We start from the raw sequence: 57671 nt of genomic DNA, 5'->3' as shown, positions 1-57671 counted from the left end.
GCGCTCGCGGGCGCGCAGCCAGGTGATCTTGCCCAGCATGTACGAGCAGGCCTGGCCCGGCCACACGACGTAGCGTTCGATCTCGGTGATCGTGCCGCTTTCCTCGTCGCCCATGGTCTCGGCCATGTACTTGACGGCCTGTTCGCGGGTCCACTTCTTGTAGTGCATACCGCTGTCGACCACGAGGCGCACGGCCCGGAACAGGGCGTCGTGCAGCATGCCGATGTGGCCGCGCGGGTCGCCCTTGTAGATGCCCATCTCGACGGCCAGCTCTTCGGAGTAGAGCGCCCAGCCCTCGGCGTAGCCCGAGAAGCCGATGACCTTGCGGATCAGCGGCAGGCCCTGGGCTTCGTTCGACAGCGACAGCTGCAGGTGGTGGCCCGGGACGCCTTCGTGCACCGTAAGCGTGGTCAGGGTGTATTTGGCCTGCTCGGCGGTGTCGCGCAGGTTGATCCAGTAGATCCCCGGGCGCTTGCCGTCGAGCGAGGGCGAATTGTAGTAGCCGCCCGGCGCGCCGGCCTCGATGGCCTTGGGCACGCGGCGGATTTCCAGCGGGGCCTTGGGCAGCTGGCCGAAATAGGCCGGCAGCTGCTTTTCGATCCACTTGGCCTTGGTGTTGAGGTCAGCGATCAGCTGTTCCTTGGCCGGGTCGGTGTTCTCGTAGATGTCCTTGCCCAGCTGCGCCATGCGCTCGCCGACCGTGCCCTTGCTCATGCCGATCGACTTGAACAGCTTGTCGGCCTCGGCCGAGATCGACTTCACCAGATCCAGGCCCAGCTGGTGGATCTCTTCGGGACCCATGGTCGAGGTCGTGTAGTTCTTCAGCGACACGGCGTAGTAGTCGCCGCCGTCCTTCAGGCGCCACACGCCGGCGTCGTGGTTGGCCTTCGGGCGCACGCTCTCCAGCAGCGCGATCTGGCGCTTGAGGGCCGGCAGCACCGAGTTCTCGTAGACCTTGCTGGCTTCGGCGGCCCAGTCGCCGGCGATGTTCTTTTCCTTGGTCCGGCGGGCGATCGACTTGACCAGGGTGGTGTCGGCCGTCGGGGTGTCGGCAAAGGCCTTCATCTGGATGAGGGCCTTGTCGATGACGAAGTCGGGCGGGATCACGCCGTCGGCATAGTCGCGCTTGGCGATCAGGGTCTCCTGATCCATCAGGCGGGCGAAGCCCTCCATGCGCTGCAGGTAGGCGTCGGCGTCGGCCTTGGTCTCGATGCTGTGCTGCGTGTCGAGGAAGTCGGGCATCTGCTGGTAGCTGCCCGTCAGCTGGCTCAGCACGTAGGGCGCGCCCGAGCCGCCGCCGGCGTAGGTGAACTTGCGGTTGCCTTCGTCCTGCACCGCCAGGGTGAACTCGACGGTGTCGTAGTTGACGGCGTCCATGCCGGTCAGCTGCTTGCGGTCGATGCCGCGCAGCTCGGCCAGCTGGGCGGTCGTCTGGGCTGCGCCCGCGGCGATCGCCTCGAACGAGCGGTCGCTCAGCAGGCCCTTGGTCCAGGCCAGGTCGTCCTTGTCGAGGCCAAGGCTGGTGGTCAGCTCCGGCGCCTGGCGCATCAGCTTGGCCATGGCCGCGTCGAAGAACGCGTTCATCTTGGCGGCTTCGCCAGAGGCGGAGGCGGCCGCCGGCTGGGCGAAGCCCAGCGACGGGGCGGCGGCGGCGGCCAGGCCTGCGGCCACGGTCGACAGCAGGAGTTCGCGGCGGTTTTGCAAGAGAAAGTCCCCTTCCCTCGAGCCCTCCCCCTCCGGTCGGGCCCTGACATGAATTCCGGCGCGTTAGTCCGCGCCGGAAAGGCTGGAGCGAAGGCGTAAATGTCCCCGGCGGGCGGGGCAACCGGAGACGGATTAATTCCGTGTCATTCGACCGTGGAAAAATCCGCCCCGCACCGCTTCTGGCCTGGAGAGCGCGCCTGGCGCCCCCCTTTAGCGCGCCCCCTTGTAGAACCGCCAGGCGGCCGCGCCGATCTGGCAGGCGAAGGTGATCGCTGCGACCAGCATCGTCACGTGAAAGCCCAGGCCGATCACATGCTCCAGACGGGCGGTGTCGGCGCCCGAGGCGGTCAGCGGCTCCAGGGTGAACAGCGGCAGCGACTTCCACAGGATCGTGGTCATGGCCATGCCGCCCGCGCCCACGGCCAGCTCGAACACCGCCCGCAGCCGAACCCGGCCCGGCTGGACCAGGGTGACCAGCGCCGAGACCAGCTGCACCGCCGACCAGGCCAGGATCGGCCAGTAAAGGGTCTGCCAGATCGCCGACGGCTTCAGCACGACGGCGCCCTTCACGGTCAGGTCCCCCACGTCCACCTTCCACAGGCCCGTCCACCACAGGATGAACAGCGCCACCACCACCGCCTCGAACAGCGCGTTGAAGCGGGTCTCGAACAGGCCCTTCTTCCTGTTCGGCACGGGCAGGTCGCTGACCTTCCATTCGGTCAGGCCCGTCAGCGGCGTCCAGCCGCGCTCGATGCCGGCGGCCACCAGGGTGACCAGGCCGCCCAGCATCAGGGCCGAGCTCGGGAAGTGGTCGAACAGGGCGTTGGCCACCAGCCGGGCGGGGTTGTCGTGGCCCAGCAGGCCGGCCGCCAGCGCCGGGATGATCGAGATCGCGGCGGCGACCGCCAGGGCGATCTTCAGGGCGAAGATGTAGAACGGATAGAGCGTCGGACCGATCAGGCTGCGCTGCGGACCGTAGCGGCCGGCCACGGCCAGCGGATGGCCGAAGTCCTTGAGCACGGCCTCGCGCTCCTTGTCGGTCAGGGGGCGGCCCAGGGCCTCCTCCTTCTCCTCGATGCGGTTGAGCAGCAGGTCGCGCAGTTCAGCGACGATGTCCTCGCGCTGGGCCTTGGGCAAAAGGGCGGCGACGGCGCCGAGATAGCGGTCGAGCAGGTCCATGATCCAGTCCCCTCAGATCAGATTTTGCAGGGTGTCGTTGATGGCGCGCCACTCGGCGGCCAGGCGTTCGAGGACGGTCTCGCCCTCGGTGGAGAGGCGGTAGAAGCGCTTCTTGCGCTTCTCCTCCTCGCGCCATTCGGACGTCAGCAGGCCTTGGCCCTCGAGCCGGCGCAGCATCGGGTAGAGCGCGCCTTCGTCGATCTCCAGCCCCACCTCCGCCAGGGCCTGGCGCAGGCTGTAGCCGTAGCGCTCGACCTTCAGCTGGGCGAGCACGGCCAGGATCAGCGTCCCGCGACGCAGCTCCTGGCGGAGGGATTCGAAGATGTCCGTGTCTGTCGGCATTGGCGTGCCCGTTTTGGTGTGCGTCACATGGTGTGCAGCACATAGTGTGCGATACACACTGTATGTCACACAGTATGTTTTTGGGTCAACCGCCGTTCTCTGAATTGTTCGTAATAAAAAAGGGGCGCAGCCGTCGGCCGCGCCCCCTTCCCTTTTCATTCTGAGTCCAGCGTGACGCGCGGCGGCTCAGACGATCCCGCCGTTGGCCCGCAGCACCTGGCCGTTGACCCAGGTCCCGTCGGGACCGGCCAGGAACGCGATGACGCCGGCGATGTCTTCCGGCGTGCCCAGGCGCTCCAGCGGCGGGGCCTTGGCCAGGCGCTCGATCAGTTCGGGCGACTTGCCCTCGAAGAACAGCGGCGTCGCCGTCGGGCCGGGCGAGACGACGTTGGCGGTGATCTCGCGGCCGCGCAGCTCCTTGGCCAGGATCTGGGTCAGGGTCTCCACCGCTGCCTTCGAGGCCGCATAGGCGCCGTACGACGGCAGCAGCATGCCGACCACGCTGGTCGAGAGGCTGACGATCCGGCCGCCGGTCCGCACCCGCCGCGCCGCCTCACGCAGCACGTTGAACGCGCCTTTCAGGTTGACGGCGATGGTGCGGTCGAAGGCCTCGTCCGACATTTCCGCGACCGGGGCCAGATCCAGGACCCCGGCGTTGGCGACCACCACGTCGATCCCGCCGAACGCCGCCTCGCCGGCCGCGAACATCGCCGCCGCCGCGGCGGGATCGGCCACGTCGGCCTGGGCGGCGATCGCCTTGCCGCCGGCGGCCTCGATCTCGGCGACCAGCGTCTCCGCCGGCAGGGCCCGGCCGCCGTAGTGGACGACCACCGCGAAGCCATCGGCCGCCAGGCGCCGCGCCACGGCCGCGCCGATGCCGCCCGAGGCCCCGGTCACCAGGGCGGTCTTGAGGGTCGTGGTCATGGGGGCCTCCTTGGGGCTTGGGAACGATATGAGGCGACTATGGCCCAGCGCCGCGATTGAATAATCACCCAATCATCGGCATCACTATTCGCATAACCGAATAATCGGAGCACGCGCCGTGGATCGCTTCGAGGCCATGCGCCTCTTTACCCGCATCGTCGAACGCCGCAGCTTCACCAAGGCCGCCGCCGACCTCTCCCTGCCCCGCTCCACCGCCACCGAGGCCGTGCAGCAGCTGGAGGCGCGGCTGGGCGTGCGGCTGCTGCAGCGTACAACCCGCGCGGTGGCGCCCACCCTCGACGGCGAGGCCTATTACCGCCGCTGCCTGAAGCTGCTGGACGAGCTCGACGAGACCGAGAACGCCTTCCACCGCGCCAGCCCGCGCGGCGAGCTGCGCGTCGACGTCCAGGGCGCCCTGGCCCGCCGCTTCCTGCTGCCCGGCCTGCCCGACTTCCTGGCCGCCTATCCCGAGCTGCGCCTGCGCATGACCGAGGGCGACCGGCTGGTCGACCTGGTCGCCGAGGGCGTCGATTGCGTGCTGCGCCTGGGGACGCCGGCCGACGGCCAGATGGCCGCCCGCCGCGTGGCCCTGCTGCCCGAGGTCACCTGCGCGGCCCCGGCCTATGTCGAGCGCCATGGCGCGCCGACCTCTCCCGCCGACCTGCCCCGCCACCGCATGGTCGGCTTCGCCCATCCCGACGGCGGCTGGCATCCGCTGGAGGTCACCGAGAACGGCGCCGTCCGCCAGGTCCAGGTCCCCGCCGAGGTCGTGGTCGCAAGCGCCGAAAGCTCCCTGGCCATGGGCCTGCTGGGCCTTGGCCTGATCCAGGTCCCCCGCTACCGCGCGCAGGAGCACCTGGCCTCGGGCGCCCTGGTCGAGGTGCTGGCCGCCCATCCCCCGACGCCTACGCCCGTCCACCTCCTCTGGCCCCGCGACCGCCAGCTCTCGCCCCGCACGCGGGTGTTCATCGACTGGGCGGCCCAGCAACTGGCGAAGGCGGCCGACTGAATTCAGGACTTAGGCGTTCACCCTGCGCACACCCCGACAGGGCGCCATGCCCCACGACCTGACCCGCTTCCTCGACGCCCAGGCCGGTGCCTACGACGCCGCCCTCGCCGAACTGCGGCAAGGGCGCAAGCGGACGCACTGGATGTGGTTCGTCTTCCCGCAGGTCGAGGGGCTTGGCCGCAGCCCGACGGCGCAGTTCTATGCGATCGCCGGGCTGGACGAGGCCCGGGCCTATCTGGACCACCCGGTGCTGGGGCCGCGCCTGATCGCCTGCGTCGAGGCCATACTCGCCCTGCCCGGCGACGACGCCCACGCCGTGTTCGGCTCGCCCGACGACATGAAGCTGCGCTCCAGCCTCACCCTGTTCGCCGCCGCCTCGCCGGACGAGCCGCGCTTTCGCGCCGCCCTGGCCCGGTATTTCGGCGGACAGGACGACCCGCTGACCCTGGCTCGCCTCGGCGACTAGCGGCCCCGGTCGACCTTGAAGCGACCCAGCACCGCCTCGTCGGTCTGGCCGGCCTGCAGCTCGATCTCGAAACGCTCCTCGGCCTGGTTGCGCCGTCCCCAGTTCCTGTAGAGCCGCACCCGCACCACCGTGGGGCCGTTGGGGTCGAGGCGGTCGGGCGCGAAGACGTCGCCGGTGACCACATAGTCGCCCGACGGCGCGCGCCGCAGCAGGTACTCCTCCGGGCCGTAGCCCGAGGTCATGTCGTTCGACAGCCGACCGCCTATGTCGGTGGCGGCGTTGCTGTACATCGCCCGTTCGCCAGTGGGTTCGTCGACCCACAGGTCCATGTCGCTCTTGTCGGTGTTCCACTCCATGACCACGCGGAGGTCGACGTCGAGCCGCGCCGTCAGCCGCCGGTCGAGCACGTTCTGCTCCATGCCCAGCGCCGCCATGCGCGCGACCAGGCCGTTGGCCTCCATCAGCGCGACCAACTCCACGCCGTCGTAGGCGTCGCTCCAGGGGGTGACGATCACCGCGTTCAGCAGGTCGAGCGCCCGGCGCCAGTCGGCCTCGCGCGCCCTGCCCTTGCGCGCCTCGCCCCGCGCGATCAGCGCCAGCGCCAGGTCGCGGCGCGGCTGCGGACGGTCGATATCCAGGAACAGGATCCGCTCGTACAGCCACACCGCATGATCGAACTCGCCATAGCGCGTCATCCGGTCGGCCAGCACCGACAACGTCTTCACCCCCGCCGACGGCAGTTCCAGGGCGTTCAGCGCCACGGCCACCGCCTGGTCGCGCCGCCCGGCGCGGAACGACTGCTCGGCGACGTCGAAATAGAAGGCCGGAGCCTGGCCGTCGCTGGCCTCCAGGGCCGCGAACCGCTCGGCCCAGGCCGCCGGACTCGGAGCCGCGGCCAGCGCCTTCAGATAGGGACGGTCGGGGTTCCACTCGGCGGTCTGGATGGCGATGGTCGGCTCATGGCGCACGCCGGTCACGACGATCTCATCGAGGCCTTCGCCCCCGAAGCCGCCGCCTCCGCCGTAGCCCCCGCGGGCCTCCCCGTCGAAGTCCTCGCCCGGCTTGCTGCGCCACCAGCGCTTCTGCTCGTTCCAGGCCTCGATCATCGTCTCCAGCCGGTCGGCCGCGAAGCTGGCCTTTTCGGCCGTCTGCTCGGCCAGGGCCTCGCGATAGTCGGCGGCGATCTCCTCGCCCGCCGAGGGCGGCGGCGCGACGCCGGCCTGCACATAGTCGTAGGCGTCTTCCATCACCACGAAGCTGGCCTCGCCGCTCGCCACGTTGTAGCGCCGCGCCAGCGCCAGGGCCTGGTCGCGGTCGGGACGGTCGGTGGCCAGCAGTTCGGCGATCGTCTCGCGCCCCCAGATGGCGCCCGCGCCGGGGAAGTTCCGTACCGGCAAGTCAGCCAGGGCGAAGGCGCGCCGGACGCCGTCGGGACCAGTGAACACCAGTCGCCCCGTCCTGGGCGCCTTGCCCAGGATGTGCCAACGACCGGCCGGCCCGGCGATCAGGCGATAGTCCGCCGGCCGTCCTCCGGCGGTCAGCTTGAAAGGCGGGGCGCCCGCGCTGGTCAGCCGCGCCAGGCCCGCGCCCGCATCGATCGCCGCCAGGTCGACATGCTGGCCGCCGCCCCGGGCCGCCAGGGTCGACAGGAAGTTGCGATCGGCGTCCCCGGCGCTCGACAGCGCAAAGACCCGGCAGGCCGGCGGCCTGGCCGCCCAGGATCCCAGGGTCATGCGGCCGTCGGAAACGAAGACGCAGGTGTCGGCCGCCGTCTTGCCCGCCGCCAGCGCCGGGCCCAGCGTGCTGGCTCCGCCATAGCGCACCGCCGCCAGGGCCGCAGCCAGGGCCTCGCCGGTAGGCGCCGCCAGGGCCTGAACGGTCGGGGCGTCGCTGGCGAAGGTCACCAGCTCGACGCTGGCCGGCCGGACGGCGTCGACATAGCGCGACAGCAGGGCGATCTCGCCGGCCAGATCGTCGTCACGGCGCGAACGCGACCGGTCCCAGTAGATCCGCAGCGCCCGCACGCTGGCGGCCCTGGCGTCGTAGGGCAGGATCAGCTCGAAGAACCGCTCGCCGTCGGCCCGCCGGCTCAGCTCCAGCGGCGAGGCCGGACGCCAGGCCCCCACCGACAGCGCGCCGTCCAGCCGCACATCCCTGGCCGAGCCCGTGGCGACGTCGCCGTCCGCCCCTTGCGTCCAGGCCAGGACCAGCCCCCCCGGCGCGCTCACCACGGGGCGAGCCTGCGCGCCCAGCACCGTCACCTTGACCTGGACCTCGCCCACGGGCTCGCCGGCGACCAGCGGCAGGGCGAAACCGCCGTCCGCCGCCAGCGGCGCCGCGTAGGACAGCCGGATGGTCCGCTCGCCGTTCCTCGGCACCGGATAGACCTGCGTGTGGAAGCCGCCGTCTTCGGTCACCTCGGCCAGGCCAGGGTCGATGCCCGCCCGCACCCGGTCTTCATAGACCTCGCGGGCCTGGCGCTTGCCGGTCAGCACCCCGTCGACCATCACCTCGTCGATATCCAGCGCATAGCCGTCGACCACCGCCCCGGCCGGCAGGGCCAGGGTGAAGTCGGCCTCGACCTCCTGGTCGGTGGGATTGGCGAACCGCGCCTCGACCTGGGTGCGCGCCAGGCCGCCGACGATCACCACCTCGATCTTCAGCGCGGCCAGCCGCATGACGTCGGGCCGTGCGTCCGGATCGCCGCCGTCATGGATAATGGACTTGAGGGACGGATTGGCGGCGGGCGCGGCGACGCTCGCGCCGCCGGCGGCCAGGGCCGCGACCAGGACGATCCAGGCAAAACGCATCACATCCCCCCAACGCGACTACTCAAGCTTGTAAGCCGTCGCCAGGACTCCCGTAAAGTCGTTCTCCGAGGCCGGCCGTTGCGGAGCGGGCGACCGCGTGGTCTTAGTCGCCTGTGACCGGGGACTCTGCATGACCGTGAAACTGGAACTCGCCGCCGTGGCCGCGGCGCTGTCCCTGGCGGCCATGCCGGCGCTGGCCGCCCCGACCGCCAGCGCCCCCGACCTGGCGCGCGACGCCGACGCGGTGATCGCCCGGATGATGGACCTGCCCACGGTCGAGGCCTCCTACGGCGCCGAGCAGTGCCCGGCCGATCTCGGCGACCAGGTCGACGCCCTGGTGGCCCGGCGCGGCTTCGACGCGCTGGACGCCTTCCGCCGCGACGCGGTGCTCTACGCCGTCGTCGTCTGCCGCACCTTCGACGACCCGCGCGCGGTGTCGGCCGCCCGCCGCCTCGACCGCGACGACACGCCCCCGCCGATCCTGGCCTCGGCCAACATGGTGCTGCTGGCCGACGCGGCCTCGCGCAACGACGGCAAGGGCGAGCTTGCGGCGCTGGAGCGCGCCGTGGCCGCCGACGCCAGCCAGGTCACCGCCCTGCCGCCCGACATGTACGGCCAGACGGTCGAGGACCTGAAGGACGATCCGGCCGCCCGCACCCGGGCGCTCGACCTGCTGCGCGGCCTGGACTGGCCCACCGAGGACGGCCACGACCAGGTCGACAACGACTGGGCCCTGGTCCGCGCCCAGCTGGCCGCCGACGATGGCGACATGACCCGCGCCGGCGCCGTGCTGGACCGCGCCAGCAGCCCGCATGTGCTGCTCGCCGTGGCCCAGGACCGCCGCTTCGCGCCGCTGTGGCCGCAGTTGGAGGCCGCCGGCCGCTTCGACTGGACCAAGGTGCTGCAGACCGCCCTGGCCAAGGCCGAGGAGCAGGCCCGGCGCGAGCCCGACAACCTCAAGCGCGCAGCCTATCGCGTCGACCACCTGCGCTCGCTGGGCCGCCGGGACGAGGCGATCGCGGTCGGCGCCGCGATCCTGGACCGCCTGCAGGCCGGCGAGGCCTTCGACGACGTCGAGCTGTCGGGTCCGATGCTGGTCGCCATCCAGGCCGCCGTGCTCGGCGAGGTCGGCCGCTTCGACGAGGCGGACGCCCTGCTGGCCAGGCCTGTCGCCAAGGACCAGCTGACCCAGAACACCGCCCGCGCCGCCCTGCTGCTCGGCCTGGACCGCCCGGCCGAGACCCTCAAGGCCGTAGACGCCGCCGACGCCTCGATCGCCTCGCCGTTCGGCCTGATGTGGATGGACGAGCTGCGCGCCTGCGCCCATCACCAGCTCGGCGACGAAGCCGCCGCCCGCAAGGCGCTCGACAAGCTGCGCAAGGGCTGGCGCGACAATCCCTACGCCCTGTCCGGCGCCCTGCTCTGCACCGGACGCGACGACGAGGCCGCCGAGCTGATGATCCGCCGCCTGCGCGACCCGGCCCTGCGCGGCGACGCGCTGAAGGCCTTCCGCGACGGCCCGCGCCCGCCCGTCGTTCCGCCGCGCGACGCCGAGCTGGACGCCCGCCGCCGCGCCCTCGTCGCCCGGCCCGAGGTGGTCTCGGTGATGCAGGAATACGGCCGCGCGATCACCGTCCCGCTCGGCGGCGACTACGCGGGCGGGTACTGAGGGCGGCGCTCGCAAGGCACGCAGGCCCACCCGGCGGCGGCGGCGATCGTCACCGTGGAGTTGCCGTCAAGAACCAGGAAATCGCCGGCTCCACCTCCTCCCACCGCCAACCGCCACCTGCTGACACCCGCTGTCAGCAGGCCCTCTGGCCTTCGCGCGCCCGGATGCCTAGATTTGGCCCATGCCCAGCAGCCAGAACCCCGGCGTTTCCGACGCCTCGACGCCCTTCGTCCTCGACGCGCAACTGGATAGCGCGCTGGAAGGCCAAGGGGGTGTAATGCCGATGCTGTGGACGCCCCACCGCCCGGCGCGTCCCGAGAAGTCGGAAGGCGGCAAGACCTTCAAGCTGGTGTCGTCCTACGAACCGGCCGGCGACCAGCCGACCGCGATCAAGGAGCTGGTCGAGGGCATCGAGAACAACGAGCAGGACCAGGTGCTGCTGGGCGTCACCGGCTCGGGCAAGACGTTCACCATGGCCAAGGTCATCGAGGCCACCCAGCGCCCGGCGCTGATCCTGGCCCCCAACAAGACCCTGGCCGCCCAGCTCTACAGCGAAATGAAGGCCTTCTTCCCCGAGAACGCGGTCGAGTACTTCGTCAGCTACTACGACTACTACCAGCCCGAAGCCTACGTCCCGCGCACCGATACCTTCATCGAAAAGGACAGCTTCATCAACGAGCAGATCGACCGCATGCGCCACTCGGCCACGCGGGCGATCCTGGAGCGCGACGACGTCATCGTGGTGGCCTCGGTGTCGTGCATCTACGGCATCGGCTCGGTCGAGACCTACACCGCCATGACCTTCACCCTGACGGTGGGCGACCGGGTCGACGAGAAGCAGCTGATGGCCGACCTGGTGGCCCAGCAGTACAAGCGCAACGACGCCGCCTTCGACCGCGGCACCTTCCGCCGCCGCGGCGACACCATCGAGATCTTCCCCGCCCACTACGAGGACCGCGCCTGGCGCGTCTCGATGTTCGGCGACGAGGTCGAGGCGATCAGCGAGTTCGACCCGCTGACCGGCAAGAAGACCGCCGACCTGGAGACCATCAAGGTCTACGCCAACAGCCACCACGTCACCCCGCGCCCCACCCTGCGCCAGGCGATCATCGAGATCCGCAAGGAGCTGAAGGAGCGGCTGGAGTGGCTGAACGCCAACGGCAAGCTGCTGGAGGCCCAGCGCCTGGAGCAGCGCACCACCTTCGACCTGGAGATGATCGAGACCACCGGCTCCTGCGCCGGCATCGAGAACTACAGCCGCTACCTCTCGGGCCGCCGCACCGGCGAGCCGCCGCCGACCTTCTTCGAATACATCCCCGACAACGCCCTGCTGTTCACCGACGAGAGCCACCAGACGGTTCCGCAGATCGGCGCCATGTACAAGGGCGACCGCAACCGCAAATGGACCCTGGCCGAATACGGCTTCCGCCTGCCCTCGGCCCTGGACAACCGCCCCCTCAAGTTCGAGGAGTGGGACGCCATGCGCCCGCAGTCGGTGCACGTCTCGGCCACCCCCGCCAACTGGGAGCTGGAGCGCGCCGGCGGCGTCTTCGCCGAGCAGGTCATCCGCCCCACCGGCCTGATCGATCCCCCCGTAGAGGTGCGCCCCGTGGCCAAGGACGGCGCCTCCCAGGTCGACGACGTCGTCGACGAGATCCGCCAGACCATCCAGAAGGGCTACCGCACCCTGGTCACCGTCCTGACCAAGAAGATGGCCGAGGACCTCACCGAATACCTCAACGAACAGGGCATCCGCGTCCGCTACATGCACTCGGACGTCGACACCCTGGAGCGCATCGAGATCATCCGCGACCTGCGCCTGGGCCATTTCGACGTGCTGGTCGGCATCAACCTGCTGCGCGAGGGCCTCGACATTCCCGAATGCGGCCTGGTGGCCATCCTCGACGCCGACAAGGAAGGCTTCCTGCGCTCGGAGACCTCGCTGGTCCAGACCATCGGCCGCGCCGCCCGCAACGTCGACGGCAAGGTCATCCTCTATGCCGACCGGATCACCGGCAGCATGGAGCGGGCCATGGCCGAGACCCAGCGCCGCCGCGACAAGCAGAACGCCTACAACCTCGAACACGGCATCACGCCCGAGAGCGTCAAGCGCGACATCAAGGACATCCTGGCCAGCCCCTACGAGCGCGGCGACCGCGTCCTGGTGCCGATGGGCGTCAGCGACGGCTCGGGCGTCGACAAGCCGTTCAGCGGCGACAACTTCAAGGCCGCCCTGCGCGACCTCGAAGCCAAGATGCGCGAAGCCGCCGCCAACCTCGAATTCGAAACCGCCGCCCGCCTCCGCGACGAGATCAAGCGCATGAAGCTGCTCGACCTGGAGTTCGCCAACGAGGCCCTGACGGGGGCTGGGGAAGCGGTGGACACCTCGGCGCCGAAGCGCGTGCGGGCCGAGGTGCGGGCGGAGAAGGCGGAGGCGTTTCGGAAGGGGCGGAGGTAGGGCTTATCTGCCAAGATCGGGCTCTCGACTAAGCGAAAGAACACGATCTCCACCAACGCTTCGGCTAGAAGCTCACTTGGTGCCGCTGGCGCAAACCCTCTACGTCCGTTCCTGTCATGCCGCGACGGTAGTTTGCGGATCGCCCCCAGGTCGTGCAACAACCTCCTCACTACCGGGGAGGGATGATCCGCAAATGCTATTTGAAAACCTAAAGGTGAACCGCGTCGTGGTGCACGAAGTGTTCCAGCGCAATGAAGACAAGTCGATCAGGTCGCCGGTGTTGGCCGACGGCTTGGAGAACCTCAGCCCCGAGGCCTTGGGGGCCTTCCGGCTCCGCATGACTGACGCATTATCGGGACAAAGCCAAAGCCTTGAAATGCGCATCGCGCGGCACGGCCCAGGCAGTTTCCTCGAATTGGCAGAAAGCTTGGCCGGATCTCCCGCGACGGACTTTCTTGCCGGGTCACAGGCAATCGCTAACAAGTTGGCGGACGCTCAAATGGCCCGCCGTATTCCGGGCGGAATGCTGATCGTTTTTGACGGCACCGTGGGCGCAAAAGCCCAGCCGTTTTTAGGAGTTATCAAGGCTGAGACACAAGCCGGCTTTCGCCGCTCCAAAGACGGCTCGAAGGCGGTTGTCGAGTTCTTGCAAAACATTTTCCTGACCCCAGCCACCCGGCTCTACAAGATCGGCCTTATGTTGTTTGAGGATACCACCAAGGCAAAACCTGACGGTCGCCGGGCGTTCGTCTTCGACAGCAACATTTCGGTAAGTAACCGAGAGGCTGCGGCCGCCTATTTTTACGAAGGTTTTCTGGGATGCGCCCTGCCCAGTGACGGACCATATGAGACGGCCCGTTTCTTTGACCTCACAAGGGAATTCGTACGCAAATCTGACCTGGAGCCGGAGAAAAAGCGGGACGTGATGGATAGCCTGTACGTCTTCGTGCGCGACGAACAGGACCCGACTTTCACCGCCGAACAGTTCGGCAACCGCTACTTGCCGCAGGACATGCAGGACCCTTTCGCGGACTTCCTCAACGCAAAAAGGTTCACCCCGAACGCCGTGGTCCGCGACACCTCCCAAATGGGTAACCGCCTACGGCGTCGACGCCTCAAGTTCGGGGGCGACATCGAACTATCCGCGTCACCTGAAGCCCTCAAGAACAAGGTTCAGATTGAGGCTATAGCTGCCGATGACGGCGGCGTGGCAGACGCTTGGACACGCATAACCATTCGAGAGCGCCTCACCGGCGAGCAATGAAGGATCGCGAAACAGAACTGCTAGAGCGCTGGCGCGCGGAGCGCCCCATGTATGCGGCATGGGGCGATTTCGTGTCAGAAATGCTCACAGAGGCGGTGGCACGGGAAATCCACCCAGCAAATGTGGAGTTGTTCTTTCGCATCCCCCTGAAGCCCCGGACCAAAGAGGAGCCGTCCTTGCTGGCCAAGGCGTTCCACCGTGGCAAGCAATACAAGGACCCGTACGACGACATTGAGGACAAGGTTGGCGTTCGCATCGTCGTGCTGTTCTCGGAGGATATTAGGGTGGTGGAGCGCACCATCACCACGTGCGACCGCTGGACCGCCGCCAAAGCACGGGACTTTGAAGAGGAGCGCGCTGCGAAGCCATTCGAATTCGATTACCAATCGCTCCACTACATTGTCCGGGCAAAGGCCAGCGTCATTCATGGTGGCGTTGATGTCGCTGTAAACACGCCCTGTGAAGTTCAGGTACGCACTATACTCCAGCACGCTTACAGCGAACTGACACACGACACGATTTATAAGCCCAGCATACAGGCTGAACCGCACGTAAAACGTGCGGCCGCCAAGAGCATGGCCCTCATCGAGGCCACGGACGACTACTTTACCCAGGTGCGCCAAAAGCTTGAGTTGGCACAGGCACCTAGCCGGCAGATCGCCGCAGCCGTCCAAGCCGCGTACAAGCCCTTCACCGGCCTGGAGCCCCAACCGTCGCCGCTTAACACCCTCTTGGTGGACCACTTCTGCGGGTGGGCGAAGGAAGGCTTTGAGGCCGAGCTAGATGCTTTCCTTAAGGAAAAACCGTTCCTTGCCGAGCGTATCCAGGAGCGCGCCACCAAGGAACTGCTGTACCGCCAGCCAGCAGTTCTACTTGTGTATTGGGCAATCAAACAAGCACCCCGCAGCGCCCCTTTGAACAGCCCACTGTCGGATGATGAACTTGCACCGCTCTATGGCGACCTTGGCCTCAAATCGCCAGGAGCGAGCGCCTAGACGGATTCTCCAAGCGTGATCATTGGGACAGCCTTCATAGTTTCCGGGACCACACCGCTCGTATCGCGTCTGCTCCCAGGAAGGCAGACCTTCCGTCCTGGAAGGAGCGAAGACTGCCAATCCCCGTCCGCCGCCACACAAACCCCAACCTAATCAACGCTCTAAAAAATTATCAGCGTTTTTCATCCGACAGCTCCAAACCCGCCGCATACTTCCTCTCGTCCCGTCGCGGGGAGAGGGCGCAAGGATCCGGCCCGAAGCGTGCGGCGGTGATGCGATCGAGCGGGGCCTCCTGGAGCGGCGTGAGCCGGGCCGGCGGGGCTTGAACGGAGGGCGGGGGACGTAAACCCGCCTATCGGGGGCTTGCCTGTCATGGGTCCCCGCCCGCCCGAGGGTCCGCGCCATACGCGCCTCCCGGCCGTCAAGAAACGGGGAGCCTGCGCGGTGGAAGGGGCACAGGGCGGAAGATGCCCGCGCGCCCCGGCCTGAGGTCAAACGATCGCGCGGGGCGTCATGGCTTCGTCGAAACGGTAACCAACACACAGCATCCGGACGCGGTCCGGACGCCCCGCGCCCTCTCCGATCAACTCAGCGGTCTTCCGCGTGAGCGCGAAGACGCGCGTCCGGCGATCAAGGAACCTCCCCCTGTGGGGGAGGCGGCCGAAGGCCGGCGGGGGGCCGTTTTCAGCTTCCGCCGAGGGCGGCCGACTTCAAGCCAAACTCCCCCCACCGATCGCTGCGCGATCGCCTCCCCCACAGGGGGAGGTTCTCAAAAGAGCCCCCCATGACGCACACCCGCCGACGCCCCCTTCCCAAGCGCCCGCACCGCAAGCGCGGCCTCGCCACCGCGCCCTCCCCTTTCCCCGACCCGTCCCCCGCCCTGGCCGAGGCCAGGCGCAGGCTCGACGAGCGGCTCGAGGCGACCCGCGCGGCGTTGCGGATCGAGCGCCTGCGGTCGTCGGCGACGGACGCGCCCGGACAAGCGCTGCTGGAGGTGGCCGAGCTGTGGAAGACGGCCTACGCCGACCGCTAATTTCAACAAGACTGCGCATGTCCGCCGTGGGAGGTTCCAGCCACGCAACAAGCCTGCCGGAGCCTCCCCATGATCGACCTCGTCATCGACGCCCGCCGCCGCGACATCGGCGGTTTCGAGGTCGGGCGGGTGCTGCCCTTCGCCAAGCGGCGCATGGTCGGGCCGTTCGTGTTCCTCGACCACATGGGCCCGGCCAGCTTCGATCCGAACTTCCCGCAAAGCGTCGACGTGCGGCCCCACCCGCACATCGGCCTGTCGACCCTGAGCTACCTGTTCGAGGGCGCCATGACCCACCGCGACAGCGTCGGCTCGGAGATCGAGATCGTGCCCGGCGAGGTCAACTGGATGACGGCCGGCTCGGGCATCACCCACTCCGAACGCTTCGAGACCCTGCGCAGCCAGGGCGGGGTGATGAACGGCATGCAGGCCTGGATCGCCCTGCCCAAGGAATACGAGGAGATGGATCCCGGCTTCAGCCACCACGCCGGCTCGACCGACCTGCCCTATTACGAGGGCGCGGGGATCAAGGCCCGGCTGATCGCCGGCGAGGCCTTCGGCGCCAAGGCCAGCGTGCCGGTGCATTCGCCGCTGTTCTACGTCCACTGGGAGCTGGCGGCCGGGGCCAAGGCGGCCCTGCCGGCCGAATATTCCGAGCGCGCGGCCTATGTCTCCAGCGGCCGGATGGAAGTGGCCGGCCGGGTGATCGAGACCGCACAGATGGCCGTGTTCGCCCCGGGCGAGACCGTGGTCTTCGAGGCGCTTGAGCCCTCGGTGGTCATGCTGCTGGGCGGCGAGCCGATCGGCCCGCGCTTCATCGAATGGAACTTCGTCTCCAGCTCCAAGGACCGCATCGAGCAGGCCAAGGCCGACTGGCGCGCCGGGCGGATGAAGCTGCCGGATCTGGACGACGGCGAGTTCATCCCCCTGCCGGAGGATTACACCCCGCCGGCCTCGCCGCTCTAAAGAACCTCCTCCCATGGGGGAGGCGGCCGAAGGCCGGTGGGGGGACGTTTTCAGCTTCCGCCGAACCGGCCGGTTTCCAAGCCACTCCCCCCACCGATCGCTTCGCGATCACCTCCCCCACAGGGGGAGGTTCGCATCTCCAGATCCTCCCCCTGAAGGGGGAGGTGGCCCGAAGGGCCGGAGGGGGAAGATCCTGCTGAAGTCGATGAAGCCGCGGAGGGAGCAGTCACTCCCCCCTCAGTCGCTCCGCGACAGCTCCCCCTTCAGGGGGAGCATCCTGGCTCAAGCCGCCTCCTCGAACGCCGCGTAGACCAGCGTCCGCAGCTCCCGCCGGATGGGATAGACGCTGGACGGCATCAGCTGGGTCATGAACACCACCGCCAGGTCCTCCACCGGATCCACCCAGAAGGCGGTCGAGGCCATGCCGCCCCAGAAGGCCTCGCCCAGGCTGCCGATGGTGCGGGTGCGGGCCAGATCCGTCGTGACTGCGAAGCCGAGGCCGAAGCCCACGCCGTCATAGACGCTCTCGCTGAACAGCGACTTCGACATTTCGGTCAGCTCTTTGCCGCCCGGCAGGTGATTGAGCATCATCGCCCTCAGCGTCTTTGGGCTGACGATGCGGGCGCCGTCCAGCTGGCCGCCGTTCAGGATCATGCGGCAGAAGCGCATATAGTCGGCCGCGGTGGAGACCAGGCCCCCGCCGCCCGACTTGAACAGCGGGTCCTTGAGGAACGGGCTCTGGGCCGGATCATCCTGCAGCACCACCTTGCCCTTGGGGTCGAGGCTGTAGCAGGCGGCCAGGCGGCCCTGGTCGGCTTCGGGCACGAAGAAGCCGGTGTCGGCCATCTTCAGCGGTTCGAAGATCCGGTCTTTCAGGAACTGGTCGAACGGCTGGCCCGAGATGACCTGGACGAGATAGCCCAGCACGTCGGTGCAGACCGAATAGTTCCAGGCCTCGCCCGGGCTGAACTCGAGAGGGAGTTTCGCCAGCTCGGCGATGAATCCGTCCAGGTCGCGCGGCCCCGGCAGGTCGTCCAGGTGCAGCTTGCGATAGGCCGCGTCGATATTGCCGCGCTGCTGGAAGCCGTAGGTCAGGCCGGCCGTGTGGCGCAGCAGGTCGATCATCCGCATCGGCTCGGAGAGCGGCCTGGTCTGGAACATGCCCAGCGAACCGGCGGCGAAGACGCCCAGGTCCCTGAAGGCCGGAATGAAGCGGTGGACCGGGTCTTCCAGGGCCACCCTGCCCTCCTCGACCAGCATCATGAAGGCGATCGAGGTGATCGGCTTGGTCATCGAGTAGATGCGGTACAGCGCATCGGCCTTCAGCGGCGCGCCGCGCTCGCGGTCGGCCAGGCCCAGCACGGTCTCGTGGGCCAGCTGGCCGCGCCGCCAGACCTGCAGCTGGGCACCGGGCAGCAGGCCGGGCCCGACGTACTTGGCTTGCAGAAAGGCGTCGATGCGCTTCAGTCGGTCCGACGACAGGCCGACGGCTTCGGGCGTGCTCAAACGGGAATCCCCCTTTACTGGCGCGACCTTCAGTCACGGTCGCCTTATTGTCGCGGATCGAATAGGCGGTACGGGAAACGCAACCTTTACCCGATCCTGCGTTCATCGATTGAAGACGAGGGGAGCGCGATGGGCAAGCGTCCCGAGGGCGAGACGGCCTCGAACATCGATCGTGCGGCGGCCGACTGGTTTTTCCAGAACAGCCTCGACATGTTCATCGTGCTGCAGGACCGGGCCATCGTCCGGGTCAATCCGGCCTGGAGCGAGATCGCCGGCTGGAGCGCCGACGAGACCCTGGGCCGCTCGATCCGCGACTTCCTCCACCTGCACGACACCCAGGTGCTGGAACAGGCCGGCCGGGTGCTGCGCGCCGAGGGCCAGGTGCAGTCCGAGCATCGGCTGGCGCGCAAGGGCGGCGGCTGGCTGTGGGTGCGCTCGCGCTCCAAGATCCTGCCCGACGGGGCGCTGCTGATCGTCTTCCAGGACTTCTCCGAGGAACGCATCCGCCGGCTCCAGCGCCAGCAGGCCGAGCGCGCCAACGAACTGCTGCGCAACGCGGCCGGCGTCTATGTCTGGCGCTACGAGACCCGCAAGGGGATCTACTTCTTCGAGCAGGACATCACGACCCTGGCCGCGCCGCTGGGCGACGCGCGGCAGATGACGGCGGTGGAGATGATGTCCGCCATCCACCCTGACGACCGCCAGACCATGACCGCCGCCTTCCTGCGCACCCAGGAGACCGGCGAGCACGCCCAGCTGGTCTATCGCCACGCCGACGCGGCCAGCCGGGAATGGATCTGGATGCGCACCGACTGGCGCGGCGTGCGCGGCGCCGCCGGCGAGCTGTTCGACGTCATCGGCATCAGCCAGGACGTCACCGAACTGCTGGTCGCCCGCGACGCGGCCCTGGCGGCGGCCGCGGCCAAGTCGCAGTTCCTGGCCAATATGAGCCACGAGATCCGCACCCCGATGAACGGCGTGCTGGGCGTGCTGCACCTGCTCAAGCACGAGCCGCTGTCGGCCGACGGCCGCCGTCTGCTGGCCGAGGCCCTGGGCTGCGGCGCCATGCTGTCGGAACTGCTCAACGACATTATCGACTTCTCCAAGGTCGAGGCCGGCAAGCTGGAGCTCTCTCCCGAGGCGCTCGACCCGTCGGCCCTGCTGCGCAGCGTCGCCGACCTGCTGGAGCCCCAGGCCGAGGAAAAGGGCCTGTCCATCCGCGTCGAGGCTCCGCCGGCCGGCGCGGCCTTCGTCGCCGCCGATCCCGTGCGGCTGCGCCAGGCCCTCTTCAACCTGATCGGCAACGCGGTGAAGTTCACCCTGGCCGGCCGCGTGACCGCCCGGCTCTGCGTCTCGTCCACCGAAGAGGGCGTGCGCCTGCGCTTCGAGATCGAGGACACCGGCGTCGGCATCCCGCTGGCCGCCCAGGGCACCCTGTTCGAGCGCTTCAGCCAGGCCGACGGTTCGACCACCCGGCGGTTCGGCGGCGCGGGTCTGGGCCTGTCGATCACCCGCCGGCTGGCCCAGCTGATGGGCGGCGATATCGGCTTCGAAAGCCGCCCGGGCGAAGGCTCGACCTTCTGGCTCGACGTCCTGGCGCCCGCCGCCCAGGCCCCGGCCGCGAGCGCCGGAGAAGGCGACACCCCCATGCTCGACGGGCTGGAGGTGCTGCTGGTCGAGGACAACGCCGTCAACCGCCTGATCGCCACCCGCATGCTCGAGGCGCTGGGCGCCCGCGTCGCCACGGCCGAGGACGGCCGGGCCGGCATCGTCGCGGCCCAGCGCGGCTATGACCTGATCTTCATGGACATTCAGATGCCGGTCATGGACGGGGTCGAGGCCACGCGCGCCATCCGCGCCCTGCCCGGCCCCGCCGGCGCGGCGCCGATCGTGGCCATGACCGCCAACGCCCTGGCCCACCAGACCGCCGCCTATGTCGAGGCCGGCATGAACGGCGCGATCGCCAAGCCGCTGTCGCCCGCCGCCCTGGTCCGGGCCGTGGTCGCCGCCCTGCCCGACCGGCTCCACTGAGCGACAAAGACGAGGCCGGGCCTTTCTGCGGCCCCTTTCCAGGCCTAGATTGGACGCTTGAGTCCAGCGCCGGAAAGTCCGGCGCTGCAGGGGGCTGAGACTATGGACGACGGCCGGACCGTCACCGCGGCGACCGCGCGCTACGCGCAGAAGAAGGAAGCCATCCTGGCGGCCGCCACCGCCGTGCTCAATCGCCAGGGCGTCAAGGGCATGACCCTGGCCGACGTCGCCGCCAAGGTGGGCCTGATCACCACCAGCGTCACCTACTACTACCGCAAGAAGGACGACCTGGCCGCCGCCTGCTTCATCCGGGGCCTCGAGCGGCTGGACGCCATGATCGACGAGGCCGCCGCCGAGCCCGACGCCGCCGGCCGCATCCGCAAGTTCCTGACCCTCTATCTCGACCTGTCGCGCCGGGTGCGCGCAGGGCAAGACGCGCCCCTGGCAAGCTTCACCGAGATCCGCGCGCTGAAGGAGCCGATGCGCGCTTCGGTGCAGGCCGCCTTCGCCGACATCTTCCGCCGGGTGCGCGCCTTCTTCGACGGCGAGGCCTTCGCCCATCTCGACAAGGCCGAGCGCAACGCCCGCGCCCACCTCCTGCTGGAACAGGTCTTCTGGACCGGCGCCTGGCTGCGCCGCTTCGATCTGGACGACTACGAGCGGGTGCGCGAGCGGATGTACGACATCCTCGTGGGCGGCATCGCCGGCTCCGGCCGCGACTGGACGCCGCCGGCCCTGCCCGACCCGACGCCCGTCTCGGACGAGGGCCAGGAATGGCGCGAGACCTTCCTCGTGGCCGCCACGCGCCTCATCAACCAGCGCGGCTATCGCGGGGCCTCGGTCGAGGACATCTCGGCGGCGCTGAACGTCACCAAGGGCTCGTTCTACCATCACCACGAGGACAAGGACGCCCTGGTGGTCGAGTGCTTCCAGCGCACTTTCGCGGTCACCCGTCGCGCCCAGCTGTCGGCCCGCGATCTTCCAGGGGACGGCTGGACGGCGGTCTCGGCGGCGACGGCGGCCCTGGTCGAGTACCAGCTGTCGGACCACGGCCCGCTGCTGCGCGCCTCCTCGATGGGCGCCCTGCCGATCGAGATCCGCCACGAGATGAGCGACGGCTACGCCCGCGGCTCCAACCGCTTCGCCGGCATGATCGCCGACGGGATCGCCGACGGCTCGGTGCGCGCCATCGACCCGCTGGTGGCCGCGCACATGATCAACTCGATGCTGAACGCCGCCGCCTCGCTGCAGGCCTGGGCGCCGGGCGTCACCCGCGAAGACGCCGCCCGGCTGTTCGCCCGCCCGCTGCTGATGGGGCTGATGGCGCGGTAGGGCTTGGTGGACCCTCTCTCTCAGAGAGAGGGGTTTTCGGCCACGTACGCATCCACCTGCGCCAGACGCCGCGTCTTCTCGGCCTCGTCCAGGAACGAGCCGGTGAAGCTGTTGCGCGCCAGAACCACCAGGTCCTCGCGCGTCAGGTCCACGGCCCTGGCGGTCTCCAGGTAATTGTCCAGCAGGTAGCCGCCGAAATAGGCCGGGTCGTCGGAGTTCACCGTCGCCTTGAGGCCCAGGTCCAGCATCCTGCGCATCGGGTGCGCGGCCAGGTCCGGCACCACGCACAGCTTCAGGTTCGACAGCGGGCAAACCGTCAGGGTCACGCCATCGGCCACGAGCCGCTGGGTCAGCGCCTCGTCTTCCAGCGCGCGGTTGCCGTGGTCGATGCGGTCGACGCCCACCAGGTCGATGGCTTCCCAGACGTACTCGGGCGGGCCTTCCTCGCCGGCATGGGCGACGATCTTGAGGCCGAGGTCGCGGGCGGCCTTGAACACCCGGGCGAACTTGGCCGGCGGGTGGCCGACCTCCGAGGAGTCCAGGCCCACGCCCGCGATCTTGTCCAGGTGCGGCCTGGCCTGCTCCAGGGTCTCGAAGGCGCTTTCTTCCGACAGGTGACGCAGGAAGCAGAGGATCAGCTTCGACGTCACGCCCCAGCGCGCCTCGGCTTCGGCCATGCCGTCCAGCAGGCCGTCGATCACCGTTTCGAAGGCGATCCCGCGCTCGGTGTGGGTCTGCGGATCGAAGAAGATCTCGGCGTGCACTCCGCCATCGGCCGCCAGGCGTTCGAAATAGGCCAGGGCCAGGTCCTTGAAGTCGGCCCGCGTGATCAGCACGCCCGCGCCCTGATAATAGATGTCCAGGAAGTCCTGCAGGTTCGAGAAGGCGTAGGCCGCGCGGATCTCCTCCACCGACTTGTACGGCAGGGCGATCCCGTTGCGTTCGGCCAGGGCGAACATCAGTTCCGGTTCGAGGCTGCCCTCGATGTGCATGTGCAGTTCGGCCTTGGGCAGGCCGCGGGCGAAGGCTTCGAGCGTGGTGTCGGTCATGGGGTTTCCATCGGTCGGGCGGGCGGCGGGGTCAACCCCGCACAAGGCGGCGCGGGAGCCTGGCCCCCGCGCCGAGGTGCGCTTCACCTCAAAGTTTCGACGCGTCGTATGCACCGCGTCGCGCCCGCGCCTGAACTCGGTCTTGGAATATCCCGCACGCCTGCAAGCGGCGGCGGACGGCCGGTCCTGGTGCGAACTCCCTCCCCAGTCTGGTCGATTGTGGTCTGGAACCGCAGGCTTACGCGCCGACGCGACGTCACGTCGGCCCGCGCCGACAGGCGCCATCTCGACCGAAACTGAACTCTTCGAATGTCCAGTACGACGCCTGCGCCGTCAACCTGCGGCGCCCGGAAAAGCGGCGCCGTCCGCGCGCCTCTGGACTCTCGCGCGCCGTCGTGCTGGCTTTAGTCAAACAAGCGTTCAAACGAACAAAAAAGGGTGGACCCGCATGGCCGCGATCAACGCCGTCACCGATCTGACCGTCGAAGGCGACATCGGCGTCGTCACGCTGAACTCTCCGCCGGTCAACGCGCTGTCGGCCCAGGTCCGCGAGGGGCTGAAGGGCGCCTTCGAGGCGGCGATCGCCGATCCGGCCGTCCAGGCCATCGTGCTGATCTGCGAAGGCAAGACCTTCATCGCCGGCGCCGACATCAGCGAGTTCGGCAAGGCCATGACCGGCCCCTCCCTGCAGGACGTGCAGAACACCATCGAGAACTCGCCCAAGCCGGTGGTCGCCGCGATCCACGGCACCGCCCTGGGCGGCGGGCTGGAAGTCGCGCTTGTCGCGCACTATCGCGTCGCCGTGCCCTCGGCCAAGGCCGGCCTGCCGGAAGTGAACATCGGCCTGCTGCCGGGCGCCGGCGGCACCCAGCGCCTGCCGCGCATCGTCGGCGTCGAGAAGGCGCTGGAGATGGTCACCAGCGGCCAGCACGTCCCGGCCAAGGCCGCGCTCGCCATGGGCCTGTTCGACAGCCTGGTCGAGGAAGGCGCCCTGCGCGACGGCGCGATCGCCTTCGCCCGCGTGGTGCTGGCCGAGGGCCGTCCCCTGGCCAAGGTCCGCCACCTGTCCGACAAGGTCGAGGCCGCCCGCGGCAAGCCCGAGATCTTCACCGAGTTCCGGAAAGCCAACGCCCGCAAGTTCCGCGGCTTCCTGGCGCCCGAGAACAACATCAAGTGCATCGAGGCGGCCGTGAACCTGCCCTTCGACGAGGGCCTGAAGGAAGAACGCCGCCTCTTCATGGAGCTGATGACCGGCAGCCAGTCGGCCGCCCAGCGCTACGTGTTCTTCGCCGAGCGCCAGGCCGCCAAGATTCCCGACGTGCCCGATGACACCCCGACGCTCCCGATCAAGAAGGTCGGCGTCATCGGGGCCGGCACCATGGGCGGCGGCATCTCGATGAACTTCCTCAACGCCGGCATCCCGGTGACGATCATCGAGGCCAAGCAGGAGAACCTGGACCGCGGCGTCGGGATCATCCGCAAGAACTACGAGAACACCGCCAAGAAGGGCCGCCTCACCCAGGACGACGTCGAAAGGCGCATGGGGCTGCTCACGCCGTCCATGCATCTGGAGGATCTGGCCGACTGCGACCTGATCATCGAGGCCGTGTTCGAGCTGATGGAGATCAAGAAGGAGGTCTTCACCAAGCTCGACGCCATCGCCAAGCCGGGCGCGATCCTGGCCTCCAACACCTCCTACCTCGACATCGACGCCATCGCCGCCGTCACCAGGCGCCCCGAAAGCGTCATCGGCCTGCACTTCTTCTCGCCGGCCAACGTCATGCGCCTGCTGGAGATCGTGCGCGGCGAGAAGACCGACAAGTCGGTGATCGCCACCTCGATGCAGATCGGCAAGAAGATCGGCAAGGTCGCGGTCCTGGTCGGCAACTGCTTCGGCTTCGTCGGCAACCGCATGCTGGCCCAGCGCCAGCGCGAGGCCCAGAAGCTGATCCTCGAAGGCGCCATGCCCTGGGACGTCGACCGCGTGCTCTACGAATTCGGCCTGCCGATGGGTCCGTTCGCCATGAGCGATCTGGCCGGCCTCGACATCGGCTGGGACCCGGCCAAGACCTCCTCGTCCACCGTGCGCGAGGTGCTGTGCGAGATGGACCGCCGCGGCCAGAAGAACGGCAGGGGCTTCTACGACTACGACGAGAACCGCGTCGCCAAGCCCAGCCCCGAGGTCGAGAAGGTGATCCTCGACTTCGCCGAGAAGCGCCAGATCCAGCGCCGAGAGATCAGCGACCAGGAGATCCTGGAGCGCTGCCTCTATCCGATGGTCAACGAGGGCGCGAAGATCCTCGAGGAGGGCAAGGCCATCCGGGCGTCGGACATCGATATCGTCTGGATCAACGGCTATGGCTGGCCGGTCTATCGCGGCGGCCCGATGTTCTGGGGCGAACTCGTGGGCCTCGACAAGGTGCTGGCCGGCATGAAGGCCTTCCAGGAAAAGCACGGCGACGACTTCAAGCCGTCGGCCCTGCTGGAGCGGCTGGTGGCCGAGGGCAAGGGCTTCAAGGACGCGTAAAATCAACGAACGCCCTTCTCCCTTGATGGGGAAGGCGGCCCGCGAAGCGGGTCGGATGGAGGTGAACGCGCAGCGTTCCTAGCGCCGCCAGCTCAGCAGTCACCCTCATCCCCGGCCCTTCCCCCATCGAGGGGAAGGGAGAAGAGGAGCAAAGCATGCCGACCATCCCCTCCATGATCGCCGCCGACTACGGCGTGATGGGCGACATCCTGCGCGAGCGCGCCGCGGAAGCTCCCGACCATCCCGCCGTGATCATGGAGACCGGCGAGACCATCACCTACGCGGCCTTCGACGCCCTGGCCGACCGCGTCGCCGCCGCCCTGCAGCGCGACGGCGTCCTGCCCGGCGCGGCGGTCGCCGTCTGCGCCCTGTCCTCGATACCCTATGCGGCGGTTTTCCTGGGCGGCCTGCGGGCCGGCGTCGCCGTCGCGCCGCTGGCGCCCTCGTCCACGCCCGAGGCCATCGCCGGCATGGTCGACGACAGCGGCGCCAGGCTGTTCTTCGTCGATGCGGGCGTAGCCGAAGCGCAAAAGCCCGCGCCCGTCGCCGCCCGCGTCATCGCCCTGGACGGATCGCCCTACGGCGAGGCCTTCGCGGCCTGGCTCGCCCCCGAGGGCGCCAGCCCAGCGCCGGTCGAGATCGCGCCCGAGCATCCGTTCAACATCATCTATTCCAGCGGTACCACCGGCGCGCCCAAGGGCATCGTCCAGTCGCACGGCATGCGCTGGAAGCACGTCTTCCGCGGCGACGCCGTCGGCTACGGTCCCGACGCGGTCACCCTGCTGTCGACGCCGCTCTATTCCAACACCACGCTGGTCTGCTTCTTCCCCACCCTGGCGGGCGGCGGGACCGTCGTGCTGATGAAGAAGTTCGACGCGGGCCGCTTCCTGGAGCTGGCGCAGCAGCATCGCATGACCCACGCCATGCTGGTGCCGGTGCAGTACCGCCGGCTGATGGCCCACCCGGACTTCGATCGCTTCGACCTGTCGTCCACGCGGCTGAAGTTCTGCACCAGCGCCCCCTTCGCCGCCGAACTGAAGGCGCAGGTGCTGAAGCGCTGGCCCGGCGGCCTCGTCGAATATTTCGGCATGACCGAGGGCGGCGGGACCTGCATCCTCATGGCCCACGAGCACCCCGACAAGCTGCACACCGTGGGCCAGCCCGCTCCGGGCCACGACATCCGCCTGATCGACGAGGACGGCGTACAGGTCGGTCCCGGCGTCGTCGGCGAGATCGTCGGCCGCTCGGCCGGCATGATGAACGGCTATCACGGCCAGCCCGGCAAGACGGCGGAAGCGACCTGGACCTCGCCGGAGGGCCTCTCCTTCATCCGCACCGGCGACGTCGGCCGCTTCGACGACGAGGGGTTCCTCACCCTGATGGACCGCAAGAAGGACATGGTCATCAGCGGCGGCTTCAACATCTATCCCAGCGACCTGGAGGCGGTGATCGTGCAGCATCCGGACGTGCTGGAAGCCGCCGTGGTCGGCGTTCCCTCCGACGCCTGGGGCGAGACTCCCGTGGCCTTCGTGGCCCTGCGCCACGGCGCGACCGCCGACGCGCAGACCATTCGCGCCTTCGCCAACGAACGCCTGGGCAAGACCCAGCGCCTGGCCGACCTCGTCCTGGTCGACGCCCTGCCGCGCAGCCACATCGGCAAGGTGCTCAAGCGCGAACTGCGGGACGGGTGGACGAGAAAGACGCCCCTCTCTCTTTGAGAGAGGACTGATGGTGAAAACCCGGAAAAACCGCAAACTCCGCCGCGACGGCGCGCCGCATCTGGACAGGCCGAGTCAGTCGATACGTTCGATTAACCATAAGGGCGTCGTCGGGGTTGTCGGCGCCGGTTCGTTGCGGAAGCGTCTCGCATGCCCACCCTTTCAGCCGCCGTCCTGGCGTCGCAGCCGAAGTCCGTCGCGCCCGCATCGAGCGCGCCGCTCGACTTCGACGCGCTGGAAAAAGCCTTCGGCGCCCCTGTCTGCGACGACCTGAACGGGCGGCTGGCCCAGCGCTTCTCCCGAACCACCGCCGTCCGCGCCTGCGCCGACCGCGCCGCCGCCACCGCCGACCTGCTGGCCGCCCAGGGCGCGCGTCCCGGCGGGGTGTGCATCGTCTCGGCCCTGGCCGGACGCGAGACCCTGGAGGGCGTCGCCGCCGCGGGCCTGACGCCGTGGCTGGTCGACGTCGACCCGTTCACCTGGATGGTCGACACCGCCCACCTGCGTGAGCGCATGGCCGAGGCCCCCTGCCCGCTGGAAGCCATCGTGACTACCTGCGCCTTCGGCCGCGCCCCCGACCTTCTGGCCCTGGCCGCCTTCCAGGCCGAAACCGGCCTGCCCATCGTGGTCGACGCCGCCTTCGGCTTCGACGTCATCATGGACGCCCCCGTCCCCGTGGTCGTCGGCCTGCCCGGCGGCGAGGGCGTATTCGTCGCCGCCGAGGACGCCGACCTGATCGCTCGCCTCACCGCCCCCGCCTTCGAGGGCGACGACGGCCTGGACGGCTGGACCCTCAAGCGCCAGCAACTGGCGACCAACGCCCAGCGCCTGCGCATGCTGCTGCTCGGCTCGCCCGTCGCCTTCCAGCCCGGCTGGGGCCTGTCGTGGGTGTCCAGCGCCTGTGTCGTCAGCGTCGCCGAGGGCTGCGCCCCGGCCGTCGCCGCCCTCCTGGCCGTCGAGGGCCGTTTTGTCACCTGCGTGGGCGTGCGCGACCCCGAGGCCGCGGCCGACAGCGTGCCGGTCGTCGACCACCTGGCCGGCAAGATGCTGGGCCTGCCCTTCGCCGCCGACCTCGACATCGCCGACCTCGATGACCTGGCCGAGGCCGTGCGGCGGGCGGTGGCGCAGGTCTGAGCCCCAGTTCCTCCCCCGTGAAACGGGGGAGGTGGCGCGCTGCGGATACGCAGCGTGACGGAGGGGGCGACCGCCTCCTCGGCGCCCAGTCTCGCCCCCTCCACCACTTCGTGGTCCCCCTCCCCCGCAAGCGGGGGAGGAGTAGCGAAACCAACAGAAAGGCCGGAGACTTTCGTCCCCGGCCCAGAACGACCGGCAGGAGGAAGAACGGCCGGCCGCCTATCCCACGAGGCTGGGAACTCTAAAACCTCTTGCGCAGGCTGAACTTGTAGGTCCGGCCCAGCGGATCGCCGGTGAACGGGTCGTAGCCCAGGTCGAGCCGGGCGTAGGAGGGGTCCTGGTCGAAGAGGTTGGTGATCGCCACCGTCGCCGTCGTCTCGCGCGGCAGCTGCACCCGATAGGCGAGGTCCGTCAGCACCTGGGCGTCGATGGTCTTGCCTTTGGAGACGGTCACCGGCGCGCCGGTGCTGTCCTTGTAGGCGCCGGTCGCGAACGGCGCGGTGCGCTGGTCGTCGTACTTGCCGATGTAGTGCACCGTCAGGCGCAGGTTGTGGATCCCGCGGCTCCATTCGGCGAAGGCCTGGCCCTTCCATTCGGGGATCGGCACGACGGTGGTCTGGTAGTTCAGGAGGCCCACCGCATCGAAGGCCTTCTCGACCACCACCCCCTCGACGCTGGTCGCCCCCACCTCGTACTTCTGCACCCAGGTCGCCGTGCCGCCGATGGCGAGGTCGCCGCCCAGCACGCCGGCGAAGCTGTAGTCGGCCGAGAAGTCGAAGCCCGCGTTCTCCACCGGCGCGCCATTGATATAGAAGGTCTTCAGCCGCGCGATGTTGGCGGGCGAGCCGCAGGCGCCGTTGAAGGTGAAGCGCGCCACGAGGGCCGCATAGGCCGGGTCGGCGCAGTTGTTGGCCCCCGACACCCCGTTCGGATAGATCGCGTTGGTGATCCCGGCCACCGGCTCGGCCACGATCGGGTTTTTGAAGTCGAACCGGAAGTAGTCGATGCTGGCCTTGAAGGCGCCGGCCTTGAACAGCAGGCCCATGTTGTAGGTGTTGGCCTTCTCGGGCTTCAGGCTCGGATTGCTGAAGATGTCGACCGCCCGGAAGACCCCGAGAATGCCCTGCAGCGAGGTCACCGAGGTCGTGGTGGTCAGCGGGTCCGGCGGCCCGCGGAAGGTCGAGCCGGCCGAGGCCCGCACCGCCATCCACGGCAGGGCCTGCCAGCGCACCGAGGCCTTGGGATTGAAGGTCGAGCCCACAGCCCCGCCATAGTCCTCGTAGCGCGCGGCCAGCTGGGCCTGCACGGTTTCGGTGATCGGCAGGCTCAGCTCGCCGAAGGCGGCGACGACGTCGCTCTGGTTGTCGGAAGGCGTGCCGACGCCCAGGAACATGAACGGCCCGTTGCGCGCCGAGCCCGTGCAGTTGGTCACCCCGAAGTCCGGCGTGTTGACGCACGGATTGATCAGGGCGTTGGAGATGTCGTTGTAGGTCGCCGTGAAATAGCTGCGGCGGTACTGCACCCCGGCCGCCCAGGCGATGTCGCCGCCCGGCAGGGTGATGGCCGTCTTGCCGTTCAGCACCGCCTCGGCGACGAACAGTCGCGAGGTCTGCTTGGTCGACAGCTTCTGGAAGAACCAGTCGGTCAGTGCCTTGCTGTTGGCCAGGGCCGAGACGTAGCCGGGATTGGCGACGCCCGTGATGGCGTTGCTGGGCAGGGCGCTGGCGAACGGGTTGAAGTAGAGGCAGCCGCCGACGCCGGGCGAGCCCTGGATGCCGGGGGTCGAGGGATTGCTGTCGCAATTGGGTCCGCCCAGTCCGCGCAGCGCCAGGGCGTAGCGGTTGACCAGGGCGTCGTAGCCGGTGCGGATCCCCACCTCCTGCGAATAGGTCACCGCCGCCTCCCAGCCGACGCCGTTGCCGAACTCGCCCTTCAGGTCGGCCGAGACCCGGTAGGCGTCGAACGAGCGCGAACCGATCGACGGGCCGTAGCCGAAGGCCGGATTGCCGCCGATGCCGAACGGCCGGTTGGCGACGTTCAGCGCCCCGCCGGCGAAGATCGCGCCGGGCAGGGTGGTCTGGGCCCCGGTGCCCAGGTTGGTCAGCACCACCGTCGGGTTGCCGGCGATGAAGGCGGCCAGGCCCGGATTGGTCGCCGGCACGAAGTAGCGCCCGGCCAGCTGCGGGATCGGCGCCACCTCGGCCGTCGGCACGGCCAGCGCCGCGTATGAAGGCGAGGTGTTCCAGTCGGGCACGTCGGTATGGGCGTACAGCGCCTCGACGTGGAACTTGGTGGTCTCGTTGAGCTGGGCGTTGATCTCGCCGTAGACCTGAACTGCGTTGGATTTTTCGACCAGGTTGTCGAACGGCGTGTAGTGCCAGTAGCAGACCGGCGTCAGACCGCTGAAGCCGGGATAGCCGCCCAGTCCCGCGCAAGCCGGATCGCGCAGGCCGCTGGCGGTGTTGGCCACCGGAATGAAGGACGAGGGGCTGCCCGCCGCCGACCAGCCCGCCTCGGGATTGGACAGGTAGGACTGGTTGGCCCAGTCGCGCTCGGCGACGCTGAGCTTGGAGCGATGCTGCCAGCCGACGCTGATCAGCATGTCGCCATGGTCCCACTGCTTGCCGTAGATCAGGTTCAGGCCGTAGTCGCCGTCCGAGCCGTCGATGGCCCGGTAGTCGGCCCCGACCTCCAGCCCGTCGACGTTCTTCCTGGTGATGAAGTTGACCACGCCGGCGATGGCGTCGGAGCCATAGGTCGCCGCCGCGCCGTCCTTCAGCACCTCCAGCCGGCCGATGGCGGCGGCGGGAATGATGTTGGTGTCGACGATGCCGGCCCCGGCCGAGGCCAGCGGATTGATCGCCAGGCGCCGGCCGTTCAGCAGGACGAGCGTCCGCTGAGAGCCCAGGCCGCGCAGGTTCACCGAGCCCGATCCCTCCGAGCCCTGGGCCCGGCTGTCGAACTGGTTGGTGTCGCCCAGCACGCCGCTCGACACCGACAGCGACTTGATCAGCTCCACCGTCGAGGGCGAGCCGCGCTTCTGCAGTTCCTCGGCGCCGATCACGTCGACCGGCAGGGCGGCGTCCTCGGGCGTGCCCCGGATGAAGGAGCCGGTGACCACCACCTCCTCCACCTGCGTGCTTTCCTGGGCGCTGGCCGCCCCCGCCGTCGCGGCGAGCGCCGCCGCCAGCGCGCAGGCCGAGCCCGCGCGAAGATAGGTCTTCCTGGTCATCTTCCCTCTCCCGGTCTCTCTTCTTTTCGGAGCGCTTGGGCGAGGACGGATCTCTCTCAGGTGTCGGCTGAATTCTCCGGGCGCGAGCCCCTCGCGCGGCCCTGCGCCGCGCCAAGGTCACGCCTTTCGAAAATGGAAGATGCGAACTTGCACGCCGACACCTTGGGATCCCCCTCTCGCCGGATACTTTGTACGCAAAGCTTTCTTACTGCCCGATCTCGGAAGCGAGCCGCCTCGCCGGCGAGAGTCGAACGAATGTTTCGATGATTGGGTATGTTTTTGCGAAACGTCAACCGCCCGTAATCAGGGGCAATACGCCTGCGTCGCCGGCGACGTCGAAAAACCGTCGCGTCCGGCTGACAGGCTGCTGACGGATTCGGGTGGTCGCCGTGCGAGCAAAGGAGCGACCGTCCTACGTAGTGACCGCAACCATGGGAAAATCCGTCCAGGTCTTGGCGAGACGGGCTTTTTCTTGTGAATAGTCGCCCTAATTGAGCGAACGACGGTCCAGTTAGTCCGTTATGGGGCGGTCGTCCGGAAGTGGGGTAGGGTTTAGATGAGTTACGACGCGAGCGCCGATCGCCGACACCCGGCCGCGCGCCTGATCGCGCGGGTCGGTCTTGGGGCCGGCGCCAGCCTGGCCGTCCTGGCCCTGGCCGGCTGCAACGCCACGGCGCCGCGAACGCCCGACACGCGCCTGCCGGCCGCCTTCGAGGCCCCGGCCGGAACGCCCCTGCCCGCCGCCGCCCTCGACCAGTGGTGGACTCAGTTCAACGATCCGCAGCTGAACGGCCTGATCGCCACGGCCCTGGAAAAGAGCCCCGACGCCCGCAGCGCCGCGGCCGTGCTGGAAGAGGCCCGCGCGGTGCGCAAGGGCCAGATCCGCCAGCTGTTCATCCCCTCGGGCCAGATCACCGGCGCGGCCAGCCGCCAGCACACCGACATCCTCGACCAGAGCGGCCAGGGCTTCACCCTCGGCGGCGACACCGACAACTACAGCGCCGGCTTCGACGTCTCTTGGGAGCTCGACTATCTGGGCCGTCGCAAGAACGGCCTGCAGGTCGTGAACAACGACCTGGCCGCCGCCCGCTTCGCCTATGAGGGCGCGCGCGCGGCGCTGGCCGCCAACGTCGCCCAGTCCTATTTCGAAGCCAAGGGCCTGGCCGTGCAGCTGGAGGACGCCCGGCAGAGCGCCCGCATCAGCCAGGGCCTTCTGGACCTTGCCGCCGAAAAGGCCCGCCGGGGCCTGTCGGCGGGGTCCGAGGCCGACAGCGCCGCCGCCAGCCTGGCCCAGTCGCAGGCCCAGGCCGCCGACCTCGAGAGCCAGCTGCAGGCCGCCCGCCGCAGCCTGCTGATCCTGGTCGGGCGCGGGATCGACCCTCTGGCCAGCCTCAGCGTCGACGCCGCTCTGGCCGAGCCGCCGCCCATCCCCGCCGCCGTGCCGGGCGAACTGCTGGCCCGCCGTCCCGACGTGCGCGAGGCCCAGGCCCGCCTGGCCTCGGCCGCCGGCAACCTCAAGGTCAACCAGAAGGCCCTGTATCCGACCTTCACCCTGACGCCCGGCGTCGGCTGGGCCAAGAGCGTCTCGCCGGCCTTCAACTTCGGTTCCGGCGGCGCCGGCGGCGGCACGGTCTCGACCACCACCGGAACCTGGACCCTGGGCGGCAACGTCTCGATCCCGCTGCTCAACATCCCCCAGCTGCTGGCCGAGATCGACGCCCAGGACGCCCGCACCGAACAGGCCGCCGTCGCCTACGAGAAGGCGATCCAGACCGCCTATGGCGAGGCCGAGAACGCCATGGCCCAGATGGCCTCCGACCAGCGCCGCGTCACCCTGCTGAAGGCCGGCGAAACACGCGCCGCCAACGCCTACGCCGCCAGCCGCAAGGGCTACGCCGCCGGCCTGACCGACCAGACCACCAACCTGCAGAACGAGCAGACCTGGCGCAGCGCCCGCACCGCCCTGACCGGGGCCCAGACCCAGGCCCTGCTGCGCGCGGTGCAGACCTACAAGGCCCTGGGCGGCGGCTGGTCGCCGAACGCGCCAGCGCCCCTGCCGCCTCGGGCCGCCAGCCGGCCCGCCGACACGTCCTCCGAACGCGCCTCGCGATGAGAACCCAGCCCATGACGAAGACTTCCGCCCGCGCGCTCGCCCTGCTGACCGCGTCCGCCCTGGCCCTGGCCGCCTGCGGCGGCAAGAAGGACGCCGACAAGGCCGCCCCCGCCAGCCAGGCCCGCGCCGTCAGCGTCGGCCAGGTCGAGACCCGCCCGCTGGGCGGCGGCATCGAGGCCTCCGGCGTGCTGCTGGCCCGCGACGAGGCCGTGGTCGGCTCGGAGCTCTCCGGCTACCGCGTCGCCCGCATCTACGCCGACGAGGGCGACTATGTCCGCGCCGGCCAGCCGCTGGTGCAGCTGGACGCCACCCTGCTGCGCGCCCAGATCGACCAGCAGGCCGCCGTCGCCGCCCAGGCCCAGGCCGAGGCGGCCCGCGTCTCCGGCCTCGACGGCCAGGGCGTGCTCAGCCAGGAACAGATCGAGAGCCGCCGCTACACCGCCAAGGCCCAGGCCGCCTCGCTGAACGAACTGAAGACCCGCCAGAGCCGCATGACCATCGTCGCCCCGGTCGGCGGCCGGGTCATCGAGCGCGGGGTCAAGCCGGGCGAGATCTCCGGCGGCGGCACGACGCCCTGGTTCCGCATCGTCCGCGACGGCCTCGTGGAGCTGGAAGCCGACGTCAACGAACAGGACCTCGCCGGCCTGTCGATCGGCCAGCCGGCCACCGTCACCCTGCCCGGCGGCCAGCAAGTTTCCGGCGCCATCCGCCTGGTCAGCCCGCGCGTCAACGCCGACACGCGCCTCGGCAAGGTCCGCATCCGCCTGCCGGTGCGCGAGGACCTGCGGGCCGGCGGCTTCGGCAAGGCGACCTTCGGGGCCTCGGGCCAGGCGGTCACGGCCGTGCCCGAAACCGCCATCCGCTATGACGCCTCGGGCCTGTCGGTGGTCACGGTCGACGCCAACAACCGCGCCAAGCAGGTGCCGGTCCGCACCGGCCGTCGCGGCGGCGGCTGGGTCGAGCTGGTCCAGGGCCCCGCCTCCGGCACGCGCGTGATCATCGGCTCGGCCGCCTTCGCCGGCGACGGCGACCTCGTGAAGCCCCAGCCGGTCAAGGCTGCGAACTGATGTCCGAACTCCGCATCTCAGCCTGGTCGATCCGGAACCCGATCCCCGTCGCGGTCCTGTTCATCGCCCTGATCATCGCCGGCGTGGCGGCTTATCTGTCGCTGCCGGTCAAGCAGTTCCCGAACGTCACCTTCCCGGCCGTGACCGTCTCGGTCACCCAGAGCGGCGCGGCCCCCGGCGAGCTGGAGACCCAGGTCACCCGCCCCATCGAGGACGCGGTCTCCGGCATCTCCAACATCAAGACGATCCGCTCGTCGGTGACGCAGGGCGCCTCGACAACCACGATCGAGTTTGAACTCGGCGAAGACCTGCAGAAGGTCACCGACGAGGTCCGCTCCAAGGTCGACCAGGCCCGCGCCAGCCTGCCCAAGGAAATCGACGAGCCGATCGTCCAGCGGCTCGAGATCGACAGCGCCCCGATCATCACCTACGCCGTCGCGGCGCCGTCCATGAGCACGGCCGAGCTGTCGTGGTTCGTCGACGACACCGTCACCCGGGCCCTGCAGGGCGAAAAGGGCGTCGCCCAGGTGGCCCGCGTCGGCGGCGCCGAGCGCGAGATCAACGTCATCATCGACCCGGCCCGCATGGCCGCCTTCGGCGTCACCGCGCCGCAGTTGAACCAGGCCCTGGCCAATTTCAGCCTCGACGCCCCCGGCGGCCGGGCCGTGGTCGGCGGCCGCGAGCAGACCCTGCGGGTGCTCGGCGCGGCCAACACCCTGGACCAGCTCAAGCAGATCACCATCCCGGTCGGCTCGCGCTACGTGAAGCTGACCGACGTGGCCGACGTGGGCCAGGGCGCCGGCGAGGAACGCGGCTTCGCCCGTCTCGACGGCAAGCCTGTGGTGGCCTTCCAGGTCATGAAGACCCGCGAGTCCAGCGACGTCGAGGTCGAGGACCGCGTGAAGAGCGCCATCGAGACCCTTGAGCAGAAGAGCAACGGCGTCGCCTTCACCAAGATCTACTCAACGGTCGACGAGACCCGCGCCAGCTTCAAGGCCACCGAGCACACCCTGCTGGAAGGCATGCTGCTGGCCTCGCTGGTTGTGTTCCTGTTCCTGCGCGAATGGCGCGCCACCCTGATCACCGCCATCGCCATGCCGGTGTCGCTGATCCCGACCTTCGCCTTCATGGCCATGGTCGGCTTTTCGCTGAACGTCGTCACCCTGCTGGCCCTGACCCTGGTCATCGGCATCCTGGTCGACGACGCCATCGTCGAGATCGAGAACATCGAGAAACGGGTGTCCAAGGGCGAGCGGCCCTATCAGGCGGCGATGGAGGGCGCCGACGCCATCGGCCTGGCGGTCGTGGCCACCACCTTCACCATCGTCGCGGTGTTCGTGCCGGTGTCGTACATGCCCGGCATCCCCGGCCAGTTCTTCAAGGAGTTCGGCCTGACCGTCGCGGTCTCGGTGCTGTTCTCGCTGGTCGTGGCCCGCCTGCTGACCCCTCTGCTGGCGGCCTACTTCCTCAAGCCCTCGAAGAACCCCCACCCGCGCAAGCCGTTCGAGGGCCTCTATCGCAAGAGCCTCGACTGGGCGCTGGATCACCGGATCATCAGCTTCATCCTGGGCGGCCTGCTGACCGTCGGCTCGCTGGTTGGCGCCGGCTTCCTGGCCTCGATCGGCGTCCTGGCCGTCGGCTTCCAGCCGCCCGGCAACGCCAACTACTACTACATCAAGCTGCAAGGCCCGCCCGGCGCGACCGTCACCGACATGGACCGCACGGTCCAGGCCGTGACGAGGATGTTCAAGGCCCGCCCCGAGACCGAGCACGTCTTCGTCCAGGTCGGCTCCAACATCGCCAGCGGCTTTGGCGGCCAGAGCGGCGCCGACGTCCGCGACGGCACCGTCACCGTGGTGCTCAAGGGCGACCGCAAGCTGACGGTCACCGAGATCAAGCAGGAGATCCGCGCCGGCCTGCGCGACATCCCCGACGCCCGCGTCAACCTGCAGAGCGACTGGGGCGCGGCCGACATCCAGAACATCCTCACCTCCGAGGACGGCGAGGCGCTGGACAAGGCCGCCCTACAGATCGAGCGCGAGATGCGCTCGCTGAAGACGGTCGCCGACCCGCGTCCGTCCTCGCCGCCCAGCGGTCCCGAAATCGTCATCCGTCCCCGCGCCGACGAGGCCGCCCGCCTGGGCGTCAGCGTCGCCGATATCGCCGCCATCGCCCGCGTGGCCACGGTGGGCGATATCGACGCCAACGTCGCCAAGATGACCCAGGGCGAGCGCCGCATCCCGATCCGCATCCGCCTGCCCGACGGCGCGCGCTCGGACCTGGCGGCCATCGGCGCCCTGCAGGTGCCGACCGCCAGCGGCGGCGTCACCCGTCTCGACAGCGTCGCCGACATCGACTTCCAGGCCGGTCCGGCCAAGATCGACCGCTTCGGCCGCAAGCGTCAGCTGACCATCGAGGGCGACCTCAACGGCGGCGCCCAGCTGGGCCAGGCCCTGGCCGAGATCAACGAGCTGCCGTCGATGAAGAAGATGCCGGCCGGCGTCGCCCCCGCCTCGGCCGGCGACCAGGAGGCGTTCACCGAGCTGTTCAGCGGCTTCGCGGTCGCCATCCTTTCGGCGGTCGGCCTGGTGTTCGGCGTGCTGGTCCTGCTGTTCCGCAGCTTCTTCAAGCCGATCACCATCATCTCGGCCCTGCCGCTGGCCATCAGCGGCGCCCTGGTGGCCCTGGTGGTCTGCGGCCAGCCGCTGTCGATGCCGTCGCTGATCGGCTTCCTGATGCTGATGGGCTTGGCGGCCAAGAACTCGATCCTGCTGGTCGAGTACGCCATCGAGCAGGAACGCGCCGGCATGAGCCAGCGCGAGGCCCTGATCGACGCCTGCCACGAGCGGGCCCGGCCGATCGTCATGACCACCCTGGCCATGATGGCCGGCATGCTGCCCACAGCCCTTGGCCTTGGCCAGGGCTCGGAGTTCCGCCAGCCCATGGCCGTGGCCGTGATCGGCGGCCTGATCACCTCGACCATCCTGTCGCTGGTGCTGGTGCCGGTGGTCTACGAGGTCATCGACGACTTCGAGCAGTGGATCACCCCCAAGCTCTCGCGCATGACCACGCCGCGCGAAGCCCCCGGCGACACGGCCTCGCCAGTGGATCGGCTGTAACCACAAGCTCCTCCCCCGCTCGCGGGGGAGGGGGACCGCGAAGCGGTGGAGGGGGCGAGACTGGGCTCAGTGGCGGCGGCGCCCCCTCCGTCACGGCGCTGATAGCGCCGCGCCACCTCCCCCGTTTCACGGGGGAGGAGTAGTCGTCTCCGGCCCGACCACCCCGCCGCAGACCTCGCACCGCACCACCGCCTCCAGCCGCTGACCGCACGGCGCATGGGTCAGCACCTCCGGCGCGCCTTCCGGTCCCGACAGCCAGCGGTCGCCCCAGGCCATCAGCGTGACGATCAGCGGGAACAGCTCGCGCCCCTCGTCGGTCAGGCGGTACTCCCAGCGCTCGGGCCGCTCCTGGTAGCGCACGCGGTCCAGCACCCCCAGGCTCACCAGCCGCGCCAGGCGGTCGGACAGGATGTTGCTGGCCGCGCCCAGCTCGGCCTGCAGGTCGCCGAACCGGCGCAGGCCGTAGAAGCTGGCGGCCACCAGATGCGAGGTCCAGCGGTCGCCCAGCACCGCGATGGCCCGCTCGGCCACCGGCGGCGCGCCGCCCTCGCCCTCGACGATCGAGCGCCGCTGGGCGCGCGGCCTTGGCGCGGGATCCAGCCCCGCTCCCGGCCCCGGCGCCACGGTCGTGTTGCGCGCCGTCACCGCCTGCCCGCAGGCCTTGCAGGTCAACTGCGCCACCAGTTCGCAGCCGCAGGTGCGGTGCACGACGCGATGGGCCGGATCGCCCGGGGCTTCGACGACGGCGTCGGTCCGCTTCTGGTCCCAGCGCAGGATCATCAGCGCCGCGTCGAACAGGTCCAGTCCCTTGGCCGTCAGGTGATAGCCGTGCCTCACCGGCCTTTCCTGGTAGGGCCGCCGCTCCATCAGCCCCGCCGCCTCCAGCCGGCCCAGGCGGTCGGTCAGCAGCGAGCGGGCCATGCCGGTATGGGCCACGAAGCCGTCGAAGCGGCTGATGCCCCTGAACGCCGCATACAGCGCCAGCAGCGTCCAGCGGTCGCCGATCAGGGTCAGCGCCCGCGCCGCCGAACTGGCCCTGACCGTGCGGAAACTGTGGTTTTCGGGCGACATCTTCCCCTTGGTGCGAGCGTTCGCGGCCGCCTGTCAATCTTGGCCGATTGCCTCGCCTGTCTGTAGCTTTTATAACGAGACTAACAAGAGCGGGGACGGGTAATCTCGCCGGCGCGGAGGCAGCCATGGTCTACATCCTGGGGGGATGGCAGAGCGACTTCTCCGCGAACTGGTCGCGCCGGGGCTGGGGCCTGGCCGACGCGTTTGGCGAGGCGGTGGCGCAGGGACTTGCGGCCACCGACCTCGCCCCTTCCGACATCGAGACCGGCCACGTCGGCAACTTCGCCGGCGAGCTGTTCGCGGGCCAGGGCCTGCTGGGCGGCTTCTTCGGCCTGGTCCATCCTAAGCTCGACGGCCTGCCGACCATGCGCCACGAGGCCGCCTGCGCGTCTGGCAGCTGCGCCGTCCTGGCCGCCGCCGCCGAGATCGAGGCCGGCCGCTATGGCCTGTCCTGCGTGGTCGGGATCGAGCAGATGCGCAACGTTCCCGGCCAGACCGCCGCCGAGCACCTGGGCGCGGCCGCCTGGACCGGCCACGAGTTCCAGGACGCCCGCTTCCTCTGGCCCGCCGCCTTCTCCGACCTGGCCGAGGTCTATGACCAGCGCTTTGGCCTGGCTTACGAGCACCTGATGGCGATCTCGGCGCAGAACTTCGCCAACGCCCGCCGCAACCCCAACGCCCAGACCCGCGACTGGCGCTTCCCGCCCGAAGCCTTCACCGCCGACGACGTCGCCAATCCGGTGGTCGAGGGCCGCACCCGCAAGCAGGACTGCGGCCAGGTCACGGACGGAACCGCGGTGCTCTTCCTGGCCTCGCCCGAACGCGCCAGATCCTATGCCGACGCTCGGGGCGTCCCGGTCGAGAGCCTGCCCCGCATCAAGGGCTGGGGCCATCGCTCCGCCCCGATCCCGCTCGACCGCAAGCTGGCGACGAGCCGCGAAGCCAGTTCTGAGGGGGGCCACGTGTTCCCGCAGGTGCGCCGCGCCATCGACGACGCCCGCGCCCGGGCCGGAATCGCCCACCTGTCGGACATCCACGCCGTCGAGACCCACGACTGCTTCGCCATCACCCAGTACATGGCGATCGATCATCTGGGCCTGACCGCTCCGGGGCAGGCCTGGAAGGCGATCGAGGCCGGCGACACCGCCATGGGAGGGCGCTTGCCGATCAATCCTTCCGGCGGCCTGATCGGCGCAGGCCACCCGGTCGGCGCCACCGGCGTGCGCATGGCGCTCGACGCCTTCAAGCAGGTCACGGCAACGGCCGGCGACTACCAGGTGGCCGGCGCCCGCAACGTCCAGACCCTCAATATCGGCGGCTCGACCACCACCACGGTCAGCCTGGTGATCGGAACCTGACATGCTGCAGATCCTGCTCGTCGACGCCGCCGTCTCGGCCGCCGCCTTCCTGGCGCTTTGGCTGGTCTCGCTGAAGATCCGCGACGTCAGCTTCGTCGACGCCTGGTGGGGGCTGGGCATGGCGCTGATCGCCTGGACCGCCTTCCTGCAGGGCCCGCCCACGCCGCGCGGCATGCTGCTGACGGCGATCTGCACCGTCTGGGCCGTGCGCCTGGGCGGCTATCTCCTCTGGCGCTGGCGCAGGCACGGCGCCGACCGGCGCTACGTCGCCATGCTGGCCCATGCCGAGAAGGAACGCGGCTGGAGCTTCGCCAAGGCCTCTCTGCTGCTGGTCTTCTCCCTGCAGTACGTCATGCAGTTCGTCGTCGCCCTGCCGGTGCAGTTGGGCCAGGCGCCCGGGCCGCTCGGCCCGCTGGCCTTCGCCGGCGCGGCCCTGGCGGTTATCGGCATCGCCTTCGAGACCATCGGCGACGCCCAGCTCGTCGCCTTCAAGGCCGATCCCGCCAACGCCGGCAAGGTGATGGACAGGGGCCTGTGGCGCTATACCCGCCACCCCAACTACTTCGGCGACGCCTGCACCTGGTGGGGCCTGTTCCTGATCGCCGCCGAGGCCCTGCCCTGGGGCCTCGCCTCGATCGTCGGCCCGATCCTGCTGACCTTCACCCTGATCCGCTGGAGCGGCGTACCCACCACCGAGGGCCGCCTGAAGAAGACGAGGCCGGACTACGCGGCCTATGTGGCGCGGACCTCAGGGTTCGTGCCGTGGTTTCCGCGCAAGGCTTGAAGCGAAGCCGCCGACCGATCAGGCCAAGGAGCAGGTGTTGACCGAGACAGACACTCGCTGCGACGTCGATCTGATCATCCGAAGCCGGCGGCGAACCCTACTTCGGTCCAGCCCCTGAGCGGACACCGGGTAGCCTAAGGCTCAAACACCTCAGTGGCAGACGGCTGCTCGATCAGAGTCATCCGCATTACGCGCACTTCCGACGCCATTCCGAGAAAGGCTACGCTTGGAATTACACTGCCCTCGAACGACAGCACGAACAAATCCCAATAACCTTGGGAATTTAGCGCGGACCAGCACCAGCCGATTTTGCCTCCAATACAATCAGCTAGCTGTTCGATGTCGATCCACTGCCCCCCGCCGGGTTCCGCAACGTTGGTGAGCGCGACGATCAGCTCGTCAGTGTCCCTGTTTACCGTGATATGCAGACCGAGGGTCTCGCCCATCACGACCATTTCCCACCAAGTGGGCCTCGGATCGTCAGCCTCGATCTTAGCCATGATGCGGCAAGTCGATTGACCCTGGAGATCGTCGTAACGGTCGAAATCAAACCGCATGATGCCCTGGGCGCGAGGAAGTTCATCAGAGTTCATGGAAGGCTCCCGCTCTGGGTGTTTCATAGTCCACTACAAGGACTGTTTCCCACCCATCTCGAACACTAGTGGCGCCCGCACAGTGTCGGCAGCGGTGAAGGTCCAAGGTTCCTGGGCGGCGAATGATCGGAGGCGGGCTGGCCGCGATCTAGCCCCGAAGCTCTCCCCGCCCTGCCCAGACGCTGTGCGTCCCGCTGCTGATCTTGTGCGGCAATGCGATCCGGCACGCCGGCTCCATCGTCCGCGCGTCCACCACCAGGCACTCCGAGGTCCCGGCGTTCTCGTCGATGATGAAGCTGACCAGCCAGCCGTCGTCCTCGTCGGTCGCGCCCGGCCGGCCTGCGAAGGGCGCCTCGCTGGCGTAGCGGCCCTCGGGCAGCTTCAGGCTCCAGCTTTCGCCCGAAACGAGGTCGTGCTTGACGAAGCCGTCGAACAGGAACCAGCTCGGCCTGGCCGTCGTCGACCAGGCGTAGCGATAGGGCTTGCCGGCGAAGGCCTGGTTGAACATGCCAAACTCCAGCACCCGGTCGTCCAGCCGCTGCTCCACCGTTTCGCCCGTCGCCAGGTTGAACCGCCAGCGATGAAGCTTGGGCCGGAAGCTGTGCTCGTCCAGATAGGCCATCAGGTGGGCGTACTGCTCGGGCGCGCCGGACAGCGGACGCGGCGTCGGGTTCTCCTGGAAGTAGCCGTCGACCACCACCTCGTCGCCCTCCTCATAGGCGTTGAGGAAATGCAGCACATAGGTCGGCGCGGCTTCGAACCAGCGCGGCTCGCCGCCCCTGCGCGGGACGAGCGCGAAGCGCGACGGCAGGCCCTTGTGCAGGCGCACCGCGTGGATGTCGCGCTCCAGCAGGCCTGCGTCCCAGAACACCGGCAGGTCGTTGAGGATCGCCCAGTTTTGGCTGAAGGCCATGTCGTGGGGCAGGCGCGGCCCCGGCAGCGGCACGGGCTGATACAGGGTTCGCCGGCCCGAGGCGTCGACGACGCCGAAATGCATGTACGGCGCGTGCTTGGAGTAGTTGAAGAACAACAGCTCGCCGGTCGCAGGATCGACCTTGGCGTGGGCGGAAACGCCATCCAGCGGGGCCCACGAGGCCGGTCCCAGGGTCTCCAGGGTCAGCGGGTCCAGCCGATAGGCCTCGCCGCACTGGTAGAAGGTGGCGATCGCCTCGCCGGCATGGACGACGATATCGGTGCTGGCGGCATCCTTCAGGCTTCCGTGCGCGCCGAAGCCCGGCCGCAGCGACACGCCCGGCCCGTCGGCAAGCCCGCCCCAAAGGCTCTGGCCCGCCTCCTGCTCGGCCTCGAAGCCGCGGGTGCGGATGAAGCGGTTGCGATAGCGCGCCTTGCCGGCCTGGAACTCGATCTGGTGAACCATGCCGTCGCCGTCGAACGGGTGGTAGCGGCCCAGGGGCTCGTGCGCCGGGTTCTCGGTGTTGCGCAGATAGACCCCGTCCAGCTCGGCCGGGATCGCGCCCTCGAGCACGACGAGGTCCTCGGCGTCGACCTCCTCGTGCTGCGGCGTCCAGGCGCCGGTCATGTAAGGATGGTCGGTAACCCCGAGCGAGGTTCTCACCGACGGTTGGCGCGCGATCTTCATGCCGTCCTCCCCAGGCTGGCCGGGAAAGTCTAGGCCTTAAGTCTCTTTATGCAAGCAACTTTGGCGAACGCCGATTGCTGCACCGCACCCAAAAGAAAGGCCCGCGAGCCGAAGCGCGCGGGCCATTTCCTCGTGGCCCCCGAAACCGGGGACGACCGCGGCCAATTACAGGGCGGCGCGGTTCTTGTAGGCCGAAACGGCCAGAGCGATCAGGCTCAGCATGGTAGATCCAGTCATCTGTCGTCGCCGGGACCGGATTGCCCCGACGCCGGCCATATATGATGACAACGTTGTCAAATCAAGGCCGCATGCTGCGACGCAACAACGCATGGGAGATCCTCCCACTTGAAGGGAGTGGCAGCCCAGAGGGGCGAAGGGGCAGTGCCTGACGAGGCTGGCCTGAACCCGCCTCCCTCGCGCCTTTCAAAGCCCTTCCCCCTTGATGGGGGAAGGGAGAAGTGCCGGACGGGGATAGAGCAGCGTGGATCCCCGGCGTTCGCCGAAAGGTCCTGAACGCGATCAATCGCTTGCAACTTTCTCACGCGCCTGGATCAGACGCGCTGAATCCCGCCGCATAATCATTGGGTCCCGTCGCAGGGAGAGGGCGCAAGGATCCGGCCCAAAGCGGCGACGTGGATGCGATCGAGCGGGGTTTCCTGGAGTCGCGAGAGCGGGACCGGGCGACTTAATCAGAGGGCGGGGGACGTAAACCCGCCTATCGGGAGCTTGCCTGACTAGGCTCCCGCCCGCCCAAGAGTCCGCGCCATACGCGCCTCCTGGCCGCCATGAAACGGGGAGCTTGCGCGATGGAAGGGGCACAGGGCGGAAAAGGCCCGCGCGCCCCGGCCTGAGGAATAACGATCGCGCGGGGCGTTCTGCTTCGTCGAAACGGTATTCAAATCACACATCCGGGCGAGGCCCGGACGCCCCGCGCCCTCTCCATCAGCTCAGCGGCTTGCCGCGTGAGGCCAAAGTCGCGCGCCCAAGATCCTCCCCCTGAAGGGGGAGGTGGCCCGAAGGGCCGGAGGGGGAAGTTCCTGATGAGGTCAGTGCGCCATCAAAGGCGGCAGTCCCTTCCCCCTCAGTCGCTCCGCGACAGCTCCCCCTTCAGGGGGAGCATCTGTAGGAACGGGCCGCAGGCGGGTCTCAAGCCCCCCTCGCCTCCTCGCCCATGAACACCACCTTGGCCCCCTTCTCCACCGCCTTGCCCAGTTGGGCCGCGTCCCAGTTGGTCAGGCGCACGCAGCCGTGCGAGGCGCGCTTGTTGACCAGCTTGGGGTCGGGCGTGCCGTGGATGCCGTAGGTGTCCTTGGTCAGGTCGATCCAGGTGCCGCCGACCGGATTGTTGGGCCCGGCCTTGATGGTCAGCTTGCCCTTGGGCTTGCCGAAGGTCAGCCGCGAGGGATCGTAGGTGTAGGTCGGACGCGGCGCGACGGTGTTGACCGCCAGCTCGCCGCTCGGGGCCGGGCGCTCGGTGCTGCCCACCGTGGCCGGATAGACCGCCTGCAGCACGTCCTGGGCGTCGAAGGCTCGCACCTGGCCGATCGTCTTGTCGATCTCGATCCGCGTCACCCGGGCGGGCAACTCGGCCGGTCCCAGCGCGGCGACGACGATCCGCGAGCCGGCCTTGGTGAAGTCGGCCCCGGGGTTCAGGGCCTGCAGCAGCGCCTCGTCCATGTGGAAGCGTTCGGCCAGGGCCTCCAGCGGGCTCGTATAGGAAAGGGCCGGCAGCTTGGCCATCGCCTCGTAGTCGTCCTTGGGGATCGCCTTGACGAACGGTCCCTTCACGTCGTCCGCCGTGATCACGTAGTCGGTCAGCACCGGCCCGCCGTCGGCCTCGATCAACGCCTTCCAGAGGTCCGGCGTCACCTGGCCGTCCACCGTCAGGCCGCGGGCCTGCTGGAAGGCCTCGATGGCCAGACGCAGGTTCGTGCCGGTCACCCCGTCGATCGAGCCGGGCGAGAAGCGGGCGCGGTCGAGCAGCACCTGCACCCGCACGAGCGACGGCGCGATCATCGACGGATCGGCCGGCGGGGCGTCCTGCGGCCCGGCCGTCTCCACCGCCTGGGCCAGCGGCGAGCGACCGTTGGCGACCGGGGCGACCTTCTGCTGCGGAGCTGCCGCCGGCGGCGGCGCCTCGGCCTTGTCCTCGCCCTTCGAACAGGCGGCCGCGGCCAGGGCGCATCCGGCCATCAGGGCCGCGAGACGGAAGGTCGAAGGCATCGCATACTCCACGCACGAGGAACGTCTTGCCGTTCTCAAGCCTTGAGCCATGGCGAAGTTCCAGAAGGCGGGTGCGCTTGAGCAGGAAGTGGCGGAGGGGGACGAAGGAACGGCGGCGCGGCCGGCGGCTGGGGCTGGCCCTGCTCGTCCTGCTGCTGGCGGGCTGCGCCGGCGTCGGGGTCTGGCTGGCCTGGCCGACCGGCGCCCCGCCCGCCGATCCGCCCACGGGCGATGAAACCGCCGCTATCGAGCCCGCCACGCAATACGTGCCCTCCAACGATCCGCCGTCGGCGCCGCTGTCGCCCCTGCCGCCCGACGAGACCTGCGAGGCCGCCGCCCCGATCGGGGCCGCCGAATCCAACGCCGCCAGCCTCAACACCCTGTCCTGGGCGCCGTTCGGCCGGGCCGAGACTGGCTGGGCCATCTACGCCCCGCGCATCGGCGCCGAGCTGGCCACCGCCTGCGGGCCGGGCACGACCCGCTTCGCCGCCGCCCTCGCCCGCTGGCAGGCGGGCCAGCGCCTTGCGCAGACCGGCGTGCTCGACCAGGCGACCTTCGACGTCATGAAGACCCGCTGGACCCTGGCCCGCCCCTTTGCGGCCATCAATGCAAGGGGCGAATGCCCCAACGCCCCCGCCGTCGCCAGCCTGTCGACGGCCAGGACCGAGGAAGCCTACGGCGGCAAGACGATCCAGCTGCGCCCCGGCGCGCTGGAGGCCTATCGCCGGATGGTCGAGGCGGCGCGGAAGGACGGCGTCGTCACCGACCGCGACCCGCGCGTGCTGACCATCTTCTCGGCCTTCCGCGATCCCGCCGCCGACGCCGCCCGCTGCGCCCGCGACAACAACTGCCAGGGCGTCACCCGCACCATCTGCTCGGCCCACCGCACGGGCCTGGCCATGGACGTCTATATCGCCGCCGCCCCCGGCCACGGCCCCGACTCCAGCGCCGACGACAACCGCCGCGCCATGGCCCGCTCGGACGTCTATCGCTGGATGGTGCGCAACGCCGGCCGCTTCGGCTTCGTCAACTACGTGTTCGAGCCCTGGCATTGGGAGTGGACCGGCGAGCCGCCCCTGCCCGGCGTGCCGATCTCAAGCCTTCCTCAAGAAGGATCACAACCGCTCGATCAGGGGGCGGCCGCGCCTCAACCCGGCCTGAAAGGCTTACTACCTAGGAAGAATGAAGTTCGCTGACGCACATATCCTGAAGGACTCGAACTGGGGCCGGCGCGAGATCCTGGCCGGCCTCTTCGCCCTCCCCGCCGGCTCGGTGCTCGCCGCGCCGCGCGTGGTCGCCCCGCCGCGTCCGCCGGTCGTCACCGTGCTGGGCGACTCGATCACCGCCGGCCTCGGCGTGCGCCAGGGCGAGGCCATGCCTGCCCGCCTGCAGGCGGCGCTGGCCGCACGCGGCGTCAACGTCCAGGTCCGCGCCGCAGGCCGCAACGGCGACACCAGCGCCGGCGGCCTCTCGCGCCTCGAAGGCGCGCTGGGGGCCGACACCGCCGTCTGCGTCGTCGCCCTGGGCGGCAACGACCTGCTGCAAGGCCTGCGGCCCGAGGCGACGCGGGCCAACCTGCGCGCCATCCTCACCCGCCTGCGCGAGCGCCGGATTCCCGCCGCCATCGCCGGCATCAACGCTCCGGCCCTGCTGGGCGCCGACTACGCCCGCCGCTTCAACGCCGTCTACACCGACCTAGCCCGCGACTTCGCCGCTCCCCTGCTGCCCAACCTCTTGGCCGGCATAGGCGGCTCGCGCCGCTACATGCAGAGCGACGGCATCCATCCCAACGCCGAAGGCGCCCGCGTGATCGCCGCCAACCTTGCGCCGGTCGTGGCCCAGGCGCTCGCGCGGACGACGCAGGTGGCGGTCAGATAGATGCTCCCCCTGAAGGGGGAGCTGTCGCGGAGCGACTGAGGGGGAAGTGATAGCGGCATGTCAGCAGCCGCTTCCCCCTCCGGCCCTTCGGGCCACCTCCCCCTTCAGGGGGAGGATCTTCACAGAAACCACTCCACCGCCACCAGCACGACCCCGGCGATCCACGCTGTCTCGACCACCATCAGCACCACGGGCCGCCAGCCGGCGGTCATCACGTCCTTGAACGAGGTCTTCATGCCCAGGCCAGCAATGGCCGTGACCAGGCACCAGCGGCTGACCTCCGTCGCCGCGTCGGCGCCGGCCTTGGGCAGCCATCCCAGGCTGTTGACCGCCACCAGCGCGGCGAAGGCCACCAGGAAGAGCGGCAGCTGGGGCTTGGCTCCCCCGCTCCCGCCCGGCAGCATCCGCGCCGCCAGGAAGGCGATGGCGAACACCACGGGCAGCAACATCGAGACGCGCAGCAGCTTCACATAGGTGGCCACGTCGCCGGTGTGCGGCGAGATCATGTAGCCGGCTCCGACCACCTGGGCGACGTCGTGGATCGTGCCGCCGAGGAACACCCCGGCCTTGGTCTGGTCGAGATGCAGCGCCGCCGTCAGCAGCGGATAGGTGATCATGGCGATGGTCGACAGCGCCGTGACCACCACCACGGTCAGGATGGTGTCGCGCTCGCCGTGCTTGTCGCGCGGCAGCACCGAGGCGATGGCCAGGGCCGCGGAAGCGCCGCAGATGCCGACCGCCCCGCCCGACAGCACCCCGAAGCCCTGGCGCAGTCCCAGCCGCTTCGAAAGGAACGCGCCCAGCAGGATCGTCGAGACCACCGCGATGACCACCGTAACGATCGGCGTGATCCCGAGGCTCAGGATCTGTCCGGCGGTGATCCGTGCGCCCAGCAGCGCCACGCCGAACCGCAGAATGGCCTTGGACGAGAACTCGATCCCCGGGATGCAGCGGCCTTCCTGGTGCAGGAAGTGGAAGGTCATGCCCAGCAGCAAGGCGAACAGCATGACCGGCGCGCCGTAGTGCTGGGCCAGCCAGGTCGAGGCCAGGGCGATGGTGCCCGCCACCAGCACGCCGGGATAGAGCTTGACCAGCGCCGCCTGGCCGGGGAACCGCTCCTTGCCCTTCTGCACCGGGGCCGGCTCGGGCCGGCTCAGCCCCTCCATGCCCTCCAGCGACTGGAACAGCGCCCGCGCGGCGGCCGCGTCGGTGTCGAGATCGGAATGCATCGCCAGGCCCTTTGACGAGTCGCCATGCCGACGACGCCCTCCGTCTGGACCCGGAGCGCAAGCCGCACAAGGCCCTCCCCCTTCAGGGGGAGGGTCTACGCAAGGCCGCCAGCGCCGAGATGTAGGCCTCCATCAGCCGCACCAGCTCGTCCTCCAGCGCCTGGGGGTCCAGCGCCAGCCCCGGCTCGGCGGCGGCCGCGCGCAACAGGCCGACGGCGGCGTGGGTCAGGACGAAGGCCGACTCCGGGGTCAGGTCGATCTGCAGCCTGGCCTTGCCGGCGATCGAGGCCAGGAAGGCCTGATGATGCTCTTCCAGCACCGCATCGCCGCGATGGAACATGGCCCCCAGCAGCGCCTGGCGCGTGGCCGGCGAGCCCTCGAAGCCGTTCATCAGCGCCCGCACGATCGGCCGCACGCTGCCCAGGTCCGGCCGTTCGATCAGGGTCTCAGCGATCGCGTCGCGCACCGCGCTGGTGCGCCGCTGGGCCAGGGCCGCCAGGATGTCCTGCTTGTCGGCGAAGTACTGGTAGACCGTACCGACGCTGACCCCAGCCCGCTCGGCCACGTGATTGGTGGTCAGGCGCTCGGGGCCGCCGCTCTCCAGAAGCTGAAAGGCCGCGTCGAGAATGGCGTCGACCGTGACCTGCGCCCGTCCCTGCGACGGCGATCTCCGTTTCTTTTCAGTCACTTCCCATCGCCCTCCATGCGCTGGCGCCCGCGAATGACAAGGCGAGTAGGAACATGAGCAATGCTTACATACGCTCAAGGACGAGAATAGGTCCCCTCCCTTGGGGAGCGGACCGGAAGGAGCCCAGATGATCCGTCCCATCGACGAAGTCCGCGCCCGCGTCGCCTCGCAGAAGACCCTGCTGCCGGGCTTCTACGGCAAGATCGATTTCGACCGCACGCCCGAGCGCTTCACCGAAGACCCCAGCTTCGCCGTCGCCCGCGACCGCAAGCCCCTCGGCGTGTCGGTCAGCCAGGACGACCTGGACCGCGTGCGGGCCTACACCATGCTGGGCGACATCGTCGCCGACGCCTACGCCGCCCTGATCCCGCAGTACGGCTTTCGCCGGCTCATCGACATGCTCGTCACCGCCTGCGAGCGCGGGATCGAGGCCGTGGCCGACGCCCCGCCCGAGCTGGCCGCCTTCGTCGCCGAGATGGAGGCCACGCCCGACTGGATCGACATGGACCTGGTGCGCGAGGGCCAGCGTCTGGACCGCAACGCCGCCGCCCACCTTGGCCCCTTCGCCATCCGCGGCGCGTTCGTCGCCACCTTCCTCAACAAGTATTCCGCCCTGCCGATGGCCCTGACCGGGACGCTGGGCGCCGAGACCGCCGCCAAGCGGGTCAACGAGACGGCCGCCTTCTTCACCACCACCCTACTGCCGGGCGCGCTTGACCGCCACGGCGAGGGCTTCAAGGCGGCGGCCATGGTGCGGCTGATGCACTCGATGGTGCGGTTCAACGCCCTGCGCTCGGGCCGCTGGAACGCGGAAGTCTACGGCGTGCCGATCCCGCAGGTCGACCAGATGCCGGCCGGCCTGATCCCCATCTTCCTGATGTCGTTCCAGATGCTGCGCCAGGGCCGCCGCCGCTTCACCCCGGCCGAGCGCGCCAAGGTCGAGCTGGCCCGCTATCGCTGCTTCCTGCTGGGCCTACCGCAAGACCTGCTGGCCGATACACCCGAGGGGATCGTGCGGATGATGACGGCCCGCGACAGCACGCTGCGCCGGGGCTTCGACGACGAGACCTGCGGCGCGCTGATCCGCGCCACGCTCGACGCCTACCTGCCGCCCGACGAGAGCCCCGCCAACCGCCTGCACGACCGCATCGAGCGCCGCTTCGCCAAGGCCTTCTTCCTGCGCCACTTCATGCGCGGCGACCGGGCGCGGGCGGCGACCATGGGCATCGACGTGACCCCGGCCGACGAGGCGACCTTCATCGTCGTGGCGCTGCTGGTGACGCTGCAGATGAAGGCCTTCGATCTGGCCGACCGCCTGCCGGTGCTGCGCGAGGTCGCCGACGCGGCGATGATCCGCCGGATCCGGGCCCTGCTGAAGCGCTACGGCCACGCCGAATTCACGACGGACGCGGCCAACTACCGACCGACCAACGCGAAGGCGGCTTAGCGATCCCCCCCTCCGGGGGAGGTGGCCCGGAGGGCCGGAGGGGGGGACGTTTTCAGCTGACGATGCCTTGGCCGGCTTCGCAACCCCTTCCCCCGCCGATCGCTACGCGATCGCCTCCCTCACAGGGGGAGGTTCCTCGGACCTCAGTCCGCGTCGTCGAAATCCTCTTCGCCCGACGTCTCTTCCTCGCCCGTCAGGGCGGTGTCGAGGCTGTCGATGATCTCGTCCATCTGTTCCGACGTGATCGAGACGTAGATGGCCTCGCCGCCGACGGCCGAGACCAGCAGGCGGTAGCCGTCTTCGGTCTCCTGCAGGGAGAAGGTTTCCAGGGGCTGCAGCTTGGCCATGGGCGGCGTCTTTCGTCTGGGGAATGCGAGGCGCGGATGTAGGCTCCCAGCGCCTTCAGTTCAACGCACGTCCTTCATCCCGTGCCGTTCAGGCCACGCCCTTCAATGCCCCGCGCCGCAGCAGCGAGATGTGGCAGGCGATCAGCACCTCGCGCTCCACCCACGGGAAGTCGGCCCGGGCGATCAGCAGCGACACCAGGCCATGCAGGCCCGCCCACAGGGTCTGGGTCATGCGCTGGACGTCGTCGTCGTGGGTGAGACCCGCGTCGCGCATTTCGCCCACGATCTCGGCGAAGCGCTGGAAGGCGCCGATGCCGGCCATCATCGGCCTGTCGCCGACCCGCTCCTTGTAGGTCCCGTCCAGTCCCTTCTCGACCATGAAGGCCACGCGGTAGGCGTCGGGGTTCTGCAGGCCGAAGTCGACATAGACCCGCAGGGCCTTTTCGAAGCATTCGGCCGTCGGCCTGAAATCGGCCCGGGCGGCCTCCATGCGTTCGACCAGTATGGCGAAGGCGCGGATGCACAGCTCGGCGGTGATGTCGTCCTTGGTGGCGAAATAGGCGTAGAGCGCCGGCTGTGAGATGCCCACCATCTCGGCGATCTGACGGGTCGAGACGGTGTGCAGACCCTTGGAGCTGAACAGCTTCAGCGCCGCATCCAGAATCTCCTCACGGCGCTCGGCGCCTTGGCCCTTAGGCTTGCGGGGGGAACGGATCTTCAACGCGGTCATCGTCCCTCCTTTCCGTGTTCGGTCCGCCTTGACAACCCACAATAATCGATCAGTGATAACTTATCACCGATCAATGATGGGGGCGAGGGCAATGGACGGGGCGCGTGCTGGTTATGGAGGCGTCGTGCTGCTGACGGCGCTGGCCCTGGGCGGCGGCCTGTTGCTGGTCGCGTGCGGCGGCAAGGCGCAGACCCCGCAGGCCGCCCCGCCCCCGGCCGTCGAGGCCGTCACCGTCGGCGCGCCGGACGCGGCCTCCGAACTGACCGGCTCGGGCGCGTTGCAGCGTCGCCGCGAGATGGCGCTGTCGTTCCGCATCCCCGGCGTGCTGACTCGCATGAACGTCGAATCCGGCGACACGGTCCGGGCCGGCCAGCTCCTGGCCGCCATCGATCCGGCCGGGGTCGACGCCCGCCAGGCCCAGGCCGCCGCCGACCTGGAGCGCGCCCGCCGCGACGCCGACCGGGCCCGGAAGCTCTACTCCACCGGCTTCGTGGCCAAGGCCCGGCTGGACGACGCGGAAAGCGCGCTGAAAGCGGCCCAGGCCGCTCACGCGGGCGCTGCCTTCGACCGGCGCTGGGCCGCGCTGTCCTCGCCCGTCTCCGGCGTGGTGCTGGTCCGCACGGCCCAGGCCGGCGAGGTGGTGGCGGCCGGCCAGACGGTGCTGACGGTCGCCGACCTCTCCAGCCCGCTCGTCCTGCGCCTGCCGCTGCCAGCGCGCGATGCGGCGCGGGTGAAGGTCGGCTCCAGCGCCGCCGTCACCGCCGACGCCCTGCCCGGCCAGACCCTGACCGGCGTCGTCACGCGCCTGGGCCAGGCGGCCGACGCCCGCACCGGCGCGGTGAGCGTCGAGATCGAGGTCCAGGCCCCGCCCGGACTGAAGAGCGGCCAGATCGCCGCCGCCCGTCTGCAAGCGCCCGCCGCCCAGACCGCCGCCCGCGCCGGGTTCGTCCGCATCCCGGCCGAAGCCCTGCTGGAAGCCTCGGGCGACAAGGCGGCCGTGCTGCGCCTGGACGGGGCGACGGCCCGCCGCGTCAACGTCCGCTTCGGCGGCTTCGACGGCGACGACGCCCTGGTGGCGGGCCTAGCGGCCGGAACCCGGGTGATCACCGCCGGCGCCGGCTTCGTCTCCGACGGCGAGAAGGTGGCCGTGGTCGATCCGCGCGCCCTGGCCAGGGTCGCCGCCCGATGAGCCTAGACCTCGCCGCCTTCGCCGTCCGGCGTTGGCAGTTCACCATCGTCGCCTTCGGCCTGCTGGTCATGCTGGGCGTCAACGCCCTGCTGACCGTGCCGCGGTCGGAGGACCCGCACTTCCCGATCCCCATCGTCATTGTCCGCGCCGTTCTGCCCGGAGCCGAGCCGGCCGAGATGGAGCAGCTGGTCGCCGACCCGATCGAGACGGCGGTCTATGGTCTCGACAATATCGACAAGGTCGAGAGCACCAGCCTCGACGGCGCGGCGATCGTGCGGGTGTTCTTCACCTGGGACGTCGATCCCGAGCGCAAGTTCGACCAGGTGGTTCGCGAGGTGAACGCCATCCGCGGCAGCCTGCCCGCTGGCCTGCAGCGTCTCGACATCGAGCGCGTGCGCACCACCGAGGTCGCCATCGTCCAGGTCGCCCTGGTCAGCGACAGCCTGCCCATGCGCCGGCTGGAGAAGGCCGCCGACCGCCTGTCCGAACGCCTCGACCGCGTGCCGGGCGTGCGCCAGACCCGCTATTACGGCGCCCCGGCCTCTGAGGTGCGGGTGTCGCTGGATCTGGCTCGACTGTCGGCCCTGAAGCTGCCGGCCTCCGCGGTCGCCGACGCCCTGCGCGCGGCGGGGGCCGAGGCCCCGATCGGCGCGGTCCAGGCCGGCACCCGGCGCTTCAACGTCAAGTCCGGCGGAGCCTTCCGCTCGCTGGACGCCGTCAAGGACACTCCCGTCCGCTCGATCGGCGGCCAGGTGGTGCGGGTGCGCGACGTCGCCGAGGTGGCCTGGGCCCAGGAGGAGCCGACCCACGTCGCCCGCTTCGACGGCAAGCGGGCGGTGTTCATCGCCGTCACCCAGAAGGACGGCCAGGACGTAGGCAAGATCACCAAGGCCGTCGAGGCCGTACTCGACGACTATGAAAGGGCGCTGCCGGCCGGGGTCAAGCTGGAGCGCGGCTTCGTCCAGGCCCGCAATGTCGAGCACCGGCTGAACAACCTGCTGCGCGACTTCGGTCTGGCCCTAGTGCTGGTGCTGATCACCCTGCTGCCGCTGGGTCCGCGCGCTGGTCTGGTGGTGATGGTCTCGATCCCGCTCAGCCTGCTGATCGGCCTGTCTCTGATCCAGGCCTTCGGCTTCACCCTGAACCAGCTGTCGATCGCCGGCTTCGTGCTGGCGCTGGGCCTGCTGGTCGACGACAGCATCGTCATCACCGAGAACATCGCCCGCAGAATTCGGGAAGGCGAGGAGCGCACGGCCGCGGCGATCAACGGCTCGGGCCAGATCGCCCTGGCGGTGATCGGCTGTACGGCCACCCTGATGCTGGCCTTCCTGCCGCTGATGGCCCTGCCGGCCGGCTCGGGCGCCTACATCCGCTCGTTGCCGGTGACGGTGCTATGCACGGTGGGCGCGTCGCTGCTGGTGTCGTTGACCATCATCCCCTTCCTGGCCAGCCGAGTGCTGGACAAGCATTCCGACCCCGAGGGCAACCGCCTGCTGCAGGCGGTCAATCGCGTCATCCACACCGTCTACCGCCCCGTTCTGCACCACGCCCTGGCGCGGCCGTGGCTCGCGCTGGCCCTGATGCTGGCGCTCTGCGCCACGGCGGTTCCAATGCTGCAGGCGGCCGGCTCCAGCCTGTTCCCGGCGGCCGAGACCCCGCAGTTCCTGGTGCGGGTGGTCACCCCCGACGGCTCGTCCCTGGCCCGCACCGACGCGGCCCTGCGCTATGTCGACCAGCGGCTGGCCAGGGAGCCGGAGGTGATCTGGCGCGCCGCCAATCTGGGGCGCGGCAATCCGCAGGTGTTCTACAACCAGTCCCAGCGCGAGAGCGCGGTGACCTATGGCGAGATGTTCGTCAGCCTCAAGCGCTGGGAGCCGGGCAAGAGCGAGAAGCTGCTCGACCGCCTTCGCGCCGACTTCGCCCGCTATCCCGGCGCGCGGATCAGCGTCGAGGTGTTCGAGAACGGTCCGCCGATCGAAGCGCCCGTGGCCGTGCGCATCACCGGCCGCAATCTGGAGGTGCTCAAAGCCCTGGCCGTGCGCGCCGAGGCGGTGCTCAAGGCCACGCCGGGCACGCGCGACGTGGGCAATCCGGTGCGGCTGGATCGCACCGACCTTGATCTCGGCATAGACGAGGCCAAGGCTGCGGCCCTGGGCGTGCCGGCCGGAGCGGCCCGTCGCGTGGCCCGCCTGTCGCTGTCGGGCGAGGAGACCGGCCGCTTCCGCGACGCCGACGGCGACGACTATGCGGTGAAGGTGCGCCTGCCCATGCAGCAGGTCGACGGCGCCGACCGCAACGCCCTGTCGGCCCTGTCAGGCGTCTATGTGCCCACCGCCGAGGGCGAGGCCGCGCCGCTGTCGGCCATCGCCACGCCCAGCCTCAAGTCCAGCCCCGCCCGCATCGACCGCTTCGACCGCGAGCGGACGGTGACGGTCACCGCCTTCGTCCGCACCGGCTACCTGACCGACAACGTCACCAAGGAGGTTCTGGCCAGGCTGCAGAAGGCGCTGCCCATGCCGCCCGGCTACGCCCTCACCCTGGGCGGCCAGGCCGAGGCCCAGTCGGAAAGCTTCGCTGGCTTGGGCGCGGCGGTGATGGTGGCGGTGTTCGGGATCCTGGCGGTGCTCGTCCTGGAGTTCCGCAAGTTCAAGACCGCCCTCGTCGTGGCCGGCATCATCCCGTTCGGGGTGTTCGGCGCGGCCGCGGCCTTGTGGCTGACCGGCAATTCGCTGTCGTTCACGGCGACCATCGGCCTGATCGCGCTGATCGGCATCGAGATCAAGAACTCGATCCTGCTGGTCGACTTCACCGAGCAGCTTCGTCGCGAAGGCATGAACCTGCACGACGCCATCGAGAAGGCCGGCGAGGTGCGCTTCCTGCCGGTGCTGCTGACCTCGGCCACGGCGATCGGCGGGCTGCTGCCGCTGGCGCTGGAACGCTCGGGTCTCTACTCGCCGCTGGCCATCGCCATCATCGGCGGCCTGGTGACCTCGACCGTGCTGTCGCGGGTGGCGACGCCGGTGATGTACTGGCTGACGGCGCGAGGCGAGAAAGAGAGCGCGGCCGCCTGACGGCGCGCCTCGTGTCCGCCGACCTAGCGGATGCGGATGCGGATCGGCACGTCGATGAACGAGCCGGCGCGGCTCTTGCCGTCGGGGCCCAGCAGGTCGACCTGGATCTGCGAGGCCATCTGCAGGGCGGCGTCGCCGACGCCCAGGTCACGGGGGCTTTCGGCCTGGACGCTGCAATCGGCCAGACCGCCGTTGCTCTTGACCATGCAACTCAGCAGGGCGACGGCTTCGCGCGGCTGCGCCACCTGGACCACGCGGGCCTGCGGCTCGGCCTGGATGGACGGAGCGGCGGTGGTGACGGCGGCGGCGAGAACGAACGAAGCGATCACTGTTATCATCCCTATGGTCTTGTCGGATGGCCCGTCAGGGCTCCGCGTTTCATTTCGGGTCAGGCGGCGTTGGCCTGGCTGATCCGTTGCAACCCCTGGGCCGCCATGTCGGTCAGCGACCGCAGGCCCAGCTCGGCGAAGACATCGAAGGCCACGGCCAGGGCGGTGGCGGCGCGGTCGAGGCGGCCGTCGTCGCGGCCGGTGATCTCGACCCGGGCCTCGTACAGGCGGGCCAGGTTCATCTGGGCCACGGCCCAACCGGCGGGATCGCGCGCGCCCGGCTGCTCGGCCAGCTCGGCCTTGAAGGCCAGTTCGGCGGCGTCGAGCACGGCCAGATCGGCGGTCAGCTCGGCGCAGCGGGCCAGGCTGAGGGCGCGGTTGTTGGCCACCGCGGCGCGCAGGGTCAGGGCTGGCTGCACCTTCACGATATGGGTGGCGCGGTCGTAGCAGGTGACGGCCTGCTCGAAGCAGCGCTCCGAGGTCGTCGCCTCGCCCATGGCCTGCAGGGCCTCGCCCAGCGAAGCCTGGGCGCGGGCCCAGTCCAGCGGGCTGTGGCCCGGATCCAGCGGTTCCAGGGCCTGGGTCGCAGCCTCGACCGCGTCGGCGATCATCGACAGCTCGCCGTCATAGTCGCCAAGGCGGGCCAGGGCCTCGGCGCGCAGCAGCTCCAGGCGCGACCACGTCAGGGGCTCGAAATCGGGATCGAGCGCGGCCAGCGCCGTGCGGGATTCGGCCAGAGCGACCTCGACGAGGGCCCGGTCCTTCAGATGGACAGCGCAGGCCAGAAGCAGGTCGATGCGCGCGGCGCGCTGCTCGGCCAGCTGCAGGCGGGCGCCGCCGGCCTTGGCGCCGCGCTCCCCCGCCAGGATCGCCAGCGGGGTCTCGAAGGCCTGGGCCGCGGCCAGGGCGCGGTCGATGTCGTTTTCGGACAGGGCCATGCGGCCGTCGACGGCGGCCAGCAGGCTGGCGGCCAGGGCGGCGTGCGGGCCATGGGTCGTCTTGGCCAGCGACAGGGTCGCGTTGGCGGCGGCGTGCAGGCCCTCGTCGCCGAACAGTTCGGCGCCCAGCATGGCCAGCACCGCCTGCTCGCAACGCGCGGCGCAGACGAGGTCGGGTTTACGCTCGGCGTCGGCCAGCCTGGCGGCCGCCTCGGCCTGGGCCGCGCCCTTGCGCAGGGCGGCGGCGTCGCCGGTGCGGCGGGCCACCTCGCGCCAGACGACGGCGGCTTCCAAGAGGCGCACCGCGCGATCCTTGCAGCCGATGCGGCCGGCGGCGACGTCGGCGGCGCGAGCCTCGTTGGTCAACAGGCGCAGGTCCATCAGCTCCAGCAGCGCGGTATCGCCGCCGGTCAGGCCCTCTCTATGCGCCGCGGCATGAGACACCCGTCCCTGGCCCTCGACGCCAAGCAGTCGCTTCAGATCGCGCCCCACGAATTCGAACATCGCTCGCGTACTCCGCACCGGGATCGTCCCACCTCGGCACGGCCGGGA

At 69.6% G+C, this 57671-nt stretch carries 41 protein-coding genes (1 of these 41 cut by a window edge); 23 read left to right on the top strand and 18 right to left on the bottom strand.

The genetic code is table 11. From position 1 onward, the window contains the following. From DDF67_RS10970 to DDF67_RS10955, 4 genes are all read right to left on the bottom strand, one after another. Window positions 1–1704: the 5' portion of a DUF885 domain-containing protein gene (locus DDF67_RS10970; protein ID WP_109100934.1), read on the bottom strand. Its footprint begins 135 nt before the window's first position; only the first 1704 of its 1839 coding nucleotides appear in the window; it begins with the start codon at window positions 1702–1704; the stop codon falls past the left edge of the window. A 210-nt stretch (window positions 1705–1914) separates the two neighbouring features. Beyond that, window positions 1915–2883, bottom strand: coding sequence for a hypothetical protein (locus DDF67_RS10965; RefSeq protein ID WP_109100933.1), 969 nt, complete (start codon window positions 2881–2883; stop codon window positions 1915–1917). A gap of 12 nt (window positions 2884–2895) precedes the next feature. Beyond that, entirely contained in the window at window positions 2896–3225 is a 330-nt protein-coding gene (locus DDF67_RS10960; RefSeq protein ID WP_101711469.1) for a PadR family transcriptional regulator, read from the bottom strand. 186 nt (window positions 3226–3411) lie between these two features. Next, window positions 3412–4149 (bottom strand): SDR family oxidoreductase, encoded by a 738-nt coding sequence (locus DDF67_RS10955; RefSeq protein WP_109100932.1) that lies wholly within the window; start codon window positions 4147–4149, stop codon window positions 3412–3414. A gap of 118 nt (window positions 4150–4267) precedes the next feature. Between DDF67_RS10955 and DDF67_RS10950 the strand changes: the two genes are divergently transcribed. Then, a complete protein-coding gene (locus DDF67_RS10950) occupies window positions 4268–5158 on the top strand; it encodes a LysR family transcriptional regulator (RefSeq protein WP_109100931.1) in 891 nt (296 codons plus the stop codon). Between the two features lie 46 nt (window positions 5159–5204). After that, window positions 5205–5624: a DUF1810 domain-containing protein gene (locus tag DDF67_RS10945; protein WP_109100930.1), complete on the top strand. Its 420-nt coding sequence runs from the start codon at window positions 5205–5207 to the stop codon at window positions 5622–5624. On the opposite strand, the gene DDF67_RS10940 is transcribed toward DDF67_RS10945, so the two are convergent. Then, window positions 5621–8434, bottom strand: a complete 2814-nt coding sequence (locus DDF67_RS10940; RefSeq protein ID WP_109100929.1) for a VIT domain-containing protein — start codon at window positions 8432–8434, stop codon at window positions 5621–5623. The genes DDF67_RS10945 and DDF67_RS10940 overlap by 4 nt on opposite strands. Window positions 8435–8564: 130 nt before the next feature. Here DDF67_RS10940 and DDF67_RS10935 point away from each other — a divergent pair, with 130 nt between their 5' ends. From DDF67_RS10935 to DDF67_RS10910, 6 genes are all read left to right on the top strand, one after another. Continuing rightward, a complete protein-coding gene (locus tag DDF67_RS10935; RefSeq protein WP_109100928.1) occupies window positions 8565–10103 on the top strand; it encodes a hypothetical protein in 1539 nt (512 codons plus the stop codon). A 181-nt stretch (window positions 10104–10284) separates the two neighbouring features. After that, entirely contained in the window at window positions 10285–12561 is a 2277-nt protein-coding gene (gene uvrB, locus DDF67_RS10930; RefSeq protein ID WP_109100927.1) for an excinuclease ABC subunit UvrB, read from the top strand. 214 nt (window positions 12562–12775) lie between these two features. Beyond that, window positions 12776–13825, top strand: coding sequence for a nucleoid-associated protein (locus DDF67_RS10925; RefSeq protein ID WP_158278031.1), 1050 nt, complete (start codon window positions 12776–12778; stop codon window positions 13823–13825). Continuing rightward, window positions 13822–14820 carry a GTP pyrophosphokinase gene (locus tag DDF67_RS10920; RefSeq protein WP_109100925.1) on the top strand — a complete coding sequence of 333 codons (999 nt, stop codon included), beginning with the start codon at window positions 13822–13824 and terminating at the stop codon, window positions 14818–14820. Before DDF67_RS10925 ends, DDF67_RS10920 begins: the two co-directional genes overlap by 4 nt. A 784-nt stretch (window positions 14821–15604) precedes the next feature. Then, window positions 15605–15853, top strand: a complete 249-nt coding sequence (locus DDF67_RS10915) for a hypothetical protein (RefSeq protein ID WP_109100924.1) — start codon at window positions 15605–15607, stop codon at window positions 15851–15853. Window positions 15854–15922: 69 nt separating this feature from the next. Next, a complete protein-coding gene (locus DDF67_RS10910; RefSeq protein ID WP_109100923.1) occupies window positions 15923–16816 on the top strand; it encodes a pirin family protein in 894 nt (297 codons plus the stop codon). 282 nt (window positions 16817–17098) lie between these two features. On the opposite strand, the gene DDF67_RS10900 is transcribed toward DDF67_RS10910, so the two are convergent. Continuing rightward, window positions 17099–18322 (bottom strand): serine hydrolase domain-containing protein, encoded by a 1224-nt coding sequence (locus tag DDF67_RS10900; RefSeq protein WP_109100921.1) that lies wholly within the window; start codon window positions 18320–18322, stop codon window positions 17099–17101. Window positions 18323–18451: 129 nt separating this feature from the next. Here DDF67_RS10900 and DDF67_RS10895 point away from each other — a divergent pair, with 129 nt between their 5' ends. Together DDF67_RS10895 and DDF67_RS10890 are read left to right on the top strand one after the other, a co-directional pair. Beyond that, complete coding sequence (locus DDF67_RS10895; protein WP_109100920.1) at window positions 18452–20353, top strand: hybrid sensor histidine kinase/response regulator; 1902 nt, start codon at window positions 18452–18454, stop codon at window positions 20351–20353. 102 nt (window positions 20354–20455) lie between these two features. Further along, entirely contained in the window at window positions 20456–21685 is a 1230-nt protein-coding gene (locus tag DDF67_RS10890; RefSeq protein WP_109100919.1) for a TetR/AcrR family transcriptional regulator, read from the top strand. 20 nt (window positions 21686–21705) lie between these two features. On the opposite strand, the gene DDF67_RS10885 is transcribed toward DDF67_RS10890, so the two are convergent. Continuing rightward, on the bottom strand, window positions 21706–22734 hold the full coding sequence (locus DDF67_RS10885; RefSeq protein WP_109100918.1) for an adenosine deaminase: 1029 nt from the start codon (window positions 22732–22734) through the stop codon (window positions 21706–21708). A gap of 448 nt (window positions 22735–23182) precedes the next feature. On the opposite strand from DDF67_RS10885, the gene DDF67_RS10880 reads away from it, so the two are divergent. The 3 genes from DDF67_RS10880 to DDF67_RS10870 all read left to right on the top strand — a co-directional run bounded on the left by DDF67_RS10880 (window position 23183) and on the right by DDF67_RS10870 (window position 28113). Next, window positions 23183–25261, top strand: a complete 2079-nt coding sequence (locus tag DDF67_RS10880; protein ID WP_109100917.1) for a 3-hydroxyacyl-CoA dehydrogenase NAD-binding domain-containing protein — start codon at window positions 23183–23185, stop codon at window positions 25259–25261. Window positions 25262–25416: 155 nt separating this feature from the next. Beyond that, window positions 25417–26979 (top strand): class I adenylate-forming enzyme family protein, encoded by a 1563-nt coding sequence (locus DDF67_RS10875; protein ID WP_109100916.1) that lies wholly within the window; start codon window positions 25417–25419, stop codon window positions 26977–26979. A gap of 150 nt (window positions 26980–27129) precedes the next feature. Beyond that, window positions 27130–28113, top strand: coding sequence for a DegT/DnrJ/EryC1/StrS family aminotransferase (locus DDF67_RS10870; RefSeq protein ID WP_109100915.1), 984 nt, complete (start codon window positions 27130–27132; stop codon window positions 28111–28113). A 241-nt stretch (window positions 28114–28354) separates the two neighbouring features. Here DDF67_RS10870 and DDF67_RS10865 read toward each other — a convergent pair whose 3' ends face one another. Then, the gene (locus DDF67_RS10865; RefSeq protein ID WP_109100914.1) at window positions 28355–31345 is read right to left on the bottom strand and encodes a TonB-dependent receptor domain-containing protein; all 2991 of its coding nucleotides are present in this window, start codon (window positions 31343–31345) and stop codon (window positions 28355–28357) included. Window positions 31346–31901: 556 nt separating this feature from the next. Between DDF67_RS10865 and DDF67_RS10860 the strand changes: the two genes are divergently transcribed. From DDF67_RS10860 to DDF67_RS10850, 3 genes are read left to right on the top strand one after another with little or no spacing between them, the layout of a single operon-like run. Next, the gene (locus DDF67_RS10860) at window positions 31902–33458 is read left to right on the top strand and encodes an efflux transporter outer membrane subunit (RefSeq protein ID WP_109100913.1); all 1557 of its coding nucleotides are present in this window, start codon (window positions 31902–31904) and stop codon (window positions 33456–33458) included. A gap of 11 nt (window positions 33459–33469) precedes the next feature. After that, a complete protein-coding gene (locus tag DDF67_RS10855; RefSeq protein ID WP_109100912.1) occupies window positions 33470–34525 on the top strand; it encodes an efflux RND transporter periplasmic adaptor subunit in 1056 nt (351 codons plus the stop codon). Beyond that, on the top strand, window positions 34525–37644 hold the full coding sequence (locus DDF67_RS10850; RefSeq protein ID WP_109100911.1) for an efflux RND transporter permease subunit: 3120 nt from the start codon (window positions 34525–34527) through the stop codon (window positions 37642–37644). The genes DDF67_RS10855 and DDF67_RS10850 overlap by 1 nt, the downstream gene beginning before the upstream one ends. A gap of 126 nt (window positions 37645–37770) precedes the next feature. On the opposite strand, the gene DDF67_RS10845 is transcribed toward DDF67_RS10850, so the two are convergent. After that, entirely contained in the window at window positions 37771–38715 is a 945-nt protein-coding gene (locus DDF67_RS10845) for a winged helix-turn-helix transcriptional regulator (protein WP_109100910.1), read from the bottom strand. A gap of 125 nt (window positions 38716–38840) precedes the next feature. Here DDF67_RS10845 and DDF67_RS10840 point away from each other — a divergent pair, with 125 nt between their 5' ends. Then, window positions 38841–40073 carry an acetyl-CoA acetyltransferase gene (locus DDF67_RS10840; RefSeq protein WP_109100909.1) on the top strand — a complete coding sequence of 411 codons (1233 nt, stop codon included), beginning with the start codon at window positions 38841–38843 and terminating at the stop codon, window positions 40071–40073. A 1-nt stretch (window position 40074) separates the two neighbouring features. Next, complete coding sequence (locus DDF67_RS10835; RefSeq protein WP_109100908.1) at window positions 40075–40857, top strand: DUF1295 domain-containing protein; 783 nt, start codon at window positions 40075–40077, stop codon at window positions 40855–40857. Between the two features lie 134 nt (window positions 40858–40991). Here DDF67_RS10835 and DDF67_RS10830 read toward each other — a convergent pair whose 3' ends face one another. The 3 genes from DDF67_RS10830 to DDF67_RS10820 all read right to left on the bottom strand — a co-directional run bounded on the left by DDF67_RS10830 (window position 40992) and on the right by DDF67_RS10820 (window position 45273). Continuing rightward, window positions 40992–41450 carry a DUF6334 family protein gene (locus DDF67_RS10830; protein WP_109100907.1) on the bottom strand — a complete coding sequence of 153 codons (459 nt, stop codon included), beginning with the start codon at window positions 41448–41450 and terminating at the stop codon, window positions 40992–40994. A 148-nt stretch (window positions 41451–41598) separates the two neighbouring features. Then, on the bottom strand, window positions 41599–43050 hold the full coding sequence (locus DDF67_RS10825) for a carotenoid oxygenase family protein (RefSeq protein ID WP_109100906.1): 1452 nt from the start codon (window positions 43048–43050) through the stop codon (window positions 41599–41601). A 1146-nt stretch (window positions 43051–44196) separates the two neighbouring features. After that, on the bottom strand, window positions 44197–45273 hold the full coding sequence (locus DDF67_RS10820; RefSeq protein WP_109100905.1) for a L,D-transpeptidase family protein: 1077 nt from the start codon (window positions 45271–45273) through the stop codon (window positions 44197–44199). A gap of 77 nt (window positions 45274–45350) precedes the next feature. On the opposite strand from DDF67_RS10820, the gene DDF67_RS10815 reads away from it, so the two are divergent. Then, complete coding sequence (locus DDF67_RS10815; RefSeq protein WP_233247617.1) at window positions 45351–46469, top strand: D-alanyl-D-alanine carboxypeptidase family protein; 1119 nt, start codon at window positions 45351–45353, stop codon at window positions 46467–46469. After that, complete coding sequence (locus DDF67_RS10810) at window positions 46456–47151, top strand: arylesterase (RefSeq protein WP_109100904.1); 696 nt, start codon at window positions 46456–46458, stop codon at window positions 47149–47151. The genes DDF67_RS10815 and DDF67_RS10810 overlap by 14 nt, the downstream gene beginning before the upstream one ends. A gap of 119 nt (window positions 47152–47270) precedes the next feature. Here DDF67_RS10810 and DDF67_RS10805 read toward each other — a convergent pair whose 3' ends face one another. Then, window positions 47271–48380 carry a YeiH family protein gene (locus DDF67_RS10805; RefSeq protein WP_109100903.1) on the bottom strand — a complete coding sequence of 370 codons (1110 nt, stop codon included), beginning with the start codon at window positions 48378–48380 and terminating at the stop codon, window positions 47271–47273. Window positions 48381–48462: 82 nt separating this feature from the next. Further along, window positions 48463–49068: a TetR/AcrR family transcriptional regulator gene (locus DDF67_RS10800; protein WP_109100902.1), complete on the bottom strand. Its 606-nt coding sequence runs from the start codon at window positions 49066–49068 to the stop codon at window positions 48463–48465. A gap of 127 nt (window positions 49069–49195) precedes the next feature. On the opposite strand from DDF67_RS10800, the gene DDF67_RS10795 reads away from it, so the two are divergent. Beyond that, window positions 49196–50515, top strand: a complete 1320-nt coding sequence (locus DDF67_RS10795) for an oxygenase MpaB family protein (RefSeq protein WP_109100901.1) — start codon at window positions 49196–49198, stop codon at window positions 50513–50515. A gap of 143 nt (window positions 50516–50658) precedes the next feature. Here the strand turns inward: DDF67_RS10795 and DDF67_RS10790 are convergent, their stop codons facing one another. After that, on the bottom strand, window positions 50659–50862 hold the full coding sequence (locus DDF67_RS10790) for a hypothetical protein (RefSeq protein WP_109100900.1): 204 nt from the start codon (window positions 50860–50862) through the stop codon (window positions 50659–50661). Window positions 50863–50950: 88 nt separating this feature from the next. Beyond that, the gene (locus DDF67_RS10785) at window positions 50951–51592 is read right to left on the bottom strand and encodes a TetR/AcrR family transcriptional regulator (protein WP_109100899.1); all 642 of its coding nucleotides are present in this window, start codon (window positions 51590–51592) and stop codon (window positions 50951–50953) included. A gap of 124 nt (window positions 51593–51716) precedes the next feature. Here DDF67_RS10785 and DDF67_RS10780 point away from each other — a divergent pair, with 124 nt between their 5' ends. Together DDF67_RS10780 and DDF67_RS10775 are read left to right on the top strand one after the other, a co-directional pair. Then, window positions 51717–52781 carry an efflux RND transporter periplasmic adaptor subunit gene (locus DDF67_RS10780; RefSeq protein ID WP_233247616.1) on the top strand — a complete coding sequence of 355 codons (1065 nt, stop codon included), beginning with the start codon at window positions 51717–51719 and terminating at the stop codon, window positions 52779–52781. Then, window positions 52778–55852, top strand: coding sequence for an efflux RND transporter permease subunit (locus DDF67_RS10775; RefSeq protein ID WP_109100897.1), 3075 nt, complete (start codon window positions 52778–52780; stop codon window positions 55850–55852). Before DDF67_RS10780 ends, DDF67_RS10775 begins: the two co-directional genes overlap by 4 nt. Before the next feature lie 23 nt (window positions 55853–55875). Here DDF67_RS10775 and DDF67_RS10770 read toward each other — a convergent pair whose 3' ends face one another. Together DDF67_RS10770 and DDF67_RS10765 are read right to left on the bottom strand one after the other, a co-directional pair. Further along, complete coding sequence (locus tag DDF67_RS10770; protein ID WP_109101010.1) at window positions 55876–56181, bottom strand: hypothetical protein; 306 nt, start codon at window positions 56179–56181, stop codon at window positions 55876–55878. A gap of 59 nt (window positions 56182–56240) precedes the next feature. After that, complete coding sequence (locus DDF67_RS10765; protein WP_109100896.1) at window positions 56241–57623, bottom strand: hypothetical protein; 1383 nt, start codon at window positions 57621–57623, stop codon at window positions 56241–56243. Window positions 57624–57671 lie beyond the last annotated feature (48 nt).

The organism is Caulobacter endophyticus (assembly GCF_003116815.1).
Classification (GTDB): domain Bacteria; phylum Pseudomonadota; class Alphaproteobacteria; order Caulobacterales; family Caulobacteraceae; genus Caulobacter; species Caulobacter endophyticus.
This window is presented reverse-complemented; position numbering and strand designations above follow the sequence as displayed.

What these genes read in the sequence shown, in the direction of transcription:
- DDF67_RS10965 (WP_109100933.1), bottom strand. Translation starts at nt 2,883, where the DNA reads ATGGACCTGCTCGACCGCTATCTCGGCGCCGTCGCCGCCCTTTTGCCC.
- DDF67_RS10960 (WP_101711469.1), bottom strand. Translation starts at nt 3,225, where the DNA reads ATGCCGACAGACACGGACATCTTCGAATCCCTCCGCCAGGAGCTGCGT.
- DDF67_RS10955 (WP_109100932.1), bottom strand. Translation starts at nt 4,149, where the DNA reads ATGACCACGACCCTCAAGACCGCCCTGGTGACCGGGGCCTCGGGCGGC.
- DDF67_RS10945 (WP_109100930.1), top strand. Translation starts at nt 5,205, where the DNA reads ATGCCCCACGACCTGACCCGCTTCCTCGACGCCCAGGCCGGTGCCTAC.
- DDF67_RS10940 (WP_109100929.1), bottom strand. Translation starts at nt 8,434, where the DNA reads ATGCGTTTTGCCTGGATCGTCCTGGTCGCGGCCCTGGCCGCCGGCGGC.
- DDF67_RS10935 (WP_109100928.1), top strand. Translation starts at nt 8,565, where the DNA reads ATGACCGTGAAACTGGAACTCGCCGCCGTGGCCGCGGCGCTGTCCCTG.
- uvrB (WP_109100927.1), top strand. Translation starts at nt 10,285, where the DNA reads ATGCCCAGCAGCCAGAACCCCGGCGTTTCCGACGCCTCGACGCCCTTC.
- DDF67_RS10920 (WP_109100925.1), top strand. Translation starts at nt 13,822, where the DNA reads ATGAAGGATCGCGAAACAGAACTGCTAGAGCGCTGGCGCGCGGAGCGC.
- DDF67_RS10915 (WP_109100924.1), top strand. Translation starts at nt 15,605, where the DNA reads ATGACGCACACCCGCCGACGCCCCCTTCCCAAGCGCCCGCACCGCAAG.
- DDF67_RS10910 (WP_109100923.1), top strand. Translation starts at nt 15,923, where the DNA reads ATGATCGACCTCGTCATCGACGCCCGCCGCCGCGACATCGGCGGTTTC.
- DDF67_RS10895 (WP_109100920.1), top strand. Translation starts at nt 18,452, where the DNA reads ATGGGCAAGCGTCCCGAGGGCGAGACGGCCTCGAACATCGATCGTGCG.
- DDF67_RS10890 (WP_109100919.1), top strand. Translation starts at nt 20,456, where the DNA reads ATGGACGACGGCCGGACCGTCACCGCGGCGACCGCGCGCTACGCGCAG.
- DDF67_RS10885 (WP_109100918.1), bottom strand. Translation starts at nt 22,734, where the DNA reads ATGACCGACACCACGCTCGAAGCCTTCGCCCGCGGCCTGCCCAAGGCC.
- DDF67_RS10880 (WP_109100917.1), top strand. Translation starts at nt 23,183, where the DNA reads ATGGCCGCGATCAACGCCGTCACCGATCTGACCGTCGAAGGCGACATC.
- DDF67_RS10875 (WP_109100916.1), top strand. Translation starts at nt 25,417, where the DNA reads ATGCCGACCATCCCCTCCATGATCGCCGCCGACTACGGCGTGATGGGC.
- DDF67_RS10870 (WP_109100915.1), top strand. Translation starts at nt 27,130, where the DNA reads ATGCCCACCCTTTCAGCCGCCGTCCTGGCGTCGCAGCCGAAGTCCGTC.
- DDF67_RS10865 (WP_109100914.1), bottom strand. Translation starts at nt 31,345, where the DNA reads ATGACCAGGAAGACCTATCTTCGCGCGGGCTCGGCCTGCGCGCTGGCG.
- DDF67_RS10860 (WP_109100913.1), top strand. Translation starts at nt 31,902, where the DNA reads ATGAGTTACGACGCGAGCGCCGATCGCCGACACCCGGCCGCGCGCCTG.
- DDF67_RS10855 (WP_109100912.1), top strand. Translation starts at nt 33,470, where the DNA reads ATGACGAAGACTTCCGCCCGCGCGCTCGCCCTGCTGACCGCGTCCGCC.
- DDF67_RS10850 (WP_109100911.1), top strand. Translation starts at nt 34,525, where the DNA reads ATGTCCGAACTCCGCATCTCAGCCTGGTCGATCCGGAACCCGATCCCC.
- DDF67_RS10845 (WP_109100910.1), bottom strand. Translation starts at nt 38,715, where the DNA reads ATGTCGCCCGAAAACCACAGTTTCCGCACGGTCAGGGCCAGTTCGGCG.
- DDF67_RS10840 (WP_109100909.1), top strand. Translation starts at nt 38,841, where the DNA reads ATGGTCTACATCCTGGGGGGATGGCAGAGCGACTTCTCCGCGAACTGG.
- DDF67_RS10835 (WP_109100908.1), top strand. Translation starts at nt 40,075, where the DNA reads ATGCTGCAGATCCTGCTCGTCGACGCCGCCGTCTCGGCCGCCGCCTTC.
- DDF67_RS10830 (WP_109100907.1), bottom strand. Translation starts at nt 41,450, where the DNA reads ATGAACTCTGATGAACTTCCTCGCGCCCAGGGCATCATGCGGTTTGAT.
- DDF67_RS10825 (WP_109100906.1), bottom strand. Translation starts at nt 43,050, where the DNA reads ATGAAGATCGCGCGCCAACCGTCGGTGAGAACCTCGCTCGGGGTTACC.
- DDF67_RS10820 (WP_109100905.1), bottom strand. Translation starts at nt 45,273, where the DNA reads ATGCCTTCGACCTTCCGTCTCGCGGCCCTGATGGCCGGATGCGCCCTG.
- DDF67_RS10810 (WP_109100904.1), top strand. Translation starts at nt 46,456, where the DNA reads ATGAAGTTCGCTGACGCACATATCCTGAAGGACTCGAACTGGGGCCGG.
- DDF67_RS10805 (WP_109100903.1), bottom strand. Translation starts at nt 48,380, where the DNA reads ATGCATTCCGATCTCGACACCGACGCGGCCGCCGCGCGGGCGCTGTTC.
- DDF67_RS10795 (WP_109100901.1), top strand. Translation starts at nt 49,196, where the DNA reads ATGATCCGTCCCATCGACGAAGTCCGCGCCCGCGTCGCCTCGCAGAAG.
- DDF67_RS10790 (WP_109100900.1), bottom strand. Translation starts at nt 50,862, where the DNA reads ATGGCCAAGCTGCAGCCCCTGGAAACCTTCTCCCTGCAGGAGACCGAA.
- DDF67_RS10785 (WP_109100899.1), bottom strand. Translation starts at nt 51,592, where the DNA reads ATGACCGCGTTGAAGATCCGTTCCCCCCGCAAGCCTAAGGGCCAAGGC.
- DDF67_RS10775 (WP_109100897.1), top strand. Translation starts at nt 52,778, where the DNA reads ATGAGCCTAGACCTCGCCGCCTTCGCCGTCCGGCGTTGGCAGTTCACC.
- DDF67_RS10765 (WP_109100896.1), bottom strand. Translation starts at nt 57,623, where the DNA reads ATGTTCGAATTCGTGGGGCGCGATCTGAAGCGACTGCTTGGCGTCGAG.